46 protein-coding genes and 1 tRNA gene (1 of these 47 running past the window's edge) are annotated in these 57,671 nt (G+C 35.0%); 28 read left to right on the top strand and 19 right to left on the bottom strand.

Annotated elements, in window-relative coordinates; translation table 11 throughout:
* Positions 1-191: 191 nt before the first annotated feature.
* From rpsT to proS, 3 genes are all read right to left on the bottom strand, one after another.
* Positions 192-443, bottom strand: a complete 252-nt coding sequence (gene rpsT / locus FHP04_RS06710) for a 30S ribosomal protein S20 (RefSeq protein WP_139855298.1) — start codon at positions 441-443, stop codon at positions 192-194.
* Positions 444-471: 28 nt separating this feature from the next.
* A tRNA-Glu gene (locus FHP04_RS06715) sits at positions 472-543 on the bottom strand.
* 247 nt (positions 544-790) lie between these two features.
* Positions 791-2,266 carry a proline--tRNA ligase gene (proS, locus tag FHP04_RS06720; protein ID WP_139855300.1) on the bottom strand — a complete coding sequence of 492 codons (1,476 nt, stop codon included), beginning with the start codon at positions 2,264-2,266 and terminating at the stop codon, positions 791-793.
* Positions 2,267-2,368: 102 nt separating this feature from the next.
* Between proS and FHP04_RS06725 the strand changes: the two genes are divergently transcribed.
* Positions 2,369-3,415 carry a hypothetical protein gene (locus FHP04_RS06725; RefSeq protein WP_139855302.1) on the top strand — a complete coding sequence of 349 codons (1,047 nt, stop codon included), beginning with the start codon at positions 2,369-2,371 and terminating at the stop codon, positions 3,413-3,415.
* Positions 3,416-3,597: 182 nt separating this feature from the next.
* Positions 3,598-5,127, top strand: a complete 1,530-nt coding sequence (locus FHP04_RS06730; protein WP_139855304.1) for an OmpP1/FadL family transporter — start codon at positions 3,598-3,600, stop codon at positions 5,125-5,127.
* Positions 5,128-5,228: 101 nt separating this feature from the next.
* Here the strand turns inward: FHP04_RS06730 and FHP04_RS06735 are convergent, their stop codons facing one another.
* Positions 5,229-11,045, bottom strand: coding sequence for a T9SS type B sorting domain-containing protein (locus tag FHP04_RS06735; protein WP_139855306.1), 5,817 nt, complete (start codon positions 11,043-11,045; stop codon positions 5,229-5,231).
* A gap of 148 nt (positions 11,046-11,193) precedes the next feature.
* Here FHP04_RS06735 and folE point away from each other — a divergent pair, with 148 nt between their 5' ends.
* The 5 genes from folE to FHP04_RS06760 all read left to right on the top strand — a co-directional run bounded on the left by folE (position 11,194) and on the right by FHP04_RS06760 (position 15,494).
* Positions 11,194-11,871: a GTP cyclohydrolase I FolE gene (gene folE / locus FHP04_RS06740; protein ID WP_139855308.1), complete on the top strand. Its 678-nt coding sequence runs from the start codon at positions 11,194-11,196 to the stop codon at positions 11,869-11,871.
* A 286-nt stretch (positions 11,872-12,157) separates the two neighbouring features.
* Complete coding sequence (gene cysS / locus FHP04_RS06745) at positions 12,158-13,630, top strand: cysteine--tRNA ligase (protein WP_139855310.1); 1,473 nt, start codon at positions 12,158-12,160, stop codon at positions 13,628-13,630.
* A 25-nt stretch (positions 13,631-13,655) separates the two neighbouring features.
* Positions 13,656-13,889, top strand: a complete 234-nt coding sequence (gene yidD, locus FHP04_RS06750; RefSeq protein WP_139855312.1) for a membrane protein insertion efficiency factor YidD — start codon at positions 13,656-13,658, stop codon at positions 13,887-13,889.
* A 61-nt stretch (positions 13,890-13,950) separates the two neighbouring features.
* Positions 13,951-14,880 (top strand): prolipoprotein diacylglyceryl transferase, encoded by a 930-nt coding sequence (gene lgt, locus FHP04_RS06755; RefSeq protein WP_139855314.1) that lies wholly within the window; start codon positions 13,951-13,953, stop codon positions 14,878-14,880.
* A gap of 119 nt (positions 14,881-14,999) precedes the next feature.
* The gene (locus FHP04_RS06760) at positions 15,000-15,494 is read left to right on the top strand and encodes a DUF192 domain-containing protein (protein ID WP_139855316.1); all 495 of its coding nucleotides are present in this window, start codon (positions 15,000-15,002) and stop codon (positions 15,492-15,494) included.
* A 145-nt stretch (positions 15,495-15,639) separates the two neighbouring features.
* On the opposite strand, the gene secDF is transcribed toward FHP04_RS06760, so the two are convergent.
* The 5 genes from secDF to FHP04_RS06785 all read right to left on the bottom strand — a co-directional run bounded on the left by secDF (position 15,640) and on the right by FHP04_RS06785 (position 22,918).
* Positions 15,640-18,678 carry a protein translocase subunit SecDF gene (secDF, locus tag FHP04_RS06765; RefSeq protein ID WP_139855318.1) on the bottom strand — a complete coding sequence of 1,013 codons (3,039 nt, stop codon included), beginning with the start codon at positions 18,676-18,678 and terminating at the stop codon, positions 15,640-15,642.
* Positions 18,679-18,874: 196 nt separating this feature from the next.
* Positions 18,875-19,489, bottom strand: coding sequence for a hypothetical protein (locus FHP04_RS06770; RefSeq protein ID WP_139855320.1), 615 nt, complete (start codon positions 19,487-19,489; stop codon positions 18,875-18,877).
* Positions 19,490-19,584: 95 nt separating this feature from the next.
* Positions 19,585-20,439 (bottom strand): hypothetical protein, encoded by an 855-nt coding sequence (locus FHP04_RS06775; protein ID WP_139855322.1) that lies wholly within the window; start codon positions 20,437-20,439, stop codon positions 19,585-19,587.
* A 20-nt stretch (positions 20,440-20,459) separates the two neighbouring features.
* Positions 20,460-22,496 (bottom strand): TonB-dependent receptor, encoded by a 2,037-nt coding sequence (locus tag FHP04_RS06780; protein WP_139855324.1) that lies wholly within the window; start codon positions 22,494-22,496, stop codon positions 20,460-20,462.
* Positions 22,497-22,576: 80 nt separating this feature from the next.
* Positions 22,577-22,918, bottom strand: coding sequence for a hypothetical protein (locus FHP04_RS06785; protein WP_139855326.1), 342 nt, complete (start codon positions 22,916-22,918; stop codon positions 22,577-22,579).
* A 323-nt stretch (positions 22,919-23,241) separates the two neighbouring features.
* Here FHP04_RS06785 and FHP04_RS06790 point away from each other — a divergent pair, with 323 nt between their 5' ends.
* On the top strand, positions 23,242-25,797 hold the full coding sequence (locus tag FHP04_RS06790; protein ID WP_139855328.1) for an adenosylcobalamin-dependent ribonucleoside-diphosphate reductase: 2,556 nt from the start codon (positions 23,242-23,244) through the stop codon (positions 25,795-25,797).
* A gap of 350 nt (positions 25,798-26,147) precedes the next feature.
* On the opposite strand, the gene mdh is transcribed toward FHP04_RS06790, so the two are convergent.
* Positions 26,148-27,074, bottom strand: a complete 927-nt coding sequence (gene mdh, locus FHP04_RS06795; protein WP_139855330.1) for a malate dehydrogenase — start codon at positions 27,072-27,074, stop codon at positions 26,148-26,150.
* A 221-nt stretch (positions 27,075-27,295) separates the two neighbouring features.
* Entirely contained in the window at positions 27,296-29,236 is a 1,941-nt protein-coding gene (gene gyrB / locus FHP04_RS06800; RefSeq protein WP_139855332.1) for a DNA topoisomerase (ATP-hydrolyzing) subunit B, read from the bottom strand.
* Positions 29,237-29,546: 310 nt separating this feature from the next.
* Between gyrB and FHP04_RS06805 the strand changes: the two genes are divergently transcribed.
* Positions 29,547-30,089, top strand: coding sequence for a DUF2911 domain-containing protein (locus tag FHP04_RS06805; RefSeq protein WP_139855334.1), 543 nt, complete (start codon positions 29,547-29,549; stop codon positions 30,087-30,089).
* 82 nt (positions 30,090-30,171) lie between these two features.
* On the opposite strand, the gene FHP04_RS06810 is transcribed toward FHP04_RS06805, so the two are convergent.
* Positions 30,172-30,801: a 7-carboxy-7-deazaguanine synthase QueE gene (locus tag FHP04_RS06810; protein WP_139855336.1), complete on the bottom strand. Its 630-nt coding sequence runs from the start codon at positions 30,799-30,801 to the stop codon at positions 30,172-30,174.
* Positions 30,802-30,973: 172 nt separating this feature from the next.
* Here FHP04_RS06810 and FHP04_RS06815 point away from each other — a divergent pair, with 172 nt between their 5' ends.
* The 5 genes from FHP04_RS06815 (at position 30,974) to FHP04_RS06835 (ending at position 35,135) form a co-directional block, all read left to right on the top strand.
* Positions 30,974-32,503: a helicase HerA-like domain-containing protein gene (locus FHP04_RS06815; RefSeq protein WP_139855338.1), complete on the top strand. Its 1,530-nt coding sequence runs from the start codon at positions 30,974-30,976 to the stop codon at positions 32,501-32,503.
* Positions 32,504-32,561: 58 nt separating this feature from the next.
* Entirely contained in the window at positions 32,562-33,128 is a 567-nt protein-coding gene (locus FHP04_RS06820; protein WP_139855340.1) for a hypothetical protein, read from the top strand.
* 89 nt (positions 33,129-33,217) lie between these two features.
* On the top strand, positions 33,218-33,403 hold the full coding sequence (locus FHP04_RS06825; protein ID WP_139855342.1) for a hypothetical protein: 186 nt from the start codon (positions 33,218-33,220) through the stop codon (positions 33,401-33,403).
* A gap of 150 nt (positions 33,404-33,553) precedes the next feature.
* Positions 33,554-34,603 (top strand): AI-2E family transporter, encoded by a 1,050-nt coding sequence (locus FHP04_RS06830; protein WP_139855344.1) that lies wholly within the window; start codon positions 33,554-33,556, stop codon positions 34,601-34,603.
* A 91-nt stretch (positions 34,604-34,694) separates the two neighbouring features.
* The gene (locus tag FHP04_RS06835; RefSeq protein ID WP_139855346.1) at positions 34,695-35,135 is read left to right on the top strand and encodes a YkvA family protein; all 441 of its coding nucleotides are present in this window, start codon (positions 34,695-34,697) and stop codon (positions 35,133-35,135) included.
* Positions 35,136-35,138: 3 nt separating this feature from the next.
* Here the strand turns inward: FHP04_RS06835 and FHP04_RS06840 are convergent, their stop codons facing one another.
* Positions 35,139-36,020 carry a bifunctional 5,10-methylenetetrahydrofolate dehydrogenase/5,10-methenyltetrahydrofolate cyclohydrolase gene (locus FHP04_RS06840; RefSeq protein ID WP_139855348.1) on the bottom strand — a complete coding sequence of 294 codons (882 nt, stop codon included), beginning with the start codon at positions 36,018-36,020 and terminating at the stop codon, positions 35,139-35,141.
* A 261-nt stretch (positions 36,021-36,281) separates the two neighbouring features.
* Complete coding sequence (ffh, locus tag FHP04_RS06845; protein WP_139855350.1) at positions 36,282-37,610, bottom strand: signal recognition particle protein; 1,329 nt, start codon at positions 37,608-37,610, stop codon at positions 36,282-36,284.
* A gap of 268 nt (positions 37,611-37,878) precedes the next feature.
* Between ffh and nhaA the strand changes: the two genes are divergently transcribed.
* A complete protein-coding gene (gene nhaA / locus FHP04_RS06850) occupies positions 37,879-39,219 on the top strand; it encodes a Na+/H+ antiporter NhaA (RefSeq protein ID WP_139855352.1) in 1,341 nt (446 codons plus the stop codon).
* A gap of 52 nt (positions 39,220-39,271) precedes the next feature.
* Here the strand turns inward: nhaA and FHP04_RS06855 are convergent, their stop codons facing one another.
* Both FHP04_RS06855 and FHP04_RS06860 read right to left on the bottom strand, forming a co-directional pair.
* Positions 39,272-40,378 carry a sensor histidine kinase gene (locus FHP04_RS06855; RefSeq protein WP_139855354.1) on the bottom strand — a complete coding sequence of 369 codons (1,107 nt, stop codon included), beginning with the start codon at positions 40,376-40,378 and terminating at the stop codon, positions 39,272-39,274.
* On the bottom strand, positions 40,378-41,157 hold the full coding sequence (locus tag FHP04_RS06860) for a LytR/AlgR family response regulator transcription factor (protein WP_139855356.1): 780 nt from the start codon (positions 41,155-41,157) through the stop codon (positions 40,378-40,380). The genes FHP04_RS06855 and FHP04_RS06860 overlap by 1 nt, the downstream gene beginning before the upstream one ends.
* Positions 41,158-41,511: 354 nt before the next feature.
* Here FHP04_RS06860 and FHP04_RS06865 point away from each other — a divergent pair, with 354 nt between their 5' ends.
* From FHP04_RS06865 to FHP04_RS06885, 5 genes are all read left to right on the top strand, one after another.
* Positions 41,512-43,254: an FG-GAP-like repeat-containing protein gene (locus FHP04_RS06865; protein WP_139855358.1), complete on the top strand. Its 1,743-nt coding sequence runs from the start codon at positions 41,512-41,514 to the stop codon at positions 43,252-43,254.
* Between the two features lie 179 nt (positions 43,255-43,433).
* On the top strand, positions 43,434-43,763 hold the full coding sequence (locus FHP04_RS06870; protein WP_139855359.1) for an ArsR/SmtB family transcription factor: 330 nt from the start codon (positions 43,434-43,436) through the stop codon (positions 43,761-43,763).
* 34 nt (positions 43,764-43,797) lie between these two features.
* Positions 43,798-44,688, top strand: a complete 891-nt coding sequence (locus tag FHP04_RS06875; RefSeq protein WP_139855360.1) for an arsenite methyltransferase — start codon at positions 43,798-43,800, stop codon at positions 44,686-44,688.
* A gap of 254 nt (positions 44,689-44,942) precedes the next feature.
* On the top strand, positions 44,943-45,662 hold the full coding sequence (locus FHP04_RS06880) for a carboxypeptidase-like regulatory domain-containing protein (RefSeq protein ID WP_158319124.1): 720 nt from the start codon (positions 44,943-44,945) through the stop codon (positions 45,660-45,662).
* 169 nt (positions 45,663-45,831) lie between these two features.
* Positions 45,832-47,673, top strand: a complete 1,842-nt coding sequence (locus FHP04_RS06885) for a PLP-dependent aminotransferase family protein (RefSeq protein WP_139855362.1) — start codon at positions 45,832-45,834, stop codon at positions 47,671-47,673.
* 75 nt (positions 47,674-47,748) lie between these two features.
* On the opposite strand, the gene FHP04_RS06890 is transcribed toward FHP04_RS06885, so the two are convergent.
* The 3 genes from FHP04_RS06890 to FHP04_RS06900 form a co-directional block, all read right to left on the bottom strand.
* The gene (locus tag FHP04_RS06890) at positions 47,749-48,219 is read right to left on the bottom strand and encodes a GtrA family protein (RefSeq protein WP_139855363.1); all 471 of its coding nucleotides are present in this window, start codon (positions 48,217-48,219) and stop codon (positions 47,749-47,751) included.
* 100 nt (positions 48,220-48,319) lie between these two features.
* Positions 48,320-49,588 (bottom strand): DEAD/DEAH box helicase, encoded by a 1,269-nt coding sequence (locus FHP04_RS06895; RefSeq protein WP_139855364.1) that lies wholly within the window; start codon positions 49,586-49,588, stop codon positions 48,320-48,322.
* A 275-nt stretch (positions 49,589-49,863) separates the two neighbouring features.
* Complete coding sequence (locus FHP04_RS06900; protein ID WP_139855365.1) at positions 49,864-50,541, bottom strand: RNA polymerase sigma factor; 678 nt, start codon at positions 50,539-50,541, stop codon at positions 49,864-49,866.
* Between the two features lie 104 nt (positions 50,542-50,645).
* Here FHP04_RS06900 and FHP04_RS06905 point away from each other — a divergent pair, with 104 nt between their 5' ends.
* The 8 genes from FHP04_RS06905 to FHP04_RS06940 all read left to right on the top strand — a co-directional run.
* Positions 50,646-51,029 carry a hypothetical protein gene (locus tag FHP04_RS06905; protein ID WP_139855366.1) on the top strand — a complete coding sequence of 128 codons (384 nt, stop codon included), beginning with the start codon at positions 50,646-50,648 and terminating at the stop codon, positions 51,027-51,029.
* 185 nt (positions 51,030-51,214) lie between these two features.
* The gene (locus FHP04_RS06910; protein ID WP_139855367.1) at positions 51,215-53,101 is read left to right on the top strand and encodes a tetratricopeptide repeat-containing sensor histidine kinase; all 1,887 of its coding nucleotides are present in this window, start codon (positions 51,215-51,217) and stop codon (positions 53,099-53,101) included.
* On the top strand, positions 53,102-53,869 hold the full coding sequence (locus FHP04_RS06915; RefSeq protein WP_139855368.1) for a LytR/AlgR family response regulator transcription factor: 768 nt from the start codon (positions 53,102-53,104) through the stop codon (positions 53,867-53,869).
* Positions 53,870-54,039: 170 nt separating this feature from the next.
* The gene (locus FHP04_RS06920) at positions 54,040-54,567 is read left to right on the top strand and encodes a nuclear transport factor 2 family protein (RefSeq protein ID WP_139855369.1); all 528 of its coding nucleotides are present in this window, start codon (positions 54,040-54,042) and stop codon (positions 54,565-54,567) included.
* Positions 54,568-54,654: 87 nt separating this feature from the next.
* A complete protein-coding gene (locus FHP04_RS06925) occupies positions 54,655-55,593 on the top strand; it encodes an NAD-dependent epimerase/dehydratase family protein (protein WP_139855370.1) in 939 nt (312 codons plus the stop codon).
* A gap of 38 nt (positions 55,594-55,631) precedes the next feature.
* On the top strand, positions 55,632-56,564 hold the full coding sequence (locus FHP04_RS06930) for a nuclear transport factor 2-like protein (RefSeq protein WP_139855371.1): 933 nt from the start codon (positions 55,632-55,634) through the stop codon (positions 56,562-56,564).
* An 85-nt stretch (positions 56,565-56,649) separates the two neighbouring features.
* Complete coding sequence (locus tag FHP04_RS06935; RefSeq protein ID WP_206735954.1) at positions 56,650-57,420, top strand: hypothetical protein; 771 nt, start codon at positions 56,650-56,652, stop codon at positions 57,418-57,420.
* 240 nt (positions 57,421-57,660) lie between these two features.
* Positions 57,661-57,671 carry the start of a RidA family protein gene (locus FHP04_RS06940; RefSeq protein ID WP_246051402.1) on the top strand. Its footprint extends 400 nt past the window's final position, so only the first 11 of its 411 coding nucleotides appear in the window; it begins with the start codon at positions 57,661-57,663; its stop codon lies beyond the right edge, outside the window.

Below are 57,671 nucleotides of genomic sequence, written 5' to 3' on the forward strand. Positions count from 1 at the left end.
TGCAAAGATAAAAGCATTTAGGGCACAATTTAGAGGAGTGAAAAACGTAGAATTCTTTCTGTATAGATTAACAACGATTTTTGCATAAACACAACAATTGTTCTTGATCCTCAATAAAACCGAAAAGTTATTCTATAAAAAAACCCTTTCAGTTTCCTGAAAGGGTTTTAAAAATTTTAATTAATCTAGAATTAAAGCGCAGCTACATGCTTAGCCATATTCGACTTCAAGTTAGAAGCTTTATTCGAATGAATAATATTCTTCTTAGCCAATTTGTCGATCATAGAAACAATTGAAGGGAACATTTTCTCAGCTTCCGACTTATCAGAAAGCTCTTGAAATCTCTTCATGGCATTACGAGCAGTTTTATGCTGATAACGGTTACGCAAGCGTTTAGCCTCGTTGCTTCTAATTCTCTTTAATGCTGACTTGTGATTTGCCATTGTATTTTTATTTAATTCTAAATTTTTGTAGTCCGTAGGGGAATCGAACCCCTGTTACCAGGATGAAAACCTGGCGTCCTAACCCCTAGACGAACGGACCATTACATTGTTTAATGCGGGTGCAAAAATACACCTTTTTTTTAATGTTCCAAATCCTTTTTAAAAAATTTTTAAAATTTTAATCAGGATTATGAAAAAGAACTTTTTTAATCAATCTCCCCTGTTCGAAAACAAAACTAATTGTCTAAAATAACCGGTTTAATCGTGCATTATATTTTCAAATGCGGGTGCAAAAATATACCTTTTTTTCAATACTCCAAAATGTTTTGAAAAATTTTTTGAAAAAATTAATATGCTTTTGCAAAAAGCACTTTTCCAGTCGATGGTTTACCTGTAACCATACAAGTTCCCGCTACCTTCTCACCATCTAAAGGAATACATCTAATTGTAGCTTTTGTTTCGTTCTTAATTTTCTCTTCAGTTTCTATAGTTCCATCCCAGTGGGCTAGTATAAAACCTCCTTTGGTCTCTAAAACCTCTTTAAACTCTCCATATGATGACACCTCGGTTGTATTCTCTGTTCTGTATGCAACAGCTTTATCAAAAAGATTTTTTTGAATTTCATCCATTAAAGACTTCACCTTTTCCACTACATCTTCATTAGAGATGAATTCTTTTGTTAGCGTATCTCTCCTTGCCAATTCTACAGTACCCTTTTCAACATCTCTAGGACCAATTGCAATACGCACAGGAACTCCTTTTAATTCGTATTCATTAAACTTCCAACCTGGCTTTTGAGTATCGCGGTTATCGTATTTTACTCTAATACCTTGCGACCTAAGTTTCTTCATTAATTCTAAAGCAACTTCGTTTACTGCTTCAAATTCTTCATCTTTTCTATAAATAGGAACGATTACAACTTGATCTGGAGCCAAATTTGGAGGCAACACCAATCCGTTGTCATCACTATGTGTCATAACTAAAGCCCCCATTAAACGTGTAGACACACCCCAAGATGTAGCCCATACGTAATCTAACGCACCATCTTTTGCGGCAAATTTCACATCAAAAGCCTTAGCAAAATTCTGACCTAAAAAGTGAGATGTTCCCGCTTGAAGCGCCTTCCCATCTTGCATTAAAGCTTCAATACAATATGTTTCTAAAGCACCAGCAAAGCGTTCACTTTCAGTTTTAGTTCCTTTTACTACTGGTATAGCCATATAGTTTTCAGCAAAATCCGAATATACATTCATCATTTGTTCTGCTTCTGCTATAGCTTCTTCTTTAGTGGCGTGAGCAGTATGCCCTTCTTGCCATAAAAACTCGGCAGTACGTAAAAACAAACGTGTACGCATTTCCCATCGCACCACATTTGCCCATTGGTTTATCAATAATGGTAAATCTCTATAAGATTGAATCCACTTTCTATAGGTATCCCAAATAATAGTTTCCGATGTTGGACGTACGATTAATTCCTCTTCTAGTTTAGCATCTGGATCTACAACAATTCCGCTTCCATCCTCAGCATTCTTTAATCTATAATGAGTAACAACTGCACATTCCTTAGCAAATCCGTCAACGTGACTTGCCTCTTTACTGAAATAAGATTTTGGTATAAATAAAGGGAAGTAAGCATTTTGATGTCCTGTTTCTTTAAACATTCTATCCAATTCAGCTTGCATACGCTCCCAAATTGCATATCCGTATGGTTTAATCACCATACAACCTCTCACAGCTGAGTTTTCAGCTAGGTCTGCTTTGATTACCAGTTCGTTATACCATTTCGAGTAATCTTCTTCGCGTGTAGTTAATTTCTTTGCCATAGGCCGGGTTTTGGCACAAAAGTTGCACCTATGTTAAATGATTAGTTATTGTCCGCAAAACTACTTATTTTTATAATGTCCAACAATTAAATTACCCAAGATATGTTCACTCAAAAATTCAATATAAAACGTTTCACCCCGATAGCATTTGCAGGAGCTTTAGTCCTTTTACTATCGTCCTGTGGAACTCACAATAACGGCTATTACGACTCGGATGGTATTTATGCATCGGGAAATCAATCTCGCACTGAAAGCTACGACGACAACCCATCGAGCGAAAAAGCTAATTACTACCAACAATACTTCAAAAGCAAAGCTGAATCCATTTCAGAGATGCCTGAAGAGGGCGCTATTTTTACTGATATCGAAGCCTACGCTACTACAGAGCGTTTAGACGATGAAGGATATATAGTTATTGAAGATAATTACGAAGATGAAGGTTATGGCGCTTGGGGAAGCAACACAGAAGATATTACTGTAAATATTTACAACTATGGCGGACATGGATATGGCTTTTATCATAGGCCTTATTGGTATGGTGGATATTGGGGACACTCTTATTACACACCTTTTTGGGGAATAAATTATGGTTGGGGTTATCCTTATTATGGTTACGGATATGGTTACCCGTATTATGGATATGGCTACTACCACCCGCACTATTACAACAATTATTATTACAATAACCACTATTACAATGGTGTGTCATATAATCGCGGACGAAGAAATACTGACTACAGTAGATCACAAGCTCGTGGACGATCTAACAATGTTTCAACCAGAAACTCGTCTTATAGCAGATCAGAAACTACTCGCAGAATAAATAGAAATAGTGTTCGCGCGAATTCTAATACGCGCTCATCAAACAACAGCACTATTAGAAGTGGAAACACACGTTCAAACAACACTAGGTCAACACCTGTTATTAGAAACAACAGAAATACAAGACCTAGCGCTACTCCTACAATTCGAAACACACGTACCAATAGAAATAGTAGTTACTCACAGCCTACAAGAAGTAATAGCAACACTACAAGAAATAGTACATTCTCTTCTCCTTCAAGAAGTAGTAGCTCTGGTTCTATGAGAAGTTCTGGTGGCAGCACTCGTTCTAGTGGAGGCTCAAGAAGTAGCGGCGGAAGAGGATAACATTAAACGCTATGGTTTATATAAAACTCATCGATTATAGTATTTATCACTAGCGTAGAATATCCTTAATAACGGAATATCAATTTCAAAATTCTAACAATGCCCATTAAACATTTCATCTTTATTCGAAATGCTTATTTTGGGCATTATCTTTTAATAAAATTTTAATCAATATCATCAAAATGAAAAGAATTGCATTATTAATAACATTAGGCATCTGTTTTGCAACTTCTCAAGCTCAAGACATATCAGACGGTTTGCGCTATAGCAGCAACCAAAACCTTGGAACAGCTCGATATACAGCTTTAAGTGGTTCAATGGGTGCCTTGGGTGGCGATTTTTCTGCCATCAGTTCAAACCCTGCTTCAGGAGCAGTTTTTTTAACTTCTACCCTTTCACTTTCTTCGGCTTTCAACAACATAAATAATAGCAGCAATTATTTTAACAATGAAGAAGAGGCTTCTAAAACTGATTTTTCTCTAAATCAATTAGGTGCTATTTTCGTGATAAACAATGCAAATGAAGAATCCTCCTTTAAAAAGTTTACTATTGGATTAAATTACAATCAGTCAAACAACTTTGAAAACCAGCTCTTTATTGCAGGAACTGGAAATAACACTATCGGTAATTTCTTTTTAGAACAAGCGCAAGGAATGCCTTTAAACCTATTAGACTTAAGATCTGGAGAAACAATTACAGATCTATATCAATACTTAGGTGAAACTGAAGGTAGTGCAGCACAAAATGCTTTTTTAGGCTATCAAGGTTTTCTATTTGACCCTTTAGATCCTGGTAATCCCTTAAATACTGAATACATTTCAAATATAGCCGGAGGAGTATTTAACCAGGAATACTCATATCTTTCACAGGGATACAATAGTAAGTTTACTATTAATTTTGCCACTCAGGTTACAAATAACTTATACTTTGGAGCAAATATAAACACCCACACTATTGAATACGACCAAAGTACATTTCTATTAGAAAAGAATAATAATCCGGGCTCTATTGTAAGAAGCGTAGGATTTGAGAACAACCTTTCGGTTACAGGCTCTGGTATCTCTGCTCAAATAGGTGGTATTGCTAAAGTAGCGAACAATCTTAGATTAGGATTAAGCTTCGACACTCCTACTTGGTATCAGATAGCTGAAGAAACAACTCAATCCCTTAAAAGCAGTCGTGTTTTTGAAGGAAAAACGCTTAATGAATATATAGATCCGAGAGTAATTAATGTTTATGAAGATTACAACCTTAAAACTCCTGCAAAGGTTACTGCAAGTGCCGCTTATATTTTTGGTCAAAGCGGATTAATAAGCTTTGATTATTCTTACAAAGATTACTCTTCTATTAAATTTAGCCGTTTAAACAATTATTATGACCCATATTTTGATATGATGAATAACAATATTAAAAATACTTTAAAAGCAGCTTCTAAATTTAATGCAGGTGCAGAATACCGTATTAATCAATTAAGCTTACGAGGAGGGTTTCACTATGAAGAAACTCCTTATAAAAATAGTGAGGTTATGGGAGACTTAACAGGGTTTTCTTTAGGTGCAGGGTATAATTTTGGACGATTTAATGCAGACATTGCATATTCTCGATCAGAACAAGAAAGAAACCAACAATTGTATTCTATTGGATTAACTGATACCGCTTTAATAAACTCAGTTTACAACAACTTTATATTGTCATTGAGTTTTAATTTATAATTACAAAACCATTTTATAGACTAAACACATATAGTTCTTTGAAAGCAAAAAGCCTCCACATTACGTAATGTGGAGGCTTTTTGTTTATTACTCTATTATACTTATCGTTTTAAGGTGAAATGTCCTGTAAACACTTTCGGCATATCATCTTCTTTATACTCAACTCTAAACCAATAATCACTTGAAGGCATTGGTTTTCCGTTAAACGTTCCATCCCAACCTTCTCCAATTGGACTTAACTGTTTTAGAAGTTTTCCGTAACGGTCAAAGATGAAAATCTTAGCAGTAGGATCTGCAGTTCCAATTCCAATAATATTCCAAGTATCGTGGTAGCCATCTTCGTTTGGAGTAAAATATAATGGATAATCAACTACTCCAACTTCAATAGTTACGCTTCCACATCCGTTTACATCTCTTATAGTAACAGTATGTATACCTGGTGATACTCCCTCGAAAACATTATTTGTTTGGAAAGGCCCATTATCTAGTTGATAAACATATTCTCCTAATCCTTGAGCAGAAACTTCAATGGCATGTGGGTTAGCAAAAGCGGACGTTATAACTTCAGCACTATAAACTAAAGGTGGAGATGAAAGGACAACAGTTGTTACAGCCGTAATTTCACATCCCGAAGCTATTTCGGTTATAATCACACTATACTCACCTGCTTCTAATGCTATTATAGAAGCTCCAGTTTCACCTGGAATCATAACACCATTCAACATCCATTGGAAGGTATAATTATTAGGATTTAGCCCCGTGTCGATTAATGGAGGAGAAGTCTGGCCATCTTCGTTTTCAATAGGATTGCCATTCTCATCTACACATAACCTGTATTCGTCTTCTAAATTTACTTTAGGTAATTCTTGTACTTTTAAAATAACCTCAACTACTTCAAAACATTTTGGGTCGTATTGGTTTTCGCTATTGGTCACTCTAGCATAAATCACCTGAGGATTGATTACGTTATAGTAAGGGAATGAAATTGCGTTTATATTATTTAAAGCATTTTCATAAGTTTCAAAATAACTAATCAAATAAATGTTTGGATCTTGTCCAACTAATATTTGATTACGAAGCGTTACAACATCAGGATTCGTTAGGTCTTCTAAATCAAATTCGGCGATGCCATCATTTGCCTCAAAGTTGTCACACACTATAAGTGGATTAGGTGTGTTTGCAATAGCGCCTTCTTGAACAATTAATTCAAAACTTTGATTTCCACCTATAAAACAACCCGTTAGTGAATTTTCAATTCGCGTGTAAATAGTTTGTGGAGACTCTGGGTTACCAGCTAAATCTCTGTTTTGATGTGCTGTCGTATTTATAATTTGATTAATTCCGTTGGCAGCATCAGTAGCATCCAAATAAAAACTTACCATTAAATTAAAAGCTGATTGCTCTCCTAATATTTCTGGAATTTTAGTGGTTAGATCGAATTCTGCTACACCATCTGTATTAATTTCACATATAATATAAGGTGATACTATAGCACTATCATCTGGTACAGGATCCACAATCAATTCAAGTTTTACAATTTCAAAACAAGAACTATCTGGATTGCTTCCTTTAACATATATAGTCTGTGGATTGCTAATATTTTGATAGCTTTCTGGGTTTGGAATTTGATCTATTCCGTTGAATGCATTGTCGTAACTTTCGTAATACGTTACATCCCATGCACCACCGTTAAGAATTACCTCTTCTCTTATAGTTAAATCAAATATTTCAACTTCATCATCAGGTCCAGGACCTACCACAATATTCTCATCACACAATCTTATAGGTTGTGGCTCTACTAAGTCTGGATTAGGTAACACTCGTAACAATAATGTTGTGAACGCAACACAGCCTGTTGAACCATCTTCTACTCTTACATAAAGAGTTTGTGGGTTTACAGTGTTAACGAATGCAGTATCCGGATCAATTTTATTGATATTATTTTGAGCATCGTTTTCATTTAAAAAGTAACTAACTCCCATTCCTGGAGCACCATTTGTTATTTCGGAATTCTTAAGCGTTAAATCAAATGTTGTAAACCCATCGTTTATAGGACCTAAATCCTCACAAAGCTCAAAAGGAGTAGGATCAACTATAGATACAGCTCTAGATACAATTAGCGTAAACTTTCCTACAGTATAGCAATCAGATCCATCGATATAAGCCAAACGAACAAAAATATCTTGTGGGTTTGTAACGTTTGTATAAGTTTCGGGCACACCAATTGGATTCAGTCCTGATTGAGCATCTTCAAGAGTCGTGTGGTACGACAATTCAAGTTGCGTAGGATCTTGTGAGCCATAAATTAAAGGTTCTTGCACCGTTAAATCAAATTCCGCAAAACCATTACCATCAGGATCACAAGCTATCAAGTCTGGTAAATCTAATGGTACTATCGGACTTGGTTTTACAATTAAATCTAATGGCACTACTTTAAAACATCCACTTGTATTTGGTGGTAAATCAAAAGAAGCTCTTGCGTAAATCGTTTGGTTAAAAGCAACAATATTTTGAAATGGAGACGCCAATGGGAAAGTTCCATTATTTGCATCGATTAATGTTTCGTGATAAGTCACCACTATAGAAGGATCCCCTCCTGCAATTTCATCGCTTTTTAGGGTCAAATCAAATTCGGCAAAACCATCGTGGTCTACGTCACATACTTCTAATGGAGTAGGCTCTACAACTGTAGGAACAGGAAGCACCTTTAGAAGCAACTCTGTAGTTGCCACACATCCAGTTTGACCTTCTACAGCCACGTAAATTGTATAAGGTGTGATTCCAAATCCACCACCATCAACTGGGTTAGTATAAGTTGTTGGGTTTGGAATTGGATTGTCATTTTGTAAATCAACTAAAGTTTCAAAATACTTAACAGTTAATGTAGCATCGCCATTTGTGATAAATGCGTTATTAGTTGTAAGATTGAAAGTTGAAATTCTATCCGTATCACTTCCACTTTCCAAATCATCACAAAGCTCCATTGCATCAGGATCTTGAATTATTGGGAATTCACCTAGAATCACATCAAACTCACTGATTCTTGCACAAAGAGTGATATTGTTTTCTAAGCGAACCCATATTGTTTGGCCAGAACTCGTAAAAGCATTTGGAGTTAAAATAGGGTTTTGGCCGTCTATGGCTTCTTGTAAAAGGGTGTGATATGAAATAGTAAAGTCGGTCGTTGATTGAGTTCCATAAACAAAAGGAGTGTTTATAGTAAGATCAAATACTGCTTCACCACTTCCATCCTCATCACACGCAAAAAGATCTCCAAATTCCGAAGTAGGTTGATTTGGCAATGGGTTTACAATAAGTGTAAGTTCAACAACAGCGAAACAACCTGACGAAATATTTTCTACTCTAGCCCAAACGGTATCAGTATAAGGGACATTATTTAAATATGGACCAGTAATTTCACCAGCTCCACCTGCTTGGGCAAGTGCTTCCAATGGGTAATACTTAACTATTACACCTGGTTCACCTCCTATTATTTCGTCGTCTTTTAAGGTAAGGTCAAATTCTGCAAAACCATCGTTATTATCATCACATACTTCTAAAGGTGTTGGCGCAACAGGTGTAGGTAATTGATCTACTACAAGAGTTAGCGTAACTAGTTTTTTACAACCAAAACCGTTAGAAACACGAGCAATTAGAGTTTGCGGATTACTAGGGGCTGGTGGAATTGCTCTGTTTTGATATGCTTGTGGATTTGCAATTGGATTGTCTGCCAATTCATCAGCTGCAGTTTCGTACCAGGTAACAGTTACGTTAGTATTCCCCCCAGTAATTTCAAAATTTCTTGACGTTAAATCGAATGTACTAAGCTGATCGGTTGGTGTACTTCCATTTACCGTATCATCACATAAATGATAATCTTGAGGCTCTATAGCAATAGGCTCTGGATCCACAAATAATTGAAGCTCTACAATATCATAACATCCAAAACTTCCATTATTAGGTGTTGTGTTAGTAGCATTTCCTACGCCAAGAACATAAATTGTCTGAGTGTTGATTGTTTGATTTGTGAAAGCTCCTGGTGTAGCAATTGCTTGTGAGTAGTTAGGAGCAGTAAGCGCTACCTCCCCTGCATCAATTGCCTGCTGTTCATTCACATAATAATATAAATCGTATTGAGTTGGATCTAATGATCCTAAAATTTCTGAAGCTTTTGAGGTTAAATCAAAAACTGCATATCCATCTTGGTCATCATCACAAATACGATAAGGTGTTGGCACGGTTAGAATTGGACTGTCACGAACCTCTAATGGCAACTCAACAATGTTATAGCAACTTGTATTTCCACTTATTACTCGTGCATATACACGGTCGTTATAAGGGTTACGGTTTTCATAAGGGTCCATCAACTCGCCCTCATTGGTTTGCGCATCCAAATAAGTGTAGTGATAAGTAACTGTAAGTGCTGGGTCACCACCTGTAATATCGTCATCTGCATCATGAAGTGTAAACAAAGTAAACCCATCATTACCTGGGTCACAAGCTATCAAGGCATCAGGAGTAGAATTCACAGTTGGAGGACCATCCAAAATAATATCGAATTGAGTAGTTTCAAAACAAGTATTGTCGTTGTTATTTTGAACTCGAGCATATATTGTTGTAGGACTTGCTGCCACTGTATAAGGCTGCGGTAAAGAATTTGTTCCAGCATTAGCCTCCCCTTGCGTTCTGTGATAAGTAACTGTATAATTTAAAGGGTTCTGACCATCTAGAATTGTTGCTGAGAATACAGCTTCTAGATTAATCACTTCTTGGCCATCCTCATCTTGGTCACATAAGTAGTGTGGTGAAGTTGGTGCAGTAGCTGTGGCACCTTCGTAAGTCAATTCAAATGTATCAATTGCATAACAATTTCCTTCTTCATTTTCAATGCGAACCCATATTGTTTGATTTGTCCCCACAATAGGGTAAGCATTAGCTGGATTAATTGGATTAAGACCAGATTCTGCCTGTAATAAATTTAAATGATATGTAATTAAAAAGTTAGGGTTTTGAGCTCCCAAAACAACGTTGTTATTCTGAGTTAAATCGAAAATACCAGGTGTGGAACCATTATCACAAATTGAAAGATCCAAAGGAGGGTTGGCAATAATTGGTTGCGGATTAGTAATAATTTCAAATTCTTTAATTTGATCGGTTCCAAGAGGAAAACTTATTGTAACTCTATAATCACCCCCATCAGTAACTGTGATAGTTGGAAAATCCCCATTAAATATGGTCACAAAACCAGTTCCATCATCATATTCCCATAAATAGTTATTAGCTCCTTGTATCTCAGCATCAATAACAAATTCGTCACCCACACATCCTGTTTGCGTAGTTACAATAGAACAGTCTGTTGAACCACTATTTGGATTTCCCGCATTGGTTTGTTCTAATTTTATAAAACCTGGATTTCTATTATAATTGGTTATTACAAGTACATATATTTCACCAGGTTGGGCATTTGCAATAGTAAAATTCTCGATAGGTTGAGCTGAATAACTACAAGCTATTTCATTAAAAGCTTGAAGTTGTGTATAATCACAAAGATCATCCCCCTGCTGAAAAGGTCCCCACGCAATAAAATCAACATCTAATCCCTGGCCTATGGGGTCACCATTTGCATCAAAAGCTGTGTTCTGGACGATTTCAAAATCTAATCTTCCTGCCTGATCTACCTGCAAATAGAACCACGCTGGATATGGCTGGGTAAACAAACATCCGTAATCTGGACCTGCCTCTGCGGTAGGATTACAATTTGGATCTTGATCATTACAATTTGGGAAAATTAACGCTTGGTCACCAGCACAAAATGGCTCGATTGTTGCACAAGTACTGCCTTGTGCAAAAGCAGACAATCCTGAAAATAAAAAGGAGATTATTAATACTAATAAATACGGGGAATTTTTCTTTATCATCTTACTAGGGTATAATGGGCGGGAAATTAAGAAAATTTTATGAAACCACCTTGTGAGTTTTATTAAAAATATAAAGACACGCTTTTCATATACAATAACCTATTGTGTATCTTTGCAACCCCAATAAAAACTTATTTTTAAAATACAAATGGGTATAGAAAAAGAACTTAGAGAAATAGAAGAAATGGGTAACGATCATATTGGCAGCTCCACAGAGACGCCTTTACGCCCAGATGCCTTCGAACTTAGCGATATAGAAAAGATTGCGAGCATTAAGAAAGATGTACACAACATCATGCAAACCTTAGGACTAGACCTAACTGATGACAGCCTAAAAGGCACCCCAAATCGAGTAGCAAAAATGTTTGTACAAGAGATTTTTGGCGGACTACATCCAGATAGAAAGCCAAAAGCATCAACTTTTGACAATAAATATAAATACCAGGAGATGCTGGTAGAGAAAAATATCACACTTTATTCTACTTGTGAGCACCACTTACTTCCAATTGTAGGGAAAGCACATATTGCTTATATTAGCAATGGTACAGTTGTAGGCTTATCAAAAATGAATAGAATTGTAGATTACTACGCAAAACGACCACAAGTTCAAGAGCGTCTTACAATTCAAATAGTTAAGGAACTTCAAAATGTTCTAAAAACTGAAGACGTAGCTTGTGTTATAGATGCAAAACATTTATGCGTGAACTCTAGAGGTATTCGCGATATCGATAGCAGCACCGTAACAAGTGAGTTTGGCGGTGCATTTAAAAACCCTGAGACTCGTAGAGAATTTTTAGACTATATTAAATTTGACACTGAATTCTAATTATTGACAAGACACCTCTTGACTGATGTACTATTAACTAATATTACGCCAATCAGTTTTTTAAGAGGTAGAATTTTCAAGGATTTAAGCAAATCAGCAGAACTCAGACTAAGCAATTTAAAATTTACACATTTTTGCAGACCTAACTGAAGAGGTTAAAACTAAAAAGTAATTTAAATTGAAAATATATCATCTTGTAATTAAGATGGTTGTACTAAGAAATAAAATCGATTAAATTTTTGGTAACCAAATCGGTCACCTGTCATCCGTCATCTACCCTATAATTATGAATGACTTACACATATACAATTCAATTTCGAAAAAGAAGGAAAAATTCACTCCCATACACGAGGGTGCAGTAGGCATGTACGTTTGTGGACCAACAGTTTACAGCAATGTGCACTTGGGGAATTGTCGCACCTTCCTTTCTTTCGATTTAGTTTTTAGATATTTAAAGCACCTAGGCTATAAAGTACGCTATGTGCGTAACATCACAGATGCAGGACATTTAGAAAATGACGGTGAAAGCGGCGATGATCCAATTTTAAAGAAAGCACGTCTTGAGCAATTAGAACCTATGGAAGTGGTTCAAAAATACACGGTTGATTTCCATACTACAATGGCGAAATTTAACGCTTTGCCACCAAGTATCGAACCGACTGCTACAGGACATATTTATGAGCAAATTCATATTGTTGAAAAAATTATTAAAGAAGGATTTGCTTACGAAAGAAACGGCTCTGTTTATTTCGATGTATTAAAATTTAACGAAACGAACGATTACGGAAAACTAAGCGGTAGGAAGCTAGAAGACATGATAGCCAATACCCGCGAACTTGCCGCTCAAAGCGATAAGAAAAACCCACAGGATTTTGCTCTTTGGAAAAAAGCTGAGCCGCAACACATAATGCGTTGGCCATCTCCTTGGAGTGATGGATTTCCTGGCTGGCACCTAGAGTGTACCGCAATGAGCACAAAATACCTAGGCAACAATTTTGATATCCACGGAGGTGGGATGGATTTGAAATTCCCTCACCACGAATGTGAGATTGCACAAGCTGAAGCTTGCAACAACACATCTCCTGTGAATTATTGGATGCATGCCAACATGCTAACCCTTAACGGGAAAAAAATGTCCAAATCTACCGGAAACTTTATTTTACCAGACCAAATGTTTACTGGCGATAACGACATATTGAGCAAGCCATTCTCTCCTACTGTTACAAAGTTTTTTATGTATCAAGCGCACTATCGCAGCATATTAGACTTTAGTAGTGATGCACTTGAAGCTTCTGAAAAAGGATTTAACAGATTAATGGAAGCACACAGGATTCTTTTAAAATTAGAATCTTCCAATGATAAAAGTACGATTGATATTGAAGCTTGGAGAAAGTCTTGCTATGATGCTATGAATGACGACTTTAACAGTCCTATTTTAATTGCCCACCTCTTTGAAAGCATTAAGTTTGTAAACGCTCTAAAGGAAGGAAAAGAGACTATTTCTAAAGCAGATTTAGAACTTTTTAAAAAGACAATGCACGACTTTCTTTTTGAAGTTTTAGGTTTAGAAGATAATACTTCAGATAACTCTCAAGACAGTGAAAAACTTTCTGCAGCCGTAGAACTTCTTATTCAATTACGAAATGAAGCACGTGCCAATAAAGATTTCGCACTGAGTGATAAAATTCGTGATGAGCTTGCTGCAAAGGGAATTCAACTTAATGACGGGAAGGAAGGAACAACATTTTCACTGAATTAAGAGCTAAACCTTCAAAAAAAGTTTTATGAAAAAAGTCCTTATATACCCATTTGTTTTACTCATAAAAGGGTATCAAGGCTTTATTTCACCTTTGTTACCTTCAAGTTGCAGATACACTCCTACTTGTTCACATTATGCGGTTGAAGCATTGCAAACTCATGGTTTGTTAAAAGGCAGTTGGCTTGCAATAAAACGAATAGGCAGTTGTAATCCTTGGGGAGGTTCAGGCTACGATCCCGTACCACCAAAAAAGAAATAAATTAGTTCGGCGTTACTTTTTCGCTTTTGTTATCTTTACGCGACGCAATAAAATTATCCATATGCATTACTTAAGTTTTACCTGGAATCCTTCTGAAGGAATTGACCTTGGTTTTTTCATGATACGTTATTACAGCTTGATGTTTGTTGTAGCTTTTACGCTTGGTTGGATTCTAACTAAAAAAATATACGAACGTGAAGGTATAGCTCAGGAAAAACTAGATAGCCTTTTTATCTATATGGTTGCAGCTACACTAATAGGTGCACGATTAGGTCACGTTTTTTTTTACCAACCAGAACTATTTGTTCAAGATCCGCTTTCAGTATTTCTACCTATTAGTACTGTGCCGGAATTTGAATTCACAGGATTTCAAGGTTTAGCAAGTCACGGGGCTGCAATCGCAATTCTAATTGCTATGTATTACTACACTAAAAATGTTGTGAAAAAGCCTTTTTTATGGGTAATGGATCGAATAGTAATTGCTGTTGCAGCAGGAGGTGTTTTTGTAAGAATTGGGAATTTTATCAATTCAGAAATAATTGGTAAACCTTCAGGCGATTTCCCTTTAGGTGTTCGATTTTTACATGAAAGCATTAGCCCACAAGAAGCCGTAAGCGTAACTGGAATACAACCTGTAAGCAAGGCTTATGATGCAATCGCAAATAACCCTCAATTCGCAGAAATACTTCAATCGGTACCATTTCGTCATCCAGCACAACTATATGAAGCTGCAGGCTATGTTATTGTGTTTTTAGTATGTTGGTATTTGTACTGGAAAACTGAACGCAGAAAACAAACCGGTTACATCTTTGGGGTATTTTTAATCCTTCTATTTATGGTACGATTTTTAGCCGAGTATGTAAAGGCTAGCCAAGGTGGTTTTGAATCTGTTTTAGGACTTCTTTCAACTGGTCAATGGCTTAGCGTTCCATTTATTCTTGCAGGTATATTCATTATGTGGAAGGCTTCAAAAAAACCAATTACAGAATAACTAACAATAACAGAAACTCAATTATTAAACCAAATAAAAATCCTCCTAACTTAAGTCTTGGATGGTTGTGTTAAAACATATGATTAGAAAAATCTGTGTAAGTTAAGTATAATAATAAAATGAAAAAAATATTTATCTCTGCTGCAATTGTCGGTTCTATGTTGACCTTATACAATTGCAAAGACGCTCCAAAAACTGAAACTAAAATTCTAACCAAAGAAGTTACTTTTAAAAAAGAAGGTGAACTCGAGTTATTAAAAGCAGAAAACGATTCAGTAATCGCAAAACTAGATATCGAAATAGCTGATGACGACTATAAAACTCAAACAGGTTTAATGTATCGCCGTTCTATGGACGAAAACCACGGAATGTTATTTATATTCGACAATATGCAAATGCGATCATTTTATATGAAGAACACCGAATTTGCTCTTGATATAATATACTTTAATTCAGATATGGAGATTGTTAGCATCCAAAAAAATGCCCAACCTTTTAACGAAACTTCTCTACCATCAGAATCACCGGCGCAATACGTATTAGAAGTTAATGCAGGTCTTTCTGATAAATGGAAATTAGAGAAGGGTGATAAAATTCGATACACTAGAAATTAACTTAAAGCTTCTACCTTACGTTATTTTTAAACTTATCACTACTCTATAATTAATAACGTTTTCAAATAATATTTGCGAAACTGCTAAAATAAAAATAGCCCTTTTCTATCCGAAAAGGGCTATTTTCTTATTATTGAGATTTGAATTAAGCTTCTACAGCAGGAGCTTCTTCTTCCTCTTTTCTATCTAGTAAATCCTCAATGTTTTTACGTTTTACAGTATCATACATAATTGGAGTTGCTATAAACAATGAAGAGTATGTACCTACAAAGATACCTACAATAATTGCAAACAGTAGACCTCTAATAGACTCAGCTCCAAAGAAGAACATACACAACAATACGATAAGAGTAGTAAATGAAGTATTTAAGGTTCTTCCTAAAGTACTATTTAAAGCCACATCAATTACTCTATTCATTTTCCAGTTTGGATGCTCACCGAAGAACTCACGAATACGGTCAAACACAATTACGGTATCGTTTAGAGAGTAACCTACAACCGTAAGGATTGCCGCGATAAACGCTTGGTCAATCTCCATACTGAATGGCATAAACTTATAGGTAAGTGAGAAAACACCTAGTACAATTACCACATCGTGGAAAATTGCAGCTACCGCACCAAGTCCAAATTGCCATTTTCTAAAGCGTAATAAAATATAAAGGAAAACAACGATTAACGAACCAAATACAGCCCAGAAAGAGTCTCTCTTAATGTCGTCTGCAATGGTTGGACTTACTTTATAGTATTCCATTCTTCCAATCGATTTTCCTTCTTGATCACCCACGAATTTTTCGAAAGTCATATCTGCAGGCATATCTTTTTTCACAGTTTCAAAAAGCATACGCTCTATTTCATCATCTACTTCTGTACCAGTTTCTTCTACTTTATATTTAGTAGTAATCTTTAACTGGTTATCTCCTCCGTAGGTTTTTGCCTCTGCACTTCCAAAAGTTGCAATAAGGTTGTCTTGAATTTCAGCAGAATTTACATCCTTAGCAAAACGAACAGTATAAGTACGTCCTCCAACAAAATCAACACCTTGGTTAAGTCCATTAGTAAAAAGTGAGATTGCACTAATCGTAAGCATTATGGCTGAAAAGATATAAGCCATTTTACGCTTCTTCAAGAAAGCGATATTTACATTCGTAAATAGATTCTTTGTAATTGAAGTTGAACAAGGTAAATCCTTTCCATTCTTTGTATAATTATCAATAAATAATCTTGTGATAAATATTGAAGTAAACAATGCTGTTGCAATACCAATTAATAAGGTAGTAGCAAACCCTTGAATAGGACCTGTACCAAATACTAATAGAATTAAACCGGTAAGACCAGTAGTAATGTTAGCATCTAGAATTGAAGAAAGCGCGTTGTTGAAACCATCTCTAATAGCATCTTTTTGTGCCTTACCTTTTGCTAGCTCTTCTTTAATACGCTCAAATATAAGTACGTTAGCATCCACAGACATACCTATTGTTAATACGATACCCGCAATACCAGGAAGCGTAAGTACGGCACCAAGACCTGCTAATATTCCGAATATAAATAGGATGTTTACTAATAAAGCGATATCAGCAAAGATTCCAGCTTTACCATAGTAGAAAATCATCCAAACAAGCACTATCCCTAAAGCTAATAAGAACGATAATACACCACTGTTAATTGCCTCTTGTCCTAATGTTGGTCCAACAACTTCACCTTGTACAATTTCTGCAGAAGCAGGAAGTTTACCCGCACGTAGTACGTTTGCTAAATCCTGACCTTGAGGCACAGTAAAGTTTCCAGAAATCTGGCTACGACCACCAGCAATTGGTCCTGAAGTAACACCTGGAGCAGAATATACGATATCATCAAGAACAATCGCAATCTGACTTTGGTTTTGGTATGCATTACCGGTCATTTGCTCCCATACTTTAGCACCTTGACCATTCATTTGCATAGATACAACTACGCGGCTCATTTGGTCAAACTCTTGTCTTGCATCAACAACTACACTTCCGCCAAGAGGTGGTGTATTGTTTCTGTTTCCTTTTAATACATATAATGAAGAAGTTTCTTCACCGTCTAATTGTGGATTAGCCTCTGGTAATCCCCATACGAATTTTGCAAAACGCAATTCATTTGGCAGTAATGATTTAATTTGAGGGTTGCGTAAATATCCGTTTACAACAGAAGTATCCTTTAATCTAAAAGTCGCTATTATTGGACTACCTTGACTTCCTAAAGAAACCATTTTTGAAAGAATTGGGTTCGACTTACCGTCATCTACAAGAGAATCTTTAACGTCTTGCCCACCTAGTAATTTACTTACATCATCTTCTTCTGTAGCAGTAGAATCTGTTTCTTCTTGTGTAGTTTCAACTGTATTTACAGTTTTAGATTTAGCCAATTCTATTTCACCTGCTTTTAAATCTGCAGCTTGTAGGAACCCTGCTACTTCTTCAAATTTGTATACATCCCAAAACTCAAGTTGAGCTGTACTTTGAAGTAATTTTTTTACACGATCTACATCCTTAGCACCTGGAAGTTCAACAAGAATTCTTGCAGACTTACCAATACGCTGAATGTTTGGTTGAGTAACACCAAATTTATCGATACGCTTTCTTAAAACCTCAAAAGCTGAAGTAATTGACTCATCAATTTTCTTTTCGATAATAGGCTTTACTTGAGCGTTAGTCATTCCAACCTCAATTACATCCTCTAGGTTTTTGTTGAAGAAAATATCTGGCGATGCAAGATTATTTTCACCTGGAAGTGCTTCAAACGCTTTAAAGAAAGACTCTAAGTAAGTGTCCTGGCTTGTTTTCTGAAGCTCTTTTGCATTTTCTAATGCTTGATTGAAAGCAGCGTCTTTAGTATTATTTGCAAGTCCTTGTAAGATATCTTTTACAGACACTTCAAGCATTACGTTAATACCCCCTTTAAGGTCAAGACCTTTATTCAATTCTTTTTCTTTAGCAGTTTTATAATCAACTCCTAAAAATACTGGGTTGTTTGCCACAGAATCTAGGTAACGTGCCTCTGCAACGTTTCTTTCGTGTGGTTGATCCTCAGTGAATTTGCTGTTTGCAAATTCTTTTGCACTATCTTCTACTTTACTTGTAATAAACGTAAAAGAAAGCTGATAAATACTTACCAATCCAAAGAGGATGGCAAATACCGATACTAATCCTTTGTTTTGCATAATTTGTTTTTTGGGTCAGATTTTACACTCCTATTCCGAAGTCTCGAAACAGGGCCGCAAATATATGGTTTGCGAATATATCTGACAATATGATTGTGTTTAAATAAGTTGTAGTAAACTTTAAAGGTAAATCACCCATAAAATTTTCAAAAAAGTGAAATCTACAGGTAGACCTCAACTCTATAATGTGTAGAAATTAAGAAAAAGGACCTGCTCTTACCTCTGGTATTTTGTATGAGGTATTGTCTATTAAAAGTGAAAGTTTGCGGTAATTCTTAAAAGCAACAGCATCATATCCCGTTTTATAAATTACCTCAATTTCTGAAGCTCTTAATGATACAATGGGGTTTAAGTACTGATCTTTTAAATGTTTAGTTGCAACTGGTAATCCTTGAAGACCTGAATCTGTATTAAAATCTTTTTGAATTACAACTACTTCCAACTTGTAAATCTTGGAGTCAGACGAATAAGGAAACTCAGTACGATTATCATTTTTTGTGAAATCTGTCTCGTCAATTTGAAGTTTATTTTGACTGTTAAACAGATTCTTTACTACTGCAACATCAATAGCACTGTAATATGCTACCGTTAATTTGCCATCTTGAAATTTAGATATTTGCACATCGTCAATTCCAATACTCTTAAGTTGCGAAGTAATTTCAGAAATGGCGTGATTTGCTTCATCAGAGCTAACGGAATTAGCATCAAATTGCACTACAATTTCCTGATTTGGAAGCGTAGCTTTGTCTATGCTTATTCCTAAAAAAGCAAGAGCAATTGTTATTCCAGTAAGATACCATCTCCAGTTCACGTGCCAAATATAAAAAAATAAAGACTGTATCGCTACAGTCTTTAAGTTTTATAATTCCCTAATTGATTTATAGTTAAATCTTCTTGTAATTAGAATCAAAATTCTAATTCAAAGTAAAGACTACTTTCCGGATTATCTTCAGTAACATCTTCACCTTTTAAAATTTCACCAGCTTGGTTTAACAACTTTAAATTAATTTTCCAATAACCAGTCATCGTTAATGACAGTTTTCCGTTGTACATGTTATTAACCGAATCGTACGTTAAATCTCTATTATTTGGCGAACTGTGATTTCCCATTCCAGGCATACGAGGATCAATTGTTATTTTAAAATTTTCAACAACAGGAAAATTCATCATGTCCTCCATTTTGTAGAGAACAGCTTGCATATCGTTTAAAGCTACTTCAGGATTTTGAGGCCCAACGTATGCTAAAACATATTTAACACCATCTACCCCCATAAATACTTGAGTTTTTACCATTCCGTCATTTGGTTGTAAGACTGTAATCCTTGTTACCCCTTCAACAGATTCACCATTTAAATTATAATTAAGTTTTAGCTCCCAATATTCTGTTTCATTGCTTGCCATTTGAAAAACGATATGACCTTTGTAAACTGTACTTTCTTCTGCGTTATTCAACATACTATGTGGCGCAGAATGAGTTCTATCCGTCATATTCATCATTGGCATCCAACTCAATTCAGCATCATTTATGTATTTATCTGTTGTTAAATCTTTAATTCTAATAGAGATTTCATTATAACCAATTTCAAGATTTTGTTTCTCTGAATAGATTTCAACAACGTGATTTGCAGCTGAAATTTCATAAATCTTACTTAACCCTTCAACTGGGTTAACCTCTATTGAAGTACTATCATCGTCGTCAGAACAACTTATAACTGATATTGATATTAAAAGAAATGCGAATATATATTTAAGTGTTTTCATTTTTATTAAGGTTTTTAAAATTAATTTATTGCATAAGAAATTGTTGCGTAAACATTTCTCCCCATCCTCGGAATATTATTCCAATCGGTGTAAGAAGAATAGTTTGTGTCTAAAATGTTTTGAATTCCTGCTTTTACAAAAAGATCGTTATCATTAATAAAGAAACGTTTTCCGAAGCTAGCTGATAGAGTTGCATAAGCTGCAGTTTTCGTTTCCCCGTAAGCAGGATTGTAATTACTTTGCTCACCCGCTCCTTCTATTGAAAGCGATGCCGAATATTGATTTTTATAAAAATCTAGAGCCCCACCATAAGACACCGGGCTTATTAATGGCAAGTTCTCACCATCGTCATCCGCGCCTCTGTGGTATGAAATATTTCCAGATAATTTAAAAGCATTCGAGATACTATATCTTCCAAAAAGAGAAGCATTAAACAGTTGTGCAAAATCGATGTTTGAGTAGATTTTAACCCCTGAAGCCCCAATAGTCATTGTGCTTAACGAATTTTCAAGCTGTCCAATGATATAATCGAACACGTGAAAATAATTAGCAGAAGCAGTAATTTCAAAAATCGGCTTTTTAAAAGTTATTGAAAGATTTACATCTGTCGATCTTTCAGTTTTTAAATTTGGATCTCCAATATAATCGTGGTTATCAAAACTGTTAAACAAATAGAACCCATACCCTTCCGAAACTGAAGGTGCCCGTTCACCATAAGAAATCCCACCATTTAAATGAAAATCACCCAACGCCTTATGATATTGAGATGAGAAACTTTTCAGGAAACGGCTATTAGTTCTTTCCATATTTGGATAAAAAATCTTCAAGCTATTCAATCCAAAATCATCCTCCACAGTGTTGGAATGATAAGACAACCTAGTTGAAAGTTTTAATGATGATTCGTTAAAGTCTATATGGTCTTCAGCATAAAACCCAACATTTTTAGTGCGAACATCCGGCCAAGTTAGCATAAACATTGGCTGTTCATTCGGGTTAACAGGATACATCGTCATTTCGGCATATGACTTATTGTAATAGCCGTCTAACTTAAACATGAAATGATTTTTCTCTTTATCTAAGTTAGCCTGAGTATAAAATCCAGCAGTTTCACTCCAACCTGGCATATCCATATGTATTACTACATCAGGACGGGTGGTGTCATCCATCACATGCTTTATTGTGTTGTAGTAAACTTTAGATTCCCAGTTATTAAACTCACCAAATAAAGTGTCTTGATTATAACCAATAGACCCAATAACCGCGCGAGCTAAAGAAACATCCATGGTTAATGCTGGGTAACCAACATCTCTAGCTTCATCATATATTATGGAAGCAGTTATTGATTTATCATCTGCCAATTTATAGCCCGAATTAACCGAAAAGTTATATTTCTCATATTGCGAATACTTCACCTCTTGACCCCCTCCAGCTTTATAATTATCGGCTTTACGGTATATTACATCAGTATTGAAATAGAAATTTTCATCGGAATAATTCAACTCTCCGCCAAAAACTCGCATTTTATTGTTGGTTTCATATCCTGTTTCCAAAGAACCCGTCCAGCCAGTAGGCTTAAAATTACTTTTGTCTAATTTTAAATTTATCCCACCTCCAATTGTGTTTCCAAACGCCGCACCTTGCTGTCCCGAGCCTATTTGCGCTTCAGACAAATTAGACACATCTACATAAGAAGTTATTGGATCCATTTTATCGGTACAGGCTCCAAAAATCTGCATACCATCTAGTGTAATTGCAAGACGCTCAGAGGCCATATCGTTCATGGTTGGCTCCCATGCATAAGCACCACGTTTTACCATTTTAATACTTCGAGCAGTTTCTAAAAACTCATCGAGTGTCGACAATGGTTTATGTTGCTTTTGATGATCTAATTGTTTCCCTGCCGAAATAACAACAACCTCACTTAGATTTATTAGTTTCAGGCTGTCTATAGGATATTCTTGCGCGTGCAATGGCGATAAATTTCCACATAATAATGCACCCACTAGACTACCCACAAGCATTCCCCTTGAAGGAAATACATCTATAGATAATTTCATTTTCTAATGTTTTGATAATTTATAATTGATTAATCGCTATAAAATATTCCGTCAGAAATAAAAGCGATAGCCAGTAAAAATTATCCCAACTGCGGAGGGTGGTAAATACTTGAAGTTAATAATAAGGAATTCAAATTAGGCAAATACCCGATTTCCTCAATAGAAGTATGGTCAGCTTGAAGTACAAACTCATATTCATTTACATTTTCAGAAATAATAACCTGAGGAATTTCGGTTTTTGAAGTTTTGCTGTTTAGCGGATTTTTATCATCAGCTCCCGCTTCTTTTGCAAGCTCTTTACTTAAATAACACTTTCCATCACATTCAAGCTCTGGTTTATCTATATTTTCACAAAGTACGTTAACGATGTAATCATAATTTGCAATATAATCCACTACAGGCCATAATGGCTTTGTGAACATTAAAACAGAAATTAATATGAGGATTACATTTTTCACCCTACAAATATAAGACATATAAACTCTTTCAAAACATGACTTTTATCATTGCCCTTTACCCATTTCGGATAAAAATATCATTAAAAAATAACGAATAACCACCCCAAAATTAATTTTCAAAATTTGTCAACTTTTTAATGTTAATAAATTTTTATGTCACTCTTTTTCAGTTATTTAAGTTTATTTTCATGACAACTTTATTTTTTAACCTTAAAATGAAGTAACTAATTTGTTATATTTACCTACTTTAAAACTCAATACCTACAACCTTCTAATTACCTAAATATATGTCAATTAAAACAGCCGTCCCTACCCCTAAAATTTACAGCCAAGATGAAGCTTTTAAAGCTTCTGTTGAGTACTTTAAGGGTGATGATCTTGCAGCCCGCGTTTGGGTAAATAAATACGCTCTTAAAGATTCTGATGGAAATATTTACGAAAAAACACCTAACGATATGCACCGTCGTATCGCTAGTGAAATTGCCAGAGTAGAGCAACGTTATCCAAATCCTTTAACTGAAGAAGAGATTTTTGAAGCCATAAAAGACTTTAAATACATTGTCCCTCAAGGAAGTCCGATGGCTGGAATTGGCAACCCTTACCAAATTGCCTCACTTTCTAATTGTTTCGTAATTGGCAATGATGGAGACTCAGATTCCTATGGTGGAATTATGAAAATAGATCAAGAGCAAGTACAGCTAATGAAGCGTCGTGGCGGGGTTGGTCACGACCTTTCACATATACGCCCGAAGGGTTCGCCAGTTAAAAACTCTGCCCTAACCTCAACGGGTATCGTTCCGTTTATGGAGCGTTATTCAAACTCTACTCGTGAAGTTGCACAGGATGGACGTCGTGGAGCATTAATGCTTTCAGTCTCTATAAACCATCCAGATTCTGAGGAGTTTATCGACGCCAAAATGGAACAAGGCAAGGTAACTGGCGCCAACGTTTCTGTGCGAATTGACGATGCGTTTATGCAAGCTGTAAAAGACGGAAAAAACTATACACAGAAATACCCTATTTTTAGTAACAATCCAAAATACTCAAAAGAAATAGAGGCTGAAAAACTTTGGAAGAAAATTGTACATAACGCATGGAAATCTGCTGAACCTGGAATTCTCTTTTGGGATACAATTATTAACGAATCGGTACCAGACTGTTATGCAGACCTTGGCTACAAAACTGTTTCTACAAACCCTTGTGGTGAAATCCCGCTTTGTCCTTACGATTCTTGCCGTTTATTAGCTATCAACTTATTTTCATACGTTGAAAATCCGTTTACAAAAAAGGCTGAATTCAATTTCGAGCTTTTCAAAAAACACATTGTTATCGCACAAAAAATAATGGATGACATCATCGATTTAGAACTTGAAAAAGTTGATGCTATTCTTGCAAAAATTGATGCTGATCCTCAAACTGACGAAGTAAAATCAGTTGAAAGAAATCTTTGGTTGAATATTAAAAGAAAAGCTGAGGAAGGTAGAAGAACCGGAATCGGAATTACTGCCGAAGGCGATATGCTTGCTGCTTTAGGCATCAAGTATGGCAGTAAAGAAGGAAATGATTTTTCAGTTAAAATACATAAAACCCTTGCCTTAGAAGCGTATCGAGCTTCAGTTTATACAGCAAAAGACAGAGGTGCTTTCAAAATATTTGATAGCGAAAGAGAAAAAGAAAATCCTTTTATTCTTCGCTTAAAAGATGCTGATGAGAAACTTTATTACGATATGTTGGAATTTGGGCGAAGAAATATTGCCTTACTCACCATCGCGCCTACCGGTACAACTAGCTTAATGACACAAACTAGCTCTGGAATCGAACCAGTTTTTATGCCTGTTTACAAACGAAGAAGAAAAGTAAATCCGAACGATAAAAATGTACGTGTAGATTTTGTTGATGAAGTTGGCGATAGCTGGGAAGAGTACGTTGTTTTCCACCACCGATTTAAACAATGGATGGAAGTAAATGGGATTTCAACTGATAAAAATTATTCTCAAGAAGAACTAAACAATATTGTTAAGAAATCTCCATACTACAAAGCAACATCAAACGATGTGGATTGGTTGAGTAAAGTAAAAATGCAGGGCGCAGTACAAAAATGGGTAGATCATTCTATTTCTGTAACCATTAACCTTCCTAATGATGCCACTGAAGAATTAGTAGGAAAACTATATTTAGAAGCTTGGCAAGCAGGATGTAAAGGTGTTACGGTGTATCGCGACGGCTCTCGCTCTGGAGTTTTAATTTCTAATGACGAAAAGAAAGAGGAAGAAGAAAATGAAACTCTTACTGCTTTTCCTACAAAACGTCCTGAAGTTTTAGAAGCTGATGTTGTTCGCTTCCAAAATAACAAAGACAAATGGATTGCTTTTATCGGCCTTATAGACGGTAAACCTTATGAAATTTTCACTGGTTTCGCAGATGATGAAGATGGAATTTTAATTCCGCGTTGGGTAAACAATGGTGTTATCATCAAAAACCGCAACGAAGATGGAAGCTCACGATACGACTTCCAATACAAAAATAAAAGAGGCTATAAAACGACTATTGAAGGGCTATCGCATAAATTCAACCCAGAATACTGGAATTACGCAAAATTGATTTCTAGCACACTTAGACACGGTATGCCAATTGAAAAAGCTGTGGAATTAATCAACAGTTTACAATTAGACACCGAAAGCATAAATACTTGGAAAAACGGCGTTGCTCGTGCATTAAAGCGCTACATTGTTGATGGCACAGAAGCTAGAAAGCAGAAGTGTGAAAACTGTAATAGCACATCACTTATTTACCAAGAAGGATGTTTGACCTGCAAGGATTGCGGATCGTCTAAATGTGGGTAGTTAGTAGTGAGACTTGAGAGATGAGACTTAAGACCGCTACGCTATAAAACACCAGAATAAAAACTAAACCTCAAAAACATCGTTCAACATTTTGAGGTTAAAGGAAAATGAAGATTAACTAAAATAGACCTGTCAGGTTTTCAAAACCTGACAGGTCTATATATTTTCAGACTAGCGAAAACACCTGGAAACGAAGAAATCCCGTAACACAATTTGATGTCTTCCTTTTTGAAAAATCCTAAAACATTATTCATCTTTTGGGATTAAAGGGAATTGAAATAGAGATAAAAAAAGACCTGTCAAGAATTGATTTCCTGACAGGTCTTATATTTTTAAAATAAAACTCGGGTTTACAATTCTAACAAATCGTTAGTTTTACGTACACCTGCAGCACTTTCTTGTATGTGTGCTTTTTCCGCATCGTTTAATTCAATTTCAACGATTTCTTCAACTCCATTACGTCCTAAAATTACTGGAGCACCAATGCAAATATCTTTCAATCCGTATTGACCATCTAGCATAACTGAGCAAGGGAACATTTTCTTTTGGTCGCAAGCAATTGCTTGAACTAAAGCAGAAACCGCAGCTCCTGGAGCATACCATGCTGAAGTACCTAATAATTTTGTAAGTGTAGCACCACCTACTTTAGTATCTTCTTTAACTTGGTTTAATCTTTCTTCAGAAATGAATTTAGACACAGGAACACTGTTTCTTGTAGCCAATCTAGTTAATGGCACCATACCAGTATCGCTATGACCACCAATTACCATTCCATCAACATCACTAATAGGCGCACCTAAAGCTTCAGCCAAACGGTATTTAAAACGAGCGCTATCTAATGCACCTCCCATTCCGATAATTCTGTTTTTAGGCAATCCTGAAGTTTTATGAACTAAATAAGCCATAGTATCCATTGGATTACTAACTACTATAATAATAGTATCAGGAGAATGCTTTACAAGGTTAGAAGAAACATCCTTTACAATTCCAGCATTAATACCAATTAATTCCTCACGAGTCATTCCTGGCTTACGTGGGATACCACTTGTAATTACGCAAATATCACTACCAGCAGTTTTAGAGTAATCGCTAGTTACACCAGTGATTTTAGTGTCAAATCCATTTAAAGAAGCTGTTTGCATAAGGTCCATCGCTTTTCCTTCAGCAAAACCTTCTTTAATGTCTAATAAAACTACTTCACTTGCAAAATCTTTAATAGCAATGTACTCTGCACAACTTGCGCCAACAGCACCTGCTCCTACAACTGTTACTTTCATATCTTTTTAATTAATCATTATGTGGTTATTGTTAATAGTGGTCAAATCGTTAAAGAAAATTATATTTTGACACCTATTTCAAAGCTCATTCTGAACTTGTCACAAAAGTACTATTATCTGCTTAAAATTATGATAACAAACGGTTAAAAACTAGAAAACCCATTCCTAAAAAATTAGGAATGGGTTTTCATTATACTTACAAGATTTTGTAAGCTGACAGATTATGCGTCAATATTCGCATAAATTGCATTTTTCTCAATAAACTCACGTCTTGGTGGAACCTCATCTCCCATTAGCATAGAGAAAACTCTATCTGCTTCTATTCCATTATCAATAGTTACTTGACGAAGCGTTCTAAATTCAGGATTCATAGTTGTATCCCAAAGTTGCTCAGCATTCATCTCCCCTAAACCTTTGTATCGTTGGATTGAAGCGCTACCACCAAACTTCTCGTTTAGTTCGTCACGTTCTTTATCACTCCAAGCGTAATCTTTCTTAGCTCCTTTCTTCACTAAGTAAAGTGGTGGTGTTGCAATATAAACACAACCAGCTTCAACGAGTTCTCTCATATATCGGAAGAAGAATGTAAGAATTAATGTTGCAATGTGGCTACCATCCACATCCGCATCACACATAATTACTACTTTATGATAACGTAATTTTGAAAGGTTAAGCGCTTTACTATCATCTTCAGTTCCGATAGTTACACCTAGAGCCGTGTAAATATTTCTGATTTCTTCGTTTTCAAAAACCTTGTGATGCATCGCTTTTTCAACGTTCAGAATTTTACCTCGAAGCGGAAGAATAGCTTGGAAATCACGATCACGGCCTTGTTTAGCCGTACCACCTGCCGAATCTCCCTCCACAAGGAATACTTCACATTTTGTTGGATCTTGTTCAGCACAATCTGATAACTTTCCTGGTAATCCACCACCGCTCATTACAGTTTTACGCTGTACCATTTCACGAGCTTTTTTAGCTGCGTGACGGGCTTGAGCCGCTAAGATTACTTTTTGAACAATCGTTTTTGCATCGTTTGGATTTTCTTCCAAATAAATTTCAAGCATTTCAGAAACTGCTTGACTCACTGCTGCAGTCACCTCACGGTTCCCTAATTTTGTTTTGGTCTGACCCTCAAACTGAGGTTCCTGTACTTTTACAGAAATAATCGCAGTTAATCCTTCACGGAAATCATCACCTGCAATTTCAAACTTAAGTTTGTCCAACATTCCTGAAGCATCCGCATACTTTTTCAAAGTTCGTGTTAACCCTGCACGGAAACCAGAAAGGTGTGTACCCCCTTCGTGAGTATTAATATTGTTTACATAAGAATGTAAATTCTCACTATAAGAAGTGTTATAAATCATAGCAACTTCAACAGGAATATCATTCTTTTCGCCTTCCATAGCAATCACACCACCAATAATTGGCTCACGATTTCCATCCAAGAAGCGAATAAATTCTTTTAAACCTTCTTCACTGTGGAATTTTTCTGTTTCAAATTCGCCTTTGTCATTTTTATGACGCTTATCTGTAACATAAATAGTTAAACCTCTATTTAGAAAAGCAAGCTCGCGCATTCTACTTGCAAGCGTATCATAACTATACTCAAGTGTTTGTTTGAATATATCTCCATCAGGTTTAAAGGTAACAATTGTACCACGTTGATCTGTTTCACCAACAACCTTAACAGGGTGCATTGCTTTTCCACGCTCATAAGACTGCTCGTAAATTTTACCATCGCGATAAACAGTTGCAGTTAACTTTTCAGCCAGTGCGTTTACAACAGAAACCCCAACTCCGTGAAGTCCTCCTGACACTTTATAAGAATCTTTATCGAATTTACCTCCAGCTCCAATTTTGGTCATTACAACCTCAAGTGCTGAAACTCCTTCTTTTTTATGGATATCTACTGGAATTCCACGTCCGTTATCCTCAACAGATATCGAATTATCTTCATTAATAATAACTTTTATCGTATCGCAATAGCCTCCCATTGCTTCATCAATGGAGTTATCAACCACCTCGTAAACCAAGTGGTGCAACCCTCGAACACCTACGTCCCCTATATACATCGATGGACGCATGCGCACGTGCTCCATTCCCTCTAACGCTTGAATCTGGTCGGCGCCGTAGCTACCTTTTTTCTGTTCTTCGCTCATATAATTATTTGAATGATTTTCAGTTTTTTTCGTAATGAACAAATATAACGAAATCCCCAATAAAATCAGGGGTTTACGCTAAATATATACGCTAAGTTATTAACAAATAACTGTGAAAAAACATTGTTTTTTAAATCACAATATTAAGTTTTGAATTTACCCCTAAAAATTAAACACTATTTCGGCATTATTTTACGTTTAAAACTATAATCATATTGAAAATCCGCATTTTAAACATACTTTTTATATATTATATGAAACAAATTTTTAATTCAATCGTCTAAACAGTAAGAATTCTGAAAATCAATACATGAAAAAATCACTCTTCATATTTTTTATCACCCTAACGGCATTTGGTTTTCAAAATTTAAATGCCCAAAGCTTCCCTAACCGGGATGCCTCACCAATGGACTTGGCAATTGCTAGACCATCTAAAAATGCGCCTCCGTTAGCAAGAGTTATATACAGTAGGCCAGAAAAAAACGGTAGAGATATTTTTGGAGGGCTAGTGCCTTATAATGAAGTTTGGCGTACAGGAGCAAATGAAGCAACAGAACTCACTACATACGAACCACTGATGTTCGGAAAGACTTTACTTCAACCTGGCTCATACACTCTTTATACAATTCCTAATACCGATAGTTGGACTATTATAATTAATAGCGAAACAAATGCTTGGGGTGCTTTTAACTACCAAAAAGAAAAAGATGTTGCACGAATTGAAGTTCCCTGTGTACAAGCTGTTGCTCCAATAGAGACACTTTCAATGATTTTTAAAACAGACAACAAAGGCACCACTCTACTTATAGGCTGGGATGATCATTATGTTGAGATTCCTTTTAAAAGGATTTAACCAACGCTTAATACAATATAAAAAAGCGCCAAATTTCATAATTGATATTGAAAATTGGCGCTTTACATTTATAAAATAAACCTTATGGAATATTTAAATATTTATGCGTTTGAAGTGAAACTTTCCACTGTGGATTCTGCATAACGTAATCCACAATTAATGGACTCATTTTTTCACGTTTACTCCACTCTGGTTGTAAGTAAAGAATACAATCTTTATTTACCTTAGCTGCTTGTTCTTCAGCAAATCTGAAATCATCTTTATTAAAGACAATTACTTTCAATTCGTTTGCTTTCTCATAAACCTCTTCAGTAGGCAACTTCAATTTTTTCGGTGAAAGGCAAATCCAATCCCAAGTTCCTGTGAGCTTATACGCCCCAGAAGTTTCAATGTGAATTTGCATCTCTCTTTGCTTTAACATTTCGGTTAATGGCCCCATATCCCATGTAAGCGGCTCTCCACCCGTTATCACAATAGTTTTTGAATATTTATCTGCATTTTCAACAATTGTTTCAATTGCTGTTGGCGGGTGTAAATCTGCATTCCAACTTTCCTTAACATCACACCAATGGCAACCAACATCGCAACCACCAACTCTTATAAAATAAGCAGCAGTTCCCTTGTGAAATCCTTCACCTTGAATAGTGTAGAATTCCTCCATTAAAGGAAGCATAACTCCCTTATTAACCAAATTTTGTATTTCCTTTTTCATCGCTGCAAAAATACTTTATTTGTTAGCAAAAACCCTAAAAACCAAAAATTAAAAACTTGAATTTACTAATATGAATAAATTTTAAAAGATTTTTTGAAATTTTGCACTTGGAACTAGGTGCTTTAAATGATTTGGCGCTTATATTTCTTACATTTGAACAAAATTTATGAAGATGGATAGAAAGCAAGCTTTTATAGATAGCATTAACTCTGGATACCAGACCAAAGGTGACTTTATAAACCTAGGTTCAGCGATGCTGGACGGAGAAACTATTAAAGATACTTTTATAAAAATCCCATTAAAAACACTTAACCGTCACGGGCTTATAGCTGGAGCGACGGGAACAGGAAAAACAAAAACACTTCAAATTCTCGCAGAAAATCTTTCTGAAAAAGGAATTCCTGTTTTGCTAATGGATGTTAAAGGTGATTTAAGTGGGATTGCACAACCAGGAGAAAATAATGCTAAAATTGAAGAACGCCATAATGCAATTGGCTTTCCCTACGAAGCAAAACAATTTCCTGCTGAAATTCTTTCTCTTTCAGACCAAGAAGGAGTGCGTCTACGAGCAACCGTAAGCGAATTTGGCCCTGTTTTACTATCGAGAATTTTAGACTTAACCGATACTCAGTCGGGGATTGTTTCAGTTATATTTAAGTACTGCGACGATCATAAAATGCCTCTTCTTGATTTAGAAGACTTCAAAAAAATACTGCAATACACCACCGAAGAAGGTAAAGATGAATTTAGCCAAGAGTACGGAAGAATTTCAACCGCCTCAACTGGAGCTATTCTTCGTAAAGTAATTGAACTTGAACAACAAGGAGCCGATTTGTTTTTTGGTGAAAAATCATTCGACCCACAAGATTTACTTCGTATAGATGAAAATGGTATGGGATATATCAACATTATTAGGTTGACTGATATTCAAGATCGCCCAAAATTATTTTCAACGTTTATGCTTAGTCTTCTGGCTGAAATATATGCTACATTCCCGGAACAAGGAGATAGCGGAAGACCAGAGTTAGTTATTTTTATAGATGAAGCACACTTAATTTTTAAAGAAGCAAGTAGCGCCTTACTTAATCAAATTGAAAGTATTGTTAAGTTAATTCGATCAAAAGGTGTTGGACTTTACTTCGTAACTCAAAATCCTACCGATGTACCAGACGCAGTTTTGGGTCAATTAGGATTGAAAATTCAACACGCACTTCGAGCTTTCACTGCAAAAGATAGAAAAGCTATAAAATTAACTGCTGAAAACTATCCACTTTCTGATTATTATAAAACCGATGAAGTTTTAACGGCCTTAGGAATTGGAGAAGCTTTAGTGAGTGCTTTAAATGAAAAAGGAATCCCTACTCCACTTGCGCGTACAATGCTTCGTGCTCCAATGAGTAGAATGGATATCCTTTCTGATGATGAATTAAAGAGTTTGCTGAAGAAGTCAAAACTCATCCCCAAATACAACGAAGTAATAAACAGGGAGAGTGCATACGAAATGTTGACCGAGAAAATAGAAATCGCCAACAGAGAAGAGGCAAAAGCAAAAGCAGAAAAAGAAAAGGAAGCTGCAAATAAATCTAGCAGCAGACGTTCTTCATCAAGAAGAAGTAGCTCTACAAACCCTTGGATTAAAACAATATCTAGCCCAACTGTAATAAGAAGTGTACTAGGAATTTTAAGTAAAATGATGAAATAACATCCCTTATAGGATTAAATATTAAAACAACTTATAAACCAGAATAACAAAAAAATAAATGAAAAAGACGTTAATTTTAGGTGCTGTAGCGGCATTATTATTTGTACAATGTAAAGAAGAGAAGGATCCTTACACAATTAATAAAGGAGTTATTGGGAGTTTGACAAGTGAAATTAAAATCAAGCAGATTGATTCAATTTTCGCAAATGATTCTATTGTAAAAATAAGCTCTTCTCCTAATGCTTTAGAAACTCAAGGAGAAGTAGAAATATATGAAAAGGGAGGAAAGAAATTAATGCTACTTTCACCTAAAAATGAATCTGACCCTAATTCACCAATAACTAATATTCAGGTTTTCGATTCACGTTTTAAAACAGACAAAGGATTAAATTCTGCAAGTAAGTTTAAAGATGTAAAAGCCAACTATACTGTTGAAAACATCCAAACTACCATTAATTCAATCGTTGTTTTCCTAAAAGATACCGACGTATATCTTACAATCGATAAAAAACATCTTCCTGAAGAATTGAGATACGATCCAGAAGTTAAAGTAGAAGCAACTCAAATACCAGATGATGCGCCTTTCAAATACTTTATGATTGGATGGGAACCAACTGCAGAGTAATTTATAGCTGCAAAGGTTTTGTTAAGATTCATTAAGTATTGTTTTGTTTCCTTTAATTTTAATCCGATTAACTATTAAAAAACTGAATTATGATTAAAATTTTAGGTTTTATTTTAACAATAGCAGGAGGTATTGCTCTAGTGATGGGTGTTCTTGGAGCCTTTGGCAGTCTTAATGTTGGCATGAGCCCTTGGGCCCTTATAATACTAGGAGTAGTATTCTTTCTTGCTGGAATTGGTCTTTTAAAAAACCGAAAAGATACCGATCAAACTTAAATAATAAACCTCTTGGTCATCAAGAGGTTTTCTTTTAAAACACTCCTTCTACCCAATTAATCTCTCTATATTAGTTTACAAATTCAAAATTGTAAATAAATTTAAAGTGATTAGTCTAAGCTTTAACAACCAATCCTAAGTATTTGAATAATGAAAGAAATACCGCCACAAATAATCAGACAAGTTTTCGTGATTTTACTCATTCTTTTAATGGGTACTCTTATTTTTCGTGAACTTTTACCATACCTCACAGGCGTTTTGGGAGCAATTACTATTTATGTACTTATGCGTAAATGGATGGTTAAATTGGTTAAAAAGAAAAAATGGAATCCATCATTAGCCGCTACTTTCTTAATGGTAATATCCTTTGTTGGGATTTTGATTCCCATATCGGGAATTATCTGGATGCTAACTAATAAAATAGGAAAAGCAGCGGAAAATTCAGCAGATGTAATCAACGCCCTTAAAAACCAATTAAAGGATGTAGAAGAGAGATTAGGTTACGATTTTGTTTCAAACATAGATACTTCGGCAATTACCGGATGGCTTACCGAAAACCTACAAGGGTTTGCAGGGGGTACTTTCAATGCTTTTATAGCAATTGGACTTATGTACTTTATCCTCTTTTATATGTTTACTAACCGTAGAGATTTAAAAGAATCTTTAAAGGATTATATCCCGATGGATCGTGACAACATTAAGGAAATTGGAAAAGAGATTCAGGCTATGGTACGCTCGAACGCCTTAGGCATCCCCTTGGTTGCTGTAGCACAAGGGATAGTTGCTTTAATAGGATTTCTAATCTTTGGAATTGAAGATCCCTTTTTCTGGTTCGTTATTGTAACTATCGGAAGCATGATTCCTTTCGTTGGTACTTTAGTTGGTATTTTACCCGTGTTTGTACTCACTCTTTCATCTGGAGACAACTTTCAAGCTTGGGGTATTCTTATTTATGGATTTGTAGTAGTAGGTTCTACAGACAACATTATTAGACTTTATGTTCTTAAAAAACTAGATGATGTACATCCCTTAGTTACCTTAATAGGAGTTATAGTTGGAGTACCACTCTTTGGGTTTATTGGACTAATTTTTGGCCCTCTCTTAATTAGCTTATTTATGGTGATTGTTAAGATTTACAGAAAAGAATACGGGAAGTTAGATATGGCTTCAAAGCAAACTGAAGAACCGCGAGAACTATAGGGTTTAATTAATTTTCTCAATTCCTGATTTTTATAACAAAATTTTAAAACTTTCAACCTCAGCAATATTGTATCTTTAAAAGAAAAAATTTATGTCATTTAAAGGAATATTTTCAAAAAAGAACTTCAATCCAGGGAATCGAGATTCAGGTGTTACTGAAGATTATTTAGAGGAGGAAGTGGCTAAAATTAACGATGACGATGTTGAGATCGTTCTTCAAAACGAAGAAGAAATAAACAAGAAATTTAGCGGAGCTAATTCCTTATCAAAATACGCCGAACTAGGAAAAATTATGATAGGAATGCTTAAAGATATTAAGAACAGAGTCTACCCTGAAATCCCGTGGTTTACTATCGCAACAATCGTATTGGCTTTACTATATGTTCTTAACCCTTTTGATATTATTCCAGATTTTATACCAGGAATAGGGTATATAGATGATGTTTCAGTACTAGCTATAGGAACAGGTTGGATTGAAAGTGACCTACACAAATATCTCGATTGGAAAATAAAAGAAGGCAAAGGCCTTTAAGCCTTAATTATGCCTTCTTCGTTCTCTTGCTAACAATGTGTTTTTAAGCAGCATTGCAATAGTCATTGGCCCAACTCCACCAGGAACAGGTGTAATAAATGATGCTTTTTTGCTTACATTTTCAAAATCTACATCACCTGTAATCACATAACCTTTTGGTTTGCTTGGGTCTTCTACTCTTGTAATTCCCACGTCTATAATTACAGCGTCATCTTTAACCATTTCAGCTTTTAGGAAGTTAGGAACTCCAAGTGCTGAAATAATAATATCTGCTTGGGTGGTAATTTGAGAAATGTTTTTTGTATTACTGTGTGTTAGGGTAACAGTACTATTTCCTGGCCAACCTTTACGGCTCATTAAAATACTCATAGGACGCCCTACAATATGGCTTCTTCCTATAACGACAGTGTGTTTACCTTTGGTATCAACTTTATAACGTTGAAGTAATTCAAGTATTCCAAATGGCGTAGCTGGAATAAATGTACTCATATCCAAAGCCATTTTTCCAAAGTTTTCAGGATGGAAACCATCTACATCTTTTGAAGGATCTACCGTAAGTAATACTTTTTGTGTATCAATTTGTGGAGGTAATGGAAGTTGAACTATAAATCCGTCGATATTATCGTCTTCATTTAATTCCTTAATTTTTTTCAACAACTCTAGCTCACTCGTTGTTTCAGGCATTTGCACTAGTGTAGATTCAAAACCAACACGTTCACAGGCTTTAACCTTACTGCCAACGTAAGTAAGACTCGCACCATCATTTCCTACAATGATTGCAGCTAGATGTGGAACTTTTTCGTTTTTTGCCTTCATCTTTTCAACTTCGGCAGCAATCTCATTTTTAATATCGTTACTTACTTTTTTTCCGTCTAGAATAGTCATGGTTGAATTTAATGTGTTCAGCGGCTGTTGCTGTTAGTTGTAAACCACACTCCAACTTTGCCTGGTTATCAAAAAAATATAATTATATACTTACTTAATTTTTCACTTTTAGCTTTAAAGCTGTTTTTATCTTTAAAAATTTTAGACATCTACATTATTTGCAATGGCTATAAAAAAACAGTAAAAAAAAATTAGCAAAGCGATAAATAAACAATCGGAAAACTTTTAAAAAAGTAGTTCTTTCTGAAAATTTTTGAAGGTTTAACGCATTTTACTCATAGCTTGCATCATCTTTCTTCCGCCGCCACCTTGCATCATTTTCATCATTTTGCTCATCTGATCAAACTGCTTTAGCAATTGATTTACTTGCTGAACACTAGTTCCACTACCTTTAGCTATGCGCTTTTTCCTACTTCCATTAATCACAGACGGCTGAGATCTTTCAGTTGGTGTCATTGAATGAATAATAGCTTCAATTCCTTTAAAAGCATCGTCATCAATATCAACATCTTTTAGGGCCTTCCCAGCTCCAGGAATCATCCCTACAAGATCCTTCATACTACCCATTTTCTTAACCTGTTGAATTTGGTTAAGGAAATCGTCAAAACCAAATTGGTTTTTAGCAATTTTCTTCTGAAGTTTTCTTGCTTCTTCTTCGTCAAATTGTTCTTGTGCTCTTTCAACTAAGGAAACAACGTCTCCCATCCCCAAGATACGATCTGCCATACGTTCCGGGTGGAAAACATCGATGGCATCCATCTTTTCACCAGTACCAATAAATTTAATTGGTTTATTTACAACACTCTTAATAGAGATGGCAGCACCTCCACGAGTATCACCATCTAATTTAGTAAGTACAACCCCATCAAAGTTTAACCTTTCGTTAAAAGCTTTAGCTGTATTTACAGCATCTTGACCTGTCATGGCATCAACAACGAAAAGGGTTTCCTGAGGATTTATTGCTTGGTGAACATTCGCGATTTCTGTCATCATCGCTTCATCTATAGCCAAACGTCCAGCAGTATCGACAATAACAACATTAAATCCGTTTGTCTTAGCATGTTCAATTGCGTTTTGCGCTATTTGAACAGGGTTTTTATTTTCAGGTTCACTATAAACCTCAACACCTATTTGGTCTCCAACTACGTGCAACTGATTAATTGCTGCAGGACGATAAACATCACAGGCAACCAATAGTGGTTTCTTAGTCTTTTTAGTTTTTAAGAAATTAGCAAGTTTTCCAGAGAATGTGGTTTTACCACTACCCTGAAGACCAGACATTAAGATAACAGTAGGCGCACCACTTAAGTTAATACCAGCAGTTTCACCACCCATCAATTGAGTAAGTTCGTCTTTTACCAACTTAACCATCAATTGACCAGGTTGAAGTGTAGTAAGTACGTCTTGACCTAATGCTTTTTCTTTTACTGTATTGGTAAACTCCTTAGCAGTTTTAAAGTTAACGTCGGCATCCAAAAGAGCGCGACGCACTTCTTTTAAAGTTTCTGCTACGTTTACTTCGGTAATACTACCGTGACCTTTTAATACGTGTAACGCTTTGTCCAGCTTATCGCTTAAATTATCGAACATATTCTTGCTTTCTTTATATTATTAACTCTTTAGCTAAAGCTATTGAATTGGAGTGCAAAGATAACACTATGGAAGGGAGTATCAAAAAAGTACACTGTATTATATGTGCCTTAAACTAGGTTTTTTACTAATTTTAAATATATTCGTGTTGTGGGGTTGTACTTAAAAAAATCATAATTTTTTCATAAATCGATTTAAAGCACCCTTCTACACATAACAAAACCACCTCGAATTTGGTATATTGCCCCCTTTACATAAGAAATAGAATATGAAAGAAGCTATACTCTCCCCTTTTCAAAAGTTTGTTAAACTCCAAAGTGCTACTGGTATCCTATTACTAGCTACTACTATAATTGCTTTAGTTTGGGCAAATAGTCCCTTTGCAGATAGTTACTCATCACTTTGGGAATATGAATTGGGTATAGTTACCGATAATTTTGAATTGAAAAAACCCTTGCTACTTTGGGTTAATGATGGGCTTATGGCCATTTTCTTTTTCTTGATTGGTCTTGAGATTAAAAGGGAGTTTTTAATTGGGGAACTTAATTCCACCAAAAAAGTTATGTTCCCTTTGTTTGGGGCACTGGGAGGAATTGTATTGCCCGTATTACTGTTTATTTTAATAAACCAAAACCCCGAAACCCTTAAAGGTTGGGGAATTCCTATGGCTACCGATATTGCTTTTTCATTGGCAATTTTAAAAGTTCTTGGTGACCGTGTTCCCTTAAGTTTAAAGATTTTTTTAACCGCATTTGCTATTGTAGACGACTTAGGTGCTGTACTTGTAATTGCTATCTTCTATAGCGGTAGTTTAGACCTTGTGTTATTGGGATCTGCACTTGCATTTTTGGCCTTCGTTTATTTCATTAGCTACAAAGGTTTTTACTCTAAGTATTTAACTATGCTCTTTGGATTCATAGTTTGGTTGCTGTTCCTAAAAGCTGGATTACACCCAACTTTAGCGGGTATTTTAATGGCTTTTGCCGTACCAGTTCGTCAAAAAATTAGCACGCACGAATTCTCTCATCAACTTGAAGGAATTGTAAATTCTATAAAACAAAGCACCATTCTTCAGAAACCAGTACTTTCAGCTGAACAGCTAGTACTGATTGACGACTTAGAGGATTGGGCAGACAAGTACCGATCACCTTTACAGGCTTTAGAACACGAACTTCACAATGTGGTTGCATTTATTGTAATTCCAATTTTTGCTCTTGCAAATGCTGGAGTGGCACTTTCTAGTGAATCTGGACTTGAGAACACCTTGGTTATAAATATTATTATATGCTTAATTCTAGGGAAGAGTATAGGAATATCAACGACAATCTTTTTAGCTAGAAAGTTTAAAATTATCACTGTACCTAGCGATATTACAAACAAGCAAATAATTGGAGTATCTTTCTTAGCAGGTATCGGATTTACAATGGCTATTTTTATCGCCAGCTTGGCATTCAATACACATCCTGAGTATATAGATTCTGCTAAAATAGGAATCCTTATTGGCTCATTCCTTTCAGCTATTATTGGCTATGGATTACTTTACTACAAATCCCATAAAGGGCAGTTTAATCACAATCCAAACGTTGTGAAAACAACAGACGAAAATTAAACTTAAGGTCGAGCCTAAAGCGTTGAAAATAAAATTTGCGCTCGATTCTTAATTATACATTTAAAGGAATTCTCATAAAAGTGACGACCGTGTTGTCACTTTTATTGTTTTCCACAAAAAACTCTATTTCGTTTCCGTATAGCGTATTTAGTCTATCTTGAGTGTTTTTTAGACCAGTTCCTTTATGTAACAAAGCTTTAAAAGAATCTGTAAGTGGCTCACCATTATTTTTGATTTCAATAAAAAGATAATCAGTATTCTTATAAATTTTCAATTTTACTTTTATCTCGGTATTATTATAACCATAACCGTGCTTTATTGCATTTTCGAAAATAGGTTGTAAAAGCATATGGGGCACAAGTACATCTTGCACATCGCTATTAATATCCTTCTCCACCAATAGATGATCTGAAAATCTGATGGAAATAATTTCAATATACTTATCCAAAAGAGCGAGTTCTCTGTGAAGAGGTATCAAATTCTCATCTTTATAATCCAATATATCTCTAAAAAGATCTCCGAAATCAGCTATTAGGTTCTGAGCTTTTTCTTTGTCAATTTCTATTAATGCTGAAATACTATTAAGGGTGTTAAAAATAAAGTGAGGGTGTAGTTGCGCCTTCAACATATTGAGTTTGGCTGTTGCCAAATGCGTTTCCACCTGTGCTTTTTGGATTTCGATATTGCGAACTTTTTTAATGTAATAATAGACGTTTATTATTCCTATCATAGCAAAGTAAACTAGAAAGTTCACTTCTACTACTGAAACAAAATAATCAAAAGACAGATATCGTGATGCTTCAGAAAAAGAGGTTTCTCCAATTAATAATGATATTACAGCAGTCATAAAAAAGATGAAGTACCCAATAAAAAAAGAAAAGAAAACATGCACCCAAATAATCTTCTTCCATCCCTTAGCGCCCCATTTCTCGAACATCAACTTTGTTAATATGCTAATAAAAGTCATAAACAATATAACCACAACCCAATCTATAAGAACACCGTAGTTAAAAAGTTTCCCCCAACTTAGTGGACCATAACTAGTTGTACCTATAATTTTCCAATAGCTTTTTTTTAATTGTACCAATAGCACAACTATGGTATAAAAAAGGGCTAGGTATTTAAGGAGATTAATATCGATGTGTTTTTTTAATCCCATTACACTCCCATGTTTTTTAATAGGTCCTTACGATAGCTTTTACTAACTCTAAAAAGTGAAGCGTCCTTCATTAGCACATCAATTTCACCAAAATTTGAATGTATTACTTTATCTAAGAAATGAGTATTTATTATAGTAGAACGGTGAATTCTAATCATTTGATTACTATTCATTTTACTCATCAAGTTTTGAAGAGAATCCCGAAGAACATGTTTTTTCTGCGCCGTACAAATTTCAACATAGCTTCCTGAAGCTAATATATATTGAATATCTGAATAATTAATAAAGGACACGGTATTGCCAATTTTTATCGGAAATTTATCCTTTAAAATATTCTTACTTTTTTGAGAACCTTCATTATCAATATATTGAAAGAGTTTTTTGAATTTGTCTTCCAAGCTGTTTTCGGTTTCTTTAAAAAATTGCTGTTTTGCTCTAGCTACAGCTTGCTGAAACCGTTCTTTTTTAAATGGTTTAAGTAAATAATCTAAAGCGAAAGCATCAAAAGCTTTTACCGCATACGCATCAAAAGCTGTGACAAAAATGACCATCGGTTTTTTTTCAGTTTTTAAATTCTTTAAAACATCAAAACCATTCATATCCTTCATTTGAATATCTAAAAAAATAATATCTGGCTGTAATTCTTCTATATTTAAAATTGCCTCCTTACCTGTTTTGCACTGCCCGAGAAGTTTTAAAACGTTCTCCTCCTCTACCAATGAAAGTAATCGCTTTCTAGCTAATGGTTCATCATCTATTATTAAGCAGCTAATTTTCATGCGATAAGGTAGTTTTAAAATTCTATAGAAATTTTACAAAGTAAATGTAGTAAAACCTAGTTGTTATTTTAGTTGAATAAATTATTTCCACACTCAAAATTCTATACTTAAAACTCATATTTGGTTCATCTACATCAAATATTAAGCGATTCACATCATAATATGAAAGTGCAAAAATCTTAAGCTATCATAAGATTTCAATATGTGTCACTTAAGTTTTTAAAACAGATTGAAGGTGGTTCAAAACAATTTTCTTCTGTTCACAACAAACACTTAATAGGCAAGGCTAATAAAAATTAATTTCACACCTGTAAAGTACTTGCACAATCTAAAAACTTAAAAAACCAAGCTGTTATGATTAAAACTATTATACCTTTTAGCTTTTGCTTCATTGCATTAATTTCAGAATACACCAATGCCCAATCTTTTGAAGAGACAACTCTGGACGATATTACTACAACTCCATCTGCTTCGCGAAGTGCTAACTTTGTTGATGTAAATGGAGATGGTTGGGACGACATTTTCTTTACCAACGGCCCTGCATCAGGTCAAAACAATATGCTGTACATAAATAATGGTAACGGCACTTTTACCACGGTTACAACAGACGACATAGTTTTAGACAACGACCGTTCAGATGGCGCGAGTTTCGCCGATGTTGATAATGATGGAGATTTGGATGCTTTGGTAGTAACCTATGGTAGAAATGGTGTTGGAAAGAAAAATTATTTCTATAGAAACAATGGCGATGGCACATTTAACTATGAACCGAGTAACGCTATTGGAGCGCCTTTAACCTACTCTGAAATGGCAAATTGGATAGACCTCAACAACGACCAATATATGGATGCCTATATTACAAACAGTATAGTTTCTACCAGAAACCTATACTTCGAAAATCAAGGTGATGGATCTTTTGAAGCGGTAACTGGTCTATCGATTACTAATGAAACTCTTGCTTCCCGCTCAATTAATTGGATTGATTATGATGGTGATGGCGACAGTGACGTATTTATAACCAATGAAAACAATTCTACAAATTCGCTATACAGAAATGATGGACCTAACAACTTCACACAAATCAATAATTTATCTATCACTCAAAACGGAAAAAACTCTGCTGGAAGCTCTTGGGCAGATGTAGATAATGATGGTGATTTCGACTTATTTGTTGTTAACTGGAACGGACAAGCAAACCAGTTATTTATCAATGAAAATGGCACTTTTATAGAACAAGTAAATTCTGAAATCGCTTCGGAAATTGGAAGTTCGTTTGGCTCTGCCTTCGCCGATGTTGATAATGATGGTGATTTAGATTTGCTTGTTTGCAATGCATATTTTACCGGACAAACTACAAATTCACTTTATATAAACGATGGTTTTGGAAATTTCACAAAAGATACAACTAGCAGTTTAGCCAACCACCAAGGAAATACTTTTGGTTGTGCTTTTGGAGACTACAATAATGACGGTTGGCTAGATGTTATTTTAGCAAACACCCTAAACGAAAACCAAAGCAATTCATTATTTAAAAATACTGGAAGTGGAAATAATTGGATTAAAATTAAATGTGTTGGAAATCCGTCTAACGGTTCAGCCATAGGTGCAAAGGTTAAAGTAAAAGCTACGATTAATGGAAATGAAATTTGGCAGATGCGTCAAATTGAAGCTGCAAGTGGATATTGTAGTCAAAATAGTTACACCAATCATTTTGGATTGGGTGATGCTACTAATATTTCTGAAATAATCATAGAATGGCCTTCAGGCGCAGTACAAACTTTTAGTGATATTAATAAAAACAAGACTTACGAAGTAGTTGAAGGAAACGATATACAATTGAGTACAAACACTCAAAATACTCTGGACTACGTAGTTTTTCCAGTGCCTGCAGATGATGTTTTAATAATACACTTCCCTATTAACACATTGAAATCGACAATCTCAATTTTTGATATAAACGGTAGAAAAGTAAAAAGTGAAATCAATAATAATCAGACTTCTACAGCTATTGAAGTAAGTGATTTAAGTGCAGGCGAATACGTTCTAAAAATATCAAATGAAGATAAAATTACATCGCAAAAAATAATTATTAAATAGAAATTTTCATTCTTCTATTTTTCTAAGCGTAAAGACGTGTAAGATTTCCTTAGCGAAATTCTACACGTTTCTTGGTTTATTAGAAATTCACTTTGCCAAATTTATTATAAAAATTAAATGTATTAATAATTTTTTCATACTTTAATCGTAATATTGCAATGTATTAATTAACTCAAAAAATGGGAATCACTAAATCTGAAAAATTCACAGAACAACAAAATCAAATTGCAAACTTTGCAAAGGCCTTTGGTCATCCAGCTCGCGTAGCTATTCTTCAGCATTTATTCAAAATCAACACCTGTATTTGTGGTGATTTGGTTGAAGAAATCGGACTAGCCCAACCTACTATTAGCCAGCATTTAAAAGAGTTGAAAAACTTAGGATTAATTAAAGGAAATATAGAAGGTACTAAGGTTTGCTATTGTATTCATAAAGAAAATTGGACCAAAATGAAGTTAGTTATGAACGAATTTTTAGACCAAGATATTCTTACAACAGAGTGCTGCTAAACAAATACGCATCATCACACATAAAACATATACTATGAAAAACGAACAAGAATTAAAAGATATCGTCAAAGATCGTTATACCAAAATCGCAGAACAAGGCAAAGCTGAAAATGCAGCTTCCTGCTGTGGCGCAACCACTCCATCAAATAAAGTTTACAACATTATGATGGACGATTACTCCGAAACTAAGGGGTACTCTGAAGATGCTGATTTAGGTTTAGGATGTGGTCTTCCTACAGAATTTGCACACATTAAAAAAGGCGATACTGTAATCGATTTAGGTTCTGGTGCGGGTAATGACTGTTTTGTTGCTAGACATGAAACAGGTGCAGAAGGAAAAGTTATTGGTATCGACTTCACTCCTATTATGATTCAAAAAGCGCGTATGAACGCTGATAAATTAGGCTATAACAACGTTGAGTTTAGAGAAGGTGATATAGACGCAATGCCGGTTGGTGACGACACCGCCGATGTAATTGTAAGTAACTGTGTATTAAACCTTGTTCCTAACAAGCAAAAAGTTATTGGTGAAATCTATAGAGTTTTAAAGCCAGGAGGACATTTCAGTATTTCTGATGTTGTATTAGTTGGCAATCTCCCTGATGCCTTAAAAGAAGACGCCGAAATGTATGCAGGATGTGTAGCTGGAGCAATTCAGAAACAAGAATACCTTCAATTTATTCAAGATGCAGGATTTGTAAATGTTCAAATTCAAAAGGAAAAACCAATTGTTATTCCAGATGATATTCTTGAAAAATATCTTTCAACTGAAGAGGTAAACGCTTTTAATAATTCAGATACAGGAATATTTAGTATTACTGTTTACGCAGAAAAAGAAGGCGAGAAATCAAACAAACCTAAATTAAAACTAGCAGACATTCAAGACAACACTTCTTGCTGTGGTCCAGCTTCAAGCTGCTGCTAATAAACAGAGATATTGCATTTAAAGCAACGCCTCTTTCCTTCTTTGGAAAGGGGCGTTTTAAGTTAATTTTGGACCGAAATAAACTTAACCTGTTATAAGTAAATACTAATTCTTAGTTAAAAGAATTAGAGTCTAAAAATCCTTACTAATTTTTGAATTAAATTCGATAACTAATCGATTTATTAATGACGGGGATTTTCAAAATTTATCACGCAACAAAAACAAAATTTTTTTTTAGATTTTTAACGGTACTATTGATAATCCTTTTCAGCAGCAGTTTATATTCTCAAAGACAACAATTAGAAGGAAATATTAATGCAGCCGACGATATTGACGTTGAAGGTGTCAATATTTTTAATGTTTCTACAAATAAAGGAACCGTTACCGATGCAAATGGGAGGTTTTTAATTTCGGTAAAAGAAAAAGATACGCTTTCTATTTCCGCTATTCATATTCAAACAACAACATTAATTATCGGTGCCGAACAAATGACTAACAAGAAAATCATAATTCATCTTAATGAAAAGATGAACGAATTAGGCACAGTTACTTTAAGAAAACCCCTTACTGGATACATAGGTTCTGATGCTAAAATAATTCCAATACAGGAAACAATAACAGCAACTAGCATGGGACTTCCAAATGCCGATAAACCAAAACTTACTAAAACACAAAGGCAATTGTACGCAGCAAATTCTGGACCTGTAGATGCGGTGGTAAATATGATTTCAGGAAGGACTAAAATGCTAAAAAAACGTTTGGAATTCGATAAAACCGCAGCGTTAACCCTAACGCTCCTTGATAAATTTCCAGAAACCTATTTTACAGATGAATTAAATATTGAAAAACTGAAAATCTATTCTTTTATTTTCTTCTGCGAGGCTGATCCAGATTATCAAAAAACAATAAAACAAAGCACCATTGAAATTCTTGACTTTTTAAAACGAAAGAGCAGAGAGTTCAAAAACCAATAATCCTAAAAGCTAAATTTGTATTAAAAGAGCTTTCAAAAATGTATTACGGTTTTTCCTTTTTAACTTTGTTCTAGATTTAGCCTATTGCTAAACAAATTAAAAATTGTGGCTAAAAGGTTTTAAAACAAATCTAGTAACCTTAAACTACTGCTTACCTAATATGAAATATATGAATAACGATAAATTATTGAATTATATAGACACCGTAATAAAAAATATGCCTGCCGACTGGTTAAAACTAACCACACATCGACTAGATATTTATAATGAAGATTTAGCAAAAACACAGTTTTTAGAGCAGTTTGAAAACTTGTATGCTGCAAATAATGCCGATACAAAGGAACTTTCCGAATTACCTACGGCCTACGATTATATTAGATTAGGACATCCACTATCTTGTGTTTTAGAATGGACAATTGCTAAACTTGATAACTTGAAATCTGAAAACGTAATAAGTTTTCAATCAAATACAATTCCTATATTAGCTATTCTAAGAAAAAACCATTTCGATAATAAAAGCACTCAAATCATATACACAGATGAGCTTCCTAAATTTTTTAATACTGGAGTTTTGAAAGAAGTTTATGGTTATAATTTTCAGGTAAAGAAAGTAGAAAACGCAGACGATATTTCTGAATTTGACGGAAGTACAGTTTTGATTTCACATCAAGATAAAATTTCTAAAACCGACCTTAATTCAAATGTTGATTTCTATATTAATCTATACGGACATCTAGGAAGTTTGTTAATAGTAAACGGCGAAAAGAATGAAAGCTATATTTCCGATATACAGCACGTAAGAAGAAGAGAAACTGTTGCTATGACGCCGAATAATTGTTTGATAGCTTTAAAAGCAATAGTTGAAAATTCTAAAATTGAAACTATAGATATCAGTCAAACTGATAAGGAAAAAGTATTAGATTCGATTAAAGAAATTACCGGTACAACATCAAAACCTTTAGTTGCAACTAGTGGCTTATCTATTCAATATGCCATAATGATGGGGCTTGTTCACGATGCTCTTGAAAACCACAAAGGGAAAGACATCAGGTTTATTGTCCCACCAAACTGTTATGGAGGAACAAACGACCAAGCAAGACGAGTTGCTGCAATTATCAAAAATGTTGAGATTGAAGATCTCTTAGTTGATGGAGATAACGATATGGTTCAGAGTATTGACACGGTTTTGGCTAAAATTGCTAAAGAAGATGCTGTACCGTATATCATTGCTGAAATCCCTACTAACCCTAGAGTTGAAGTTCCAAACCTTCAAAAGCTAAAAGAGGTTTTAAGTAAGGAGCGCACAACTGCAAATGGCAAAGTGGCTATAGATCCTGTGTTTATATTAGATCAAACTTTTTGTCCGAACGTTCACTTCTTAGGAAAAGGTGAAATGCTTTCAACAGTAAGAACAATTTCCTTTGCTAGTGGTTCTAAATTTCCAAGTGGCGGACTTTGTACAGCAGGATATTGCGCAGGTAATGACAAAACGGAAGCTCTGATGCACAAGATTGAAAAACATCTAAGCTTATGTGATAACGAAGCCACACAACTTCAATATGAAATACTTGCAAAACAATTGCCGTCTATGAATCAACGAATTCACGATGCGTACGAAAACACACGCGAATTTGTAAACTTTATTCACGAAGCACTACCTGATGCTAAAATTAATTTTGTTTCGGAAGAATTGGCTGAGCAAGGTTTTACTCCTTCTGTTTTCTCATTGGATTTACCTACAAAAGGGAATACTGCTGAAGAAAAAGAAACATATAAACGAGCTTTAAACCACAAACTCATCAATTTAATGATTACTGAAATTCCAAACGAGAGTAAATATTGCGTAAGTTATGGGCAATTAAAAGGGTGTTACTGGACGATTCCGGCAACCTCAACTCAAGGAACAACTAAAGAAGGTGATAAAGACTATATCGCTCGTGTAGCCCTTTCTCCAAATTTAAACCTGGATCTACACAAAAAGGTATTTTTAAAATTTGTAGATAGTATGTAATTCTAAAAATAAAGAATTGATAAAAGGCACGTTTACTTTGGTAGGCGTGCCTTTTGTATTTAGCAAAAACACTAATTAAACTACTTTAAAACTAAATTTATTTTGAAGAATGTAACTGTATGCAACGGCGATAAATACAGTGAGTATTTTTGATGGCGTAGGATAAAAACCTAGCAAATCAACAAATAACTTCATACAGATATAACTAAGCACTAGCGCTCCCATGGCAACTAAGAAATACCTAAAAAACTGAACTTTCCACGGCAAATTAGACTTCTCGAAAGTGATAAATTTCTGAAGTAAAAACCCAGTCACAAAGGTTATAGGAAACACAAAAAATAAAGAAGCAATATGTGGGCTTAGCACTACAAAAAACAAATCGACATTTTGTTTTGCTACTATGAAATTGTAAAAAATAAAATATAGGAATGTATCAAACACCAAATTTCCTCCTCCACAGACCGCATACCGATATGTTTTTAAAGGAAGAAAACGCCGAAACAAAAAGTAAAAGGCGTCGATAAATTTGATAAGGCTTTCTTTCATTGCAATTAGGGCGCAAAGTTAAGATAAGAAAGCGGAAGTAACGAATTAGAATATAATGAAAAAAGGGAAGCTAAATTTAGCTTCCCTTTTTAGGTTTAATTTATCGTCTATTACTATTTCGGGTGCTCTTCCCTTTTGAAGGGGCTTTACCTCTACCAGTATTTCGACCGCGACTATGATGGGCCGCTTTCTGTCTTTTCTTTTCTGCTTCAGCTTCTTTAACATCGGCCATAGTCTCAGTAGGTTCAAAATCGGGAAGGGTTTTCGCTTGTAGGCGTTCTCCTATCAATTTTTCAATATCTTTTAAATATCCAACCTCATCAAGACTAACTAATGATAGCGCTTCTCCACTAGCTCCCGCTCTACCTGTTCTTCCTATACGGTGAACATAATCCTCAGAAACATTTGGTAATTCATAGTTAATTACATGCGGAAGTAATGGAATATCTAGTCCTCGAGCTGCAATATCGGTAGCAACTAACACGCGAACCTTTCCTTCCTTAAATCCTGCAAGGGCTCTAGTTCTAGCTCCCTGGCTTTTATTTCCGTGGATAGCAGCTGAAGTAATTTTCGCTTTTTCAAGTTTTTCACTTAAGCGATTGGCACCGTGCTTAGTTCTAGTAAAAACTAAAACCTGTTGCCAATTTCCTTCAGAAATAAGTTTTATAATTAAATCAGTCTTAAGATTTTTATCAACTCTATAAACTGTTTGATCAATTTTCTCTACTGTAGTATTTTCTGGAGTTGCTTCTACTAAAACAGGCTGATGAAGAAATTCATTAGCAAGTTTTTTTATCTCCTTTGAAAAAGTTGCAGAGAACAAAAGATTCTGCCTTTTTGAAGGAAGTAGTGCAAGTATTTTTTTGATGTCACGAGCAAAGCCCATGTCTAACATTCTATCCGCTTCATCCAAAACTAAGACTTCAACTTTTGAAAGTGAAACCGCACGTTGATTATGAAGGTCTAAGAGTCGTCCTGGTGTTGCCACCAAAACATCTACACCATTACGCAGTGCATTAATTTGAGGATTAGCTCCTACTCCACCAAAAATAACAGTTGATCGTAGGTCTGTAAATTCGCTATAATCCTTAAATTCTTGCTGTACCTGAGCAGCTAATTCACGAGTTGGAGTAAGTATAAGCGCACGAACTGGTCGTTTGTGCAAGGTTGGTTGGTTTTGTAAAATTTGTAATAATGGCAAGGCAAAACCAGCAGTTTTACCACTACCTGTTTGTGCTGAGGCCAACACATCTTTTCGTTCTAAAATTAAAGGAATTGCTTTTTGTTGAATAGCCGAAGGCGTTTCATATCCTTTTTTGCTGATTGCTTTCAGCAGGGCATCGGATAGCCCAAGTGATTTAAATGTCATAAATTTATTTAAGTTGTAAGACCGCTGCGCTTGGAGATAGTATATCGCGGCGCTTTTAGAATGTGGTCTTTTCAAGAACCTTTAAAACTAAGAAGACGGTTTTAATATGCGGCGAATATACGTCTAATTTTCTCCGTGGAGGTTTTTCGCAGCTATTATCTCGATTGGAAGACTGTTTTTGTGATAACATTCACAGTTAAGCATCATAAAATCAACTTATAAACCTATGAAAACAAATAAATTCTAACTTCATAATAGTTCAAGACAAGGACTAATTAAGGTAAATATTGAATGCGCTCCATAACGTGTTCTACCATTAAATCGCATTTCTTATTTCCAAATTCATAAATAGAAGAATCGAGTGTTGTTTTAAAAAGCTCATCTCTCAACATATTCTTAGCACGATGTAACCGCACTTTTATATTGCTTTCAGACAATTTTAAACAGTCGGCAATTTCAGAATTAGACAATCCTTCCACTTGATGAAGAACAAAAACAATTCTATATTTTTCTGGTAATAAATCGACAGCTTGTTCAACTAAAATGCGCGTTTCAGATTTTATGGCTTGTTTTTCTGGATTCATTGTATTGGTATCTGGCAAGTGAATTATATTTTCAAGACTTTCTGTTGAACCATAATTGGTAGACTGGCGTTTTTGTTTTCGAATAAACTGTAATGCCTCATTAATTCCAATTCTAGTTAACCAAGTTGAAAAGGAAGATTCACTTCTAAATTGATACAATTTAAGATAAGCCTTTACGTAAGCTTCTTGCATTATATCGCGAGTGTCAGCTTCAGAATTAATATAACTTCTTATTATCCTAAAAAAACGTTGATTATAACGTCTCAATAGAATTTCATATAATTCCTTTTCACCTGCTAACACCCGATTTACAATCTGAGTATCAGAGAGTTTAGTTAATGCGAATCTGTCCGTCTGAGTTGAGTTCATTGTTTCCTTTTCTTTTTAGATGCCGCAATTATTATAAAGTTACAAAATATGTAACCACTTATGGTTTATTGCATCAAAACAATAGAACATAAATCTTTAGAGCCATGGCAACAATAACAAACAACATTGAAATCAATAAGTTACAAACCCTATTAAAGTACACCTTTACAATAGTACCTATTGTAGCTGGATTGGATAAATTTTCAAATATTTTAGTGCAGTGGGATACCTATCTTGCACCCTCGACCTTGGATATACTCCCGTTTAGCGGAGCAACATTTATGATGATTGTAGGAGTAATTGAGATAATTGCAGGAATTATTGTTTTTACTAAAACTCAACTAGGAGCATATATCGTTTCTTTATGGCTTATACTTATAGGGTTAAGTTTACTCCTAACGTGGCATCATCCTGATGTGGCGGTTCGAGATATGGTAATGGCTATTTCTGCATATGTTTTGGCTAGATTGAGCACTTCTAAAAGCTAAAAATTAAATTCTCTAATTTAGAAGAAAACCCTTCCCTTTATTTTATTAGTACAGGAAGGGTTTTTCGTATTTATTTAATAGATTTATCTGTATTTTTTTCATTTTCAACAAATTAATTGAAATAAAACAGCTTTTTCACTAATAAAAAAAATTTTCTTTGTAAATTTAAATTCTAATAACATACGATGAAACGACTATTACTTTTTATAGTATTAGCTTGCGTTTCGTGGAGTAGTCTTCCTCACACTCCTTCTCAAAACCAAGAAGACACGCTTAAAAATTCGTATTTAAACTCGGAAAAATCTATTCCGAAGAATAAAGACACGCTATCAGAATTCATTAATTTCAAGAAATCTATTGCAATTTCAACAAAAAGCAAGGATTATAAAACCCTTGCAAAATCGTTTATCGGTTTGGCAAAATGGCACGAAGACCATACTATACTCGACTCTTCAATTGTTTATTTACAAAAAGCTATTTCGGTTTACAAAAAGCAAAAAATGCCAAAAGAATTGGCAGACACTTATCTGCTTCTAGCAACAAATTACAGTGGAACTGCAGAGTACGACGAAGGGTCTAAAGTTGTCTTTAAAGCATTAGCTCTATATGAAGAAATAGACAATCAGCGCGGCATTGCTCAATGTTACACAAAAATAAGCGACCTACTTTATTACTCAGACAGCTATGCTGAAGGCGCAGAATACTGCAAAAAGGCAATAGCTATTCAAGAAAAACACGGTTATAAAGATGATTTACCTCTCTCCTATCGACGACTTGCGGAGAATGAATTATTTTTAGGTGACTTAGATAAAAGTCTAAGCAGTATGAATCGTGCTATCAACCTTTACAAACAATTAGGAGTTGTGGATGCCCCTCTTTTAGCTTGCTACAACGGCCGCGGAAATATTTACAAATACATGGAACGTTATGATGATGCTATTGCAGATTACAATCGTTGCTATGAGGGTGCAAAAAAAATAGGTCTGCTGCGGTATACCATGCCACCAACTGCAAATATTGGCCACGTGTATATTTTGCAAGGAAAATATGCCGAAGCTCTACCCTACAACTTAAGAGCGATTGAAATAATGAAACGTATAGGCAATACCAAAAACCTTTGGGAAAACTATATGCATATTTCAAATATATATGGTGAATTAGGTGATTATAAAAACGCACTTGAATATCACGAACTTTACGAACAAGGTCATACAGAATATTTAAATACCATAATTGCACGCAAGGACAGTGAACTTCAGGTGAAATATGAAACTGCACAGAAAGACATCGAAATTTTGAGTCAGCAGGAAAAAATTACACAACAACGAATAACCCAATGGCTTTATATTGGTGTTGCAGGATTACTAGCTATAATTCTCTTTGGAATGTATTTTACCTTAAAGAATATTCGTAAAAAACGAAAGGCGCTTTCGCAATTAAACACTGAGTTGGATGCAAAGAATAAGCAAAACGAATTGTTGCTAAAAGAAATTCACCATCGTGTAAAAAACAATCTAGAATTGGTAAAAAGTCTTATCGCTTTACAATCTGCAAAATTGGAAGATGGCGCTAGTAAGGAAGCTATGCTTGCCAGCGAAAATCGCGTTCAAAGTATGGGTATTATTCACCAAAAGTTATATCAAGGAGAAAACTTAGGCAGTATAGAAATGAAAGATTATTTCATGAATTTAAGCGAAGGCGTGCTCGACACTTTTGATGCGGAAGAAAAGGTGAAAATAGAATGTGCCATGGACGATCTAAACTTAGATGTAGATACTGCCGTGCCCATAGGTTTAATTGTAAACGAACTTTTGACGAATGCATTAAAATATGCCTTCCCAGAAGGAACGAAGGGCAAAATAAAAATTAGCCTTAATAAACAAAATGAAGCCTTATTTTTAAAAGTTTCAGATAACGGAATTGGTAAAGTCAAAAAAACTAAAGCAAAAGGAACTGGGTTCGGCACCCAGCTTATTCAATTGCTTACGCTACAATTAAACGGTACAATTTCTGAAAACCATAAAAATGGAACTGAAGTACTTTTCAACTTTAAAAATTTCAAAATAGCCTAAATGGGAACTGCAATAAAAATATTAATTGTTGAAGATGAAATGGTTATTGCAGCCAATATCTCGTTACAACTAACTGAACTTGGTTATGAAGTTACAGGTATTTTGCCACGAGGTGAAGAAGCACTGTCACAAATAAGAATAGACAAACCAGATATTGTTTTACTGGATATTCGGTTAAAAGGGGAATTGGATGGAATACAAACCGCCCAAGAAATTCAAAAGTATTTTAGAATTCCAATTATTTATTTAACCGCGAATTCAGACGAAGCGCATTTTAATCGAGCGAAGGAAACACACCCTTATGGGTTTATTTCAAAACCATTTAAAAAACTAGACCTACAACGAGCAATCGAATTAACTGTTGATAGAATTTCAATTGAGATTGGTCCTAACAACGGTGAAACTAGCAGTCCTGATTATCGTTTAAACAACGGTAATACAGGTAACACAATTTTAAACGATCGTATTTTTGTACGCCACAACGACAAAATGCTAAAAATAAATATTAAAGATATTTATTACATCGAGGCAGACCGTAACTATTGTCGCATCTTTTCGCAGGGGCGAGAATATCTTTTAGTGATGACCTTAAAAGATATTGATATCAAACTTCCAGAGAAACACTTCCTCAGGATTCATCGTTCCTACATTATTAATCTTTCCCAAATTGATGAAGTAGCGGGAACTCATGTTGTAATTTCAAAGAAAGCAATTCCAATGAGTAAAGCTATGCGCACCGAACTTCTTAAGCGGTTACAAACTATATAATGTTTCAGAATACTGAATTCTGAAATTAATTTTCCTTTAGCAACTAATTCTCACTCTCCGGACAGTAATAAAGACGCTTCGTCCTAAATCCCTTTTTATTTCATTTGATTGTCAGTTACTTAGATGTACACCTCGCACTATTCTAGAAACTAATATTAAAATAATCTATTATGAAAAGAATACTCTTTTTAGCACTTGTATTGATTCTTTCGTGTACTGCTTGTCAAAAACAAGATATGCGCTACACCCAGCAGTCCCCCGAAATTGACACTTATAAGAAAATAATTCATGCTTACGAGAAACAGGACTGGCATGCTCTTGCTAGTCACTACGCCGATACCGCTAAGATAATGAACAACGTCATTGAAAAAGAAGGCAAGACTATAGCCGAAGAAATAGCAATGGGCAAAGAGGATGCAGCACTCTTTAGTAGCTGGAACTATGTTGATGGCGAATCTGATTTTGAGATGGTCGTAACAGATAAAGGTAAAACTTATGTAAACTTTTGGGGTACTTGGAAGGGGACACTTGCGGCAAACAACAAAACCTACACTATACCTGCGCACATAACCGCCCAATTTGTAGATGGTAAGGTTGTAAAAGAATTTGGCTATTGGGATGTCTCCAAAATCATGCTCGATATACAATCTCTACAACAAGCTGAAACAACTGTAATGAAAGATTCAACCAGTTTATAATTTAAATATTCAAAAAGATGAATAATGATAATAAGGGCGATGAAGAGTTTATCCCAAATCAGATTTTACCTCAATAAAAAACAGAATATGAAAACAGTAGGCATCATAGGTGGTTCAGGCTTTATAGGAAGCTATACTACAAGGAAATTTTTAGAGGAAGGATTTAACGTAAAAGTATCGGTTACTGACATTAAAAAGAGTGAAAAGTATCAGCATCTTTTCAACCTTGAAAATTCAGACAATTTGAATATTAGTCCGTTAAAGGTTGAGAATTTAGAAGCTTTAAAAGATTTTATCAGCGATTGCGAAATAGTAGTTCACGGCGGCACACCTTTTCAGTTAGATGTAAAAGACCCTCAAAGCGAACTTTTTGATCCAACAATAAAAGGCACTGAAAATTTTTTAGAAGCTTTAAAAGAATCATCATTAATAGAGAAGGTTGTTTTTATTGCCTCGGTAGCTGCGTGGAACACAAACTTTCCATTGCCTTCATTTGGAAAAACAAACTCAGAAAGTTTTAATGAATCCGATAAAAAATACATCAACTCCGAAAGTCATCCTTATGCACAAGCCAAGTTTATAGCAAACCAAACGGTTGAAAAATTTATACAGGATAATCCAAATCTTTCCTATGAAATCACTTCTGTTTCGCCAGTAGGAGTTATGGGAAAATCATTGTCAAAAAGAGAAGACTCCACTTCTACTGGGTTACAATTTCTTATTAAAAATAAAATAGCCCCAAACCCATTTGTTCAGATGCTTTACGATATCAATGCAGAATTCGCATTAGTAGATGTAGAGGATGTTGCTGAAGCCATCTTTAAAGCTGCAACTATTTCTGGATTACACAATAAAAACTACTTACTAAGCAGTGAAACTTATACCATTAGCGACATGAACTTGATGCTAAACCACCAACCTTCGCAGCATAAGGGGAAGATTATTTATGAAAATGCCCTCGCTAGCAAAGAATTACAAATGAAATTTAGCCCAATTCAACAAGCCTTATACAGTTATTCACAGTAAAATTAAATAGAGTATTAACCAAATAAATATATAAACCAATGAAGACAAAAATTTTAATTGTAATGATGCTAATAAGTTTCATTACCACAGCGCAAAAAAAGAACGGTACTATTTACATAGAACATCCGGCAATTACAGTAGTAGAAGATATGACTAAGTCTTTCGTAGACGGTAACACCGATAAAGTTGCAAGTTATTTAGCAGAAGATTTTATGGCTTATAACGGCAACAATATCAATCCTAATAATAAAGGAACTGATAAAGAGAGCTTTTCAAGTTCTGCAAAAAGTTGGAATGATGCTTTAGATTATTTTTCAATATCACGTTCTCCAGGAGCATATCCAGATGCATTAGAATATAAAGATGACAATCAAAAAAATGTTGTTTGGGTACAGACTTGGGAAGATATGAAAGGCGTTCACAAAAAAACTGGAGTAAAGATTAATCAACCCATACATCGTCTATTTATTGTTAACAAAAACAACAAAATACAAACTATCATAACCTATAACAATAACAATATTTTTAGAGAAGTGGGGCAGAGCAATAGTAACCGTACAAACGGCACTATCTATAATCACCACGAATTCATTAACACCGTTCGCAATCTAATGTATGCTTTCGAAAACAAAGATTTTGACAAAGCTTATGGTTTTTATGATGACAATGCCCGTTTCGTTAATTCAAGTTCACCAGATTTTGAGAGCATTTCACTTGCTGAGCAAAAGGAAATTGACAAAAAATTATTTGAGAAGTATGATATTAAAGATGTACAAATTGTTGGTTACCCAGACTACTTACACTATGAAATGGGAGATGCCCATGTAGTGCAGTCCTGGTGGAACATTAACCTAATGCGTAAATCCGACAAAAAAGCTATTACAGTTCCTATACACTACCAAATGTATTTTAATGAAGATGGCAAAATAACTCGTGAAACAGCTTACTACAATCCAAAACTTATGGACTAAGCCTTGTGTTAAAATCAATCAAATTATTAAGAAAGGCAAATTACACAATAACCAGTTCGTCAATGACGGACACAAATGAAACATTATGAAAAATTTGATATTTATAATTCTTTTATTGCCATTATTGGCAATATCACAGAACAATGCTGAATACGGCGTATTCGAAAATGCAATATTAATCCCCAATCCTACTCAAGTAACACAATTTGAAAAAGGAATAGCAGCACATAACAAAAAATTTCATGGCGAAGGACCTTATGCAGGACGAGTGTATTGGATTTCTAATGGTCCTAATACTGGAAGCTATGTTTGGGTTATGGGACCATTCCCTTGGAGTGCTTTAGATAACAGACCCGCTCAAAAAGACGGTCATGATACCGATTGGAACAACAATGTAGCTCCGTATATGACAGCAGACAGTGGTTCTCAAAGCTATTGGCGAGGACGCAATGAACTCTCTCGATTCCCAAAAGATTTTACCATAAAAAATATGGAAGTAGATTATTGGGATATAAAAAGAGGAAAGTATGAAGATGCCATGAAGTTGGTGAAAAAAGTATACGATGTGTATTCTGAAAAAAGTCCAAATGACACCTATGGAATCTATACTAATGAATTTTCAAGCACCAAGGAAGGAAGAGATCTTGCTGTAATATCATTTTTTGACAAGTCTGCTTGGCTGGGTCAAGATCGCGGATTTGTTGAGAAATACGAGATCGTTAATGGTAAAGGAAGTTGGAAAGAGTTTTTAAATGACTGGATGGCAGTTACTGAAGGCGGTGAAACCGAACTGTGGATTTTCCGTCCAGATTTAAGTGGCATAAATGGCAATGTAAAAGTTGCCGACAGAAAATAAAAACTTACGCGTCTTCTGCGCCTTTTGTGAATAACCTCTTGCAAGGGCGTAAAGTCGCTTAAATTACATTCTATGAAATCACAAATTCACAAATATCTAATCTTTCTATTTGTTTGCTTATCCAGTGTGCAAGTTCAAAGCCAAGATCCACATAGCAGTGAAGAATCCGCCATAACAGGAATCGTTTACTCAAAAGTTAAAAGGAACCTTAGCAGCTCAGAATCATTAAAAAATGAACCTATAGAATCCAA

It is taken from the genome of Aequorivita sinensis (assembly GCF_006346335.1).
GTDB lineage: Bacteria > Bacteroidota > Bacteroidia > Flavobacteriales > Flavobacteriaceae > Aequorivita > Aequorivita sinensis.

Bases quoted from the DNA above. Each gene is read 5' to 3' on its own strand.
- FHP04_RS06890 (WP_139855363.1), bottom strand. From the start codon at position 48,219: ATGAAAGAAAGCCTTATCAAATTTATCGACGCCTTTTACTTTTTGTTT.
- FHP04_RS06815 (WP_139855338.1), top strand. From the start codon at position 30,974: ATGGATAGAAAGCAAGCTTTTATAGATAGCATTAACTCTGGATACCAG.
- FHP04_RS06835 (WP_139855346.1), top strand. From the start codon at position 34,695: ATGTCATTTAAAGGAATATTTTCAAAAAAGAACTTCAATCCAGGGAAT.
- FHP04_RS06885 (WP_139855362.1), top strand. From the start codon at position 45,832: ATGAATAACGATAAATTATTGAATTATATAGACACCGTAATAAAAAAT.
- FHP04_RS06830 (WP_139855344.1), top strand. From the start codon at position 33,554: ATGAAAGAAATACCGCCACAAATAATCAGACAAGTTTTCGTGATTTTA.
- rpsT (WP_139855298.1), bottom strand. From the start codon at position 443: ATGGCAAATCACAAGTCAGCATTAAAGAGAATTAGAAGCAACGAGGCT.
- FHP04_RS06810 (WP_139855336.1), bottom strand. From the start codon at position 30,801: ATGAAAAAGGAAATACAAAATTTGGTTAATAAGGGAGTTATGCTTCCT.
- FHP04_RS06840 (WP_139855348.1), bottom strand. From the start codon at position 36,020: ATGACTATTCTAGACGGAAAAAAAGTAAGTAACGATATTAAAAATGAG.
- FHP04_RS06855 (WP_139855354.1), bottom strand. From the start codon at position 40,378: ATGGGATTAAAAAAACACATCGATATTAATCTCCTTAAATACCTAGCC.
- FHP04_RS06730 (WP_139855304.1), top strand. From the start codon at position 3,598: ATGAAAAGAATTGCATTATTAATAACATTAGGCATCTGTTTTGCAACT.
- FHP04_RS06895 (WP_139855364.1), bottom strand. From the start codon at position 49,588: ATGACATTTAAATCACTTGGGCTATCCGATGCCCTGCTGAAAGCAATC.
- yidD (WP_139855312.1), top strand. From the start codon at position 13,656: ATGAAAAAAGTCCTTATATACCCATTTGTTTTACTCATAAAAGGGTAT.
- FHP04_RS06870 (WP_139855359.1), top strand. From the start codon at position 43,434: ATGGGAATCACTAAATCTGAAAAATTCACAGAACAACAAAATCAAATT.
- gyrB (WP_139855332.1), bottom strand. From the start codon at position 29,236: ATGAGCGAAGAACAGAAAAAAGGTAGCTACGGCGCCGACCAGATTCAA.
- FHP04_RS06780 (WP_139855324.1), bottom strand. From the start codon at position 22,496: ATGAAATTATCTATAGATGTATTTCCTTCAAGGGGAATGCTTGTGGGT.
- FHP04_RS06920 (WP_139855369.1), top strand. From the start codon at position 54,040: ATGAAAAGAATACTCTTTTTAGCACTTGTATTGATTCTTTCGTGTACT.
- FHP04_RS06760 (WP_139855316.1), top strand. From the start codon at position 15,000: ATGAAAAAAATATTTATCTCTGCTGCAATTGTCGGTTCTATGTTGACC.
- FHP04_RS06805 (WP_139855334.1), top strand. From the start codon at position 29,547: ATGAAAAAATCACTCTTCATATTTTTTATCACCCTAACGGCATTTGGT.
- folE (WP_139855308.1), top strand. From the start codon at position 11,194: ATGGGTATAGAAAAAGAACTTAGAGAAATAGAAGAAATGGGTAACGAT.
- FHP04_RS06825 (WP_139855342.1), top strand. From the start codon at position 33,218: ATGATTAAAATTTTAGGTTTTATTTTAACAATAGCAGGAGGTATTGCT.
- FHP04_RS06735 (WP_139855306.1), bottom strand. From the start codon at position 11,045: ATGATAAAGAAAAATTCCCCGTATTTATTAGTATTAATAATCTCCTTT.
- FHP04_RS06860 (WP_139855356.1), bottom strand. From the start codon at position 41,157: ATGAAAATTAGCTGCTTAATAATAGATGATGAACCATTAGCTAGAAAG.
- FHP04_RS06915 (WP_139855368.1), top strand. From the start codon at position 53,102: ATGGGAACTGCAATAAAAATATTAATTGTTGAAGATGAAATGGTTATT.
- FHP04_RS06775 (WP_139855322.1), bottom strand. From the start codon at position 20,439: ATGAAAACACTTAAATATATATTCGCATTTCTTTTAATATCAATATCA.
- FHP04_RS06820 (WP_139855340.1), top strand. From the start codon at position 32,562: ATGAAAAAGACGTTAATTTTAGGTGCTGTAGCGGCATTATTATTTGTA.
- nhaA (WP_139855352.1), top strand. From the start codon at position 37,879: ATGAAAGAAGCTATACTCTCCCCTTTTCAAAAGTTTGTTAAACTCCAA.
- mdh (WP_139855330.1), bottom strand. From the start codon at position 27,074: ATGAAAGTAACAGTTGTAGGAGCAGGTGCTGTTGGCGCAAGTTGTGCA.
- FHP04_RS06900 (WP_139855365.1), bottom strand. From the start codon at position 50,541: ATGAACTCAACTCAGACGGACAGATTCGCATTAACTAAACTCTCTGAT.
- proS (WP_139855300.1), bottom strand. From the start codon at position 2,266: ATGGCAAAGAAATTAACTACACGCGAAGAAGATTACTCGAAATGGTAT.
- FHP04_RS06925 (WP_139855370.1), top strand. From the start codon at position 54,655: ATGAAAACAGTAGGCATCATAGGTGGTTCAGGCTTTATAGGAAGCTAT.
- FHP04_RS06865 (WP_139855358.1), top strand. From the start codon at position 41,512: ATGATTAAAACTATTATACCTTTTAGCTTTTGCTTCATTGCATTAATT.
- FHP04_RS06905 (WP_139855366.1), top strand. From the start codon at position 50,646: ATGGCAACAATAACAAACAACATTGAAATCAATAAGTTACAAACCCTA.
- secDF (WP_139855318.1), bottom strand. From the start codon at position 18,678: ATGCAAAACAAAGGATTAGTATCGGTATTTGCCATCCTCTTTGGATTG.
- FHP04_RS06875 (WP_139855360.1), top strand. From the start codon at position 43,798: ATGAAAAACGAACAAGAATTAAAAGATATCGTCAAAGATCGTTATACC.
- FHP04_RS06790 (WP_139855328.1), top strand. From the start codon at position 23,242: ATGTCAATTAAAACAGCCGTCCCTACCCCTAAAATTTACAGCCAAGAT.
- cysS (WP_139855310.1), top strand. From the start codon at position 12,158: ATGAATGACTTACACATATACAATTCAATTTCGAAAAAGAAGGAAAAA.
- ffh (WP_139855350.1), bottom strand. From the start codon at position 37,610: ATGTTCGATAATTTAAGCGATAAGCTGGACAAAGCGTTACACGTATTA.
- FHP04_RS06930 (WP_139855371.1), top strand. From the start codon at position 55,632: ATGAAGACAAAAATTTTAATTGTAATGATGCTAATAAGTTTCATTACC.
- FHP04_RS06910 (WP_139855367.1), top strand. From the start codon at position 51,215: ATGAAACGACTATTACTTTTTATAGTATTAGCTTGCGTTTCGTGGAGT.
- FHP04_RS06785 (WP_139855326.1), bottom strand. From the start codon at position 22,918: ATGTTCACAAAGCCATTATGGCCTGTAGTGGATTATATTGCAAATTAT.
- FHP04_RS06935 (WP_206735954.1), top strand. From the start codon at position 56,650: ATGAAAAATTTGATATTTATAATTCTTTTATTGCCATTATTGGCAATA.
- FHP04_RS06725 (WP_139855302.1), top strand. From the start codon at position 2,369: ATGTTCACTCAAAAATTCAATATAAAACGTTTCACCCCGATAGCATTT.
- lgt (WP_139855314.1), top strand. From the start codon at position 13,951: ATGCATTACTTAAGTTTTACCTGGAATCCTTCTGAAGGAATTGACCTT.